This is a genomic window from Shewanella cyperi (assembly GCF_017354985.1).
In the GTDB taxonomy this organism is placed as follows: Bacteria; Pseudomonadota; Gammaproteobacteria; order Enterobacterales; family Shewanellaceae; genus Shewanella; species Shewanella cyperi.
On the sequence record NZ_CP071501.1, the window covers coordinates 2,857,912 to 2,915,582 of the forward strand.

Annotated in this window: 45 protein-coding genes and 8 tRNA genes (1 of these 53 running past the window's edge); 13 read left to right on the forward strand and 40 right to left on the reverse strand. The window is 56.7% G+C overall.

The genetic code is table 11. From position 1 onward, the window contains the following. The first annotated feature begins 129 nt into the window (after nt 1-129). The 4 genes from dauA (at nt 130) to JYB84_RS12490 (ending at nt 5,026) form a co-directional block, all read left to right on the forward strand. Nucleotides 130-1,878 carry a C4-dicarboxylic acid transporter DauA gene (gene dauA, locus JYB84_RS12475; protein ID WP_207320390.1) on the forward strand — a complete coding sequence of 583 codons (1,749 nt, stop codon included), beginning with the start codon at nt 130-132 and terminating at the stop codon, nt 1,876-1,878. A gap of 213 nt (nt 1,879-2,091) precedes the next feature. Then, entirely contained in the window at nt 2,092-2,583 is a 492-nt protein-coding gene (gene purE, locus JYB84_RS12480) for a 5-(carboxyamino)imidazole ribonucleotide mutase (protein ID WP_207320391.1), read from the forward strand. Nucleotides 2,584-2,585: 2 nt separating this feature from the next. Then, nucleotides 2,586-3,671, forward strand: coding sequence for a 5-(carboxyamino)imidazole ribonucleotide synthase (gene purK, locus JYB84_RS12485; RefSeq protein ID WP_207320392.1), 1,086 nt, complete (start codon nt 2,586-2,588; stop codon nt 3,669-3,671). Nucleotides 3,672-3,802: 131 nt separating this feature from the next. Further along, nucleotides 3,803-5,026 (forward strand): sensor domain-containing diguanylate cyclase, encoded by a 1,224-nt coding sequence (locus tag JYB84_RS12490; protein ID WP_207320393.1) that lies wholly within the window; start codon nt 3,803-3,805, stop codon nt 5,024-5,026. Nucleotides 5,027-5,051: 25 nt separating this feature from the next. Here JYB84_RS12490 and JYB84_RS12495 read toward each other — a convergent pair whose 3' ends face one another. From JYB84_RS12495 to JYB84_RS12510, 4 genes are all read right to left on the reverse strand, one after another. Next, nucleotides 5,052-5,669 (reverse strand): transglycosylase SLT domain-containing protein, encoded by a 618-nt coding sequence (locus JYB84_RS12495; protein ID WP_207320394.1) that lies wholly within the window; start codon nt 5,667-5,669, stop codon nt 5,052-5,054. A gap of 69 nt (nt 5,670-5,738) precedes the next feature. Beyond that, the gene (locus JYB84_RS12500) at nt 5,739-6,155 is read right to left on the reverse strand and encodes a hypothetical protein (protein WP_228290769.1); all 417 of its coding nucleotides are present in this window, start codon (nt 6,153-6,155) and stop codon (nt 5,739-5,741) included. After that, nucleotides 6,152-7,726 carry a glutamate--cysteine ligase gene (gene gshA, locus JYB84_RS12505; RefSeq protein WP_207320395.1) on the reverse strand — a complete coding sequence of 525 codons (1,575 nt, stop codon included), beginning with the start codon at nt 7,724-7,726 and terminating at the stop codon, nt 6,152-6,154. Before gshA ends, JYB84_RS12500 begins: the two co-directional genes overlap by 4 nt. 173 nt (nt 7,727-7,899) lie before the next feature. Beyond that, nucleotides 7,900-10,731 carry a M16 family metallopeptidase gene (locus JYB84_RS12510; RefSeq protein ID WP_207320396.1) on the reverse strand — a complete coding sequence of 944 codons (2,832 nt, stop codon included), beginning with the start codon at nt 10,729-10,731 and terminating at the stop codon, nt 7,900-7,902. A gap of 310 nt (nt 10,732-11,041) precedes the next feature. On the opposite strand from JYB84_RS12510, the gene JYB84_RS12515 reads away from it, so the two are divergent. Together JYB84_RS12515 and JYB84_RS12520 are read left to right on the forward strand one after the other, a co-directional pair. Further along, a complete protein-coding gene (locus JYB84_RS12515; RefSeq protein WP_207320397.1) occupies nt 11,042-12,316 on the forward strand; it encodes a dicarboxylate/amino acid:cation symporter in 1,275 nt (424 codons plus the stop codon). Between the two features lie 110 nt (nt 12,317-12,426). Beyond that, the gene (locus JYB84_RS12520) at nt 12,427-12,594 is read left to right on the forward strand and encodes a hypothetical protein (RefSeq protein WP_207320398.1); all 168 of its coding nucleotides are present in this window, start codon (nt 12,427-12,429) and stop codon (nt 12,592-12,594) included. A gap of 1 nt (nt 12,595) precedes the next feature. Here the strand turns inward: JYB84_RS12520 and JYB84_RS12525 are convergent, their stop codons facing one another. The 16 genes from JYB84_RS12525 to recA all read right to left on the reverse strand — a co-directional run bounded on the left by JYB84_RS12525 (nt 12,596) and on the right by recA (nt 23,326). Next, nucleotides 12,596-13,726, reverse strand: a complete 1,131-nt coding sequence (locus tag JYB84_RS12525; protein ID WP_207320399.1) for a sodium ion-translocating decarboxylase subunit beta — start codon at nt 13,724-13,726, stop codon at nt 12,596-12,598. A gap of 27 nt (nt 13,727-13,753) precedes the next feature. Beyond that, nucleotides 13,754-15,517 carry a sodium-extruding oxaloacetate decarboxylase subunit alpha gene (oadA, locus tag JYB84_RS12530; RefSeq protein ID WP_207320400.1) on the reverse strand — a complete coding sequence of 588 codons (1,764 nt, stop codon included), beginning with the start codon at nt 15,515-15,517 and terminating at the stop codon, nt 13,754-13,756. Further along, on the reverse strand, nt 15,514-15,768 hold the full coding sequence (locus JYB84_RS12535) for an OadG family transporter subunit (RefSeq protein ID WP_207320401.1): 255 nt from the start codon (nt 15,766-15,768) through the stop codon (nt 15,514-15,516). The genes oadA and JYB84_RS12535 overlap by 4 nt, the downstream gene beginning before the upstream one ends. 340 nt (nt 15,769-16,108) lie before the next feature. After that, nucleotides 16,109-16,185: transfer RNA gene (locus tag JYB84_RS12540), tRNA-Arg, on the reverse strand. Nucleotides 16,186-16,228: 43 nt separating this feature from the next. Then, nucleotides 16,229-16,320 (reverse strand) — tRNA-Ser (locus JYB84_RS12545). Between the two features lie 7 nt (nt 16,321-16,327). Continuing rightward, nucleotides 16,328-16,404: transfer RNA gene (locus JYB84_RS12550), tRNA-Arg, on the reverse strand. A gap of 30 nt (nt 16,405-16,434) precedes the next feature. Continuing rightward, nucleotides 16,435-16,511 (reverse strand) — tRNA-Arg (locus JYB84_RS12555). A 37-nt stretch (nt 16,512-16,548) separates the two neighbouring features. Then, a tRNA-Arg gene (locus JYB84_RS12560) sits at nt 16,549-16,625 on the reverse strand. 29 nt (nt 16,626-16,654) lie between these two features. Continuing rightward, nucleotides 16,655-16,731, reverse strand: a tRNA-Arg gene (locus tag JYB84_RS12565). A 35-nt stretch (nt 16,732-16,766) separates the two neighbouring features. Next, nucleotides 16,767-16,843: transfer RNA gene (locus JYB84_RS12570), tRNA-Arg, on the reverse strand. 23 nt (nt 16,844-16,866) lie between these two features. Beyond that, nucleotides 16,867-16,958: transfer RNA gene (locus tag JYB84_RS12575), tRNA-Ser, on the reverse strand. A gap of 251 nt (nt 16,959-17,209) precedes the next feature. Next, nucleotides 17,210-17,404, reverse strand: coding sequence for a carbon storage regulator CsrA (gene csrA / locus JYB84_RS12580; RefSeq protein WP_207320402.1), 195 nt, complete (start codon nt 17,402-17,404; stop codon nt 17,210-17,212). A gap of 114 nt (nt 17,405-17,518) precedes the next feature. After that, nucleotides 17,519-18,730: an aspartate kinase gene (locus JYB84_RS12585; protein ID WP_207320403.1), complete on the reverse strand. Its 1,212-nt coding sequence runs from the start codon at nt 18,728-18,730 to the stop codon at nt 17,519-17,521. Between the two features lie 48 nt (nt 18,731-18,778). Beyond that, nucleotides 18,779-21,400 (reverse strand): alanine--tRNA ligase, encoded by a 2,622-nt coding sequence (gene alaS / locus JYB84_RS12590; RefSeq protein WP_207320404.1) that lies wholly within the window; start codon nt 21,398-21,400, stop codon nt 18,779-18,781. Between the two features lie 394 nt (nt 21,401-21,794). Beyond that, entirely contained in the window at nt 21,795-22,226 is a 432-nt protein-coding gene (locus JYB84_RS12595) for a regulatory protein RecX (protein WP_407696000.1), read from the reverse strand. 11 nt (nt 22,227-22,237) lie between these two features. Further along, nucleotides 22,238-23,326, reverse strand: a complete 1,089-nt coding sequence (recA, locus tag JYB84_RS12600; RefSeq protein WP_207320405.1) for a recombinase RecA — start codon at nt 23,324-23,326, stop codon at nt 22,238-22,240. Nucleotides 23,327-23,616: 290 nt separating this feature from the next. Here recA and mutS point away from each other — a divergent pair, with 290 nt between their 5' ends. Continuing rightward, nucleotides 23,617-26,199: a DNA mismatch repair protein MutS gene (mutS, locus tag JYB84_RS12605; protein WP_207320406.1), complete on the forward strand. Its 2,583-nt coding sequence runs from the start codon at nt 23,617-23,619 to the stop codon at nt 26,197-26,199. 115 nt (nt 26,200-26,314) lie between these two features. Here mutS and rpoS read toward each other — a convergent pair whose 3' ends face one another. From rpoS to rlmD, 13 genes are all read right to left on the reverse strand, one after another. After that, nucleotides 26,315-27,298, reverse strand: a complete 984-nt coding sequence (rpoS, locus tag JYB84_RS12610) for an RNA polymerase sigma factor RpoS (protein WP_228289612.1) — start codon at nt 27,296-27,298, stop codon at nt 26,315-26,317. Nucleotides 27,299-27,380: 82 nt separating this feature from the next. Further along, nucleotides 27,381-28,265 (reverse strand): peptidoglycan DD-metalloendopeptidase family protein, encoded by an 885-nt coding sequence (locus JYB84_RS12615; RefSeq protein WP_207320407.1) that lies wholly within the window; start codon nt 28,263-28,265, stop codon nt 27,381-27,383. 4 nt (nt 28,266-28,269) lie between these two features. Then, complete coding sequence (locus JYB84_RS12620) at nt 28,270-28,905, reverse strand: protein-L-isoaspartate(D-aspartate) O-methyltransferase (RefSeq protein ID WP_207320408.1); 636 nt, start codon at nt 28,903-28,905, stop codon at nt 28,270-28,272. Continuing rightward, a complete protein-coding gene (gene surE, locus JYB84_RS12625; protein ID WP_207320409.1) occupies nt 28,902-29,648 on the reverse strand; it encodes a 5'/3'-nucleotidase SurE in 747 nt (248 codons plus the stop codon). The genes JYB84_RS12620 and surE overlap by 4 nt, the downstream gene beginning before the upstream one ends. Continuing rightward, nucleotides 29,629-30,705, reverse strand: a complete 1,077-nt coding sequence (gene truD / locus JYB84_RS12630) for a tRNA pseudouridine(13) synthase TruD (protein WP_207320410.1) — start codon at nt 30,703-30,705, stop codon at nt 29,629-29,631. The genes surE and truD overlap by 20 nt, the downstream gene beginning before the upstream one ends. A 10-nt stretch (nt 30,706-30,715) precedes the next feature. Next, entirely contained in the window at nt 30,716-31,201 is a 486-nt protein-coding gene (ispF, locus tag JYB84_RS12635; RefSeq protein ID WP_207320411.1) for a 2-C-methyl-D-erythritol 2,4-cyclodiphosphate synthase, read from the reverse strand. Next, a complete protein-coding gene (ispD, locus tag JYB84_RS12640; protein ID WP_228290770.1) occupies nt 31,198-31,935 on the reverse strand; it encodes a 2-C-methyl-D-erythritol 4-phosphate cytidylyltransferase in 738 nt (245 codons plus the stop codon). The genes ispF and ispD overlap by 4 nt, the downstream gene beginning before the upstream one ends. 7 nt (nt 31,936-31,942) lie before the next feature. Continuing rightward, nucleotides 31,943-32,236: a cell division protein FtsB gene (ftsB, locus tag JYB84_RS12645; protein ID WP_207320413.1), complete on the reverse strand. Its 294-nt coding sequence runs from the start codon at nt 32,234-32,236 to the stop codon at nt 31,943-31,945. Between the two features lie 108 nt (nt 32,237-32,344). Then, on the reverse strand, nt 32,345-33,640 hold the full coding sequence (gene eno / locus JYB84_RS12650) for a phosphopyruvate hydratase (RefSeq protein WP_207320414.1): 1,296 nt from the start codon (nt 33,638-33,640) through the stop codon (nt 32,345-32,347). Between the two features lie 154 nt (nt 33,641-33,794). Further along, nucleotides 33,795-35,432: a CTP synthase gene (locus tag JYB84_RS12655; protein ID WP_207320415.1), complete on the reverse strand. Its 1,638-nt coding sequence runs from the start codon at nt 35,430-35,432 to the stop codon at nt 33,795-33,797. Between the two features lie 96 nt (nt 35,433-35,528). After that, nucleotides 35,529-36,338, reverse strand: a complete 810-nt coding sequence (gene mazG, locus JYB84_RS12660; protein WP_207320416.1) for a nucleoside triphosphate pyrophosphohydrolase — start codon at nt 36,336-36,338, stop codon at nt 35,529-35,531. A gap of 101 nt (nt 36,339-36,439) precedes the next feature. Next, nucleotides 36,440-38,644, reverse strand: coding sequence for a GTP diphosphokinase (gene relA / locus JYB84_RS12665; RefSeq protein WP_207320417.1), 2,205 nt, complete (start codon nt 38,642-38,644; stop codon nt 36,440-36,442). A 110-nt stretch (nt 38,645-38,754) separates the two neighbouring features. After that, entirely contained in the window at nt 38,755-40,092 is a 1,338-nt protein-coding gene (gene rlmD, locus JYB84_RS12670; protein ID WP_207320418.1) for a 23S rRNA (uracil(1939)-C(5))-methyltransferase RlmD, read from the reverse strand. A gap of 99 nt (nt 40,093-40,191) precedes the next feature. Here rlmD and barA point away from each other — a divergent pair, with 99 nt between their 5' ends. The 5 genes from barA to JYB84_RS12695 all read left to right on the forward strand — a co-directional run bounded on the left by barA (nt 40,192) and on the right by JYB84_RS12695 (nt 48,536). After that, nucleotides 40,192-43,017 (forward strand): two-component sensor histidine kinase BarA, encoded by a 2,826-nt coding sequence (barA, locus tag JYB84_RS12675; RefSeq protein ID WP_207320419.1) that lies wholly within the window; start codon nt 40,192-40,194, stop codon nt 43,015-43,017. After that, the gene (locus JYB84_RS12680) at nt 43,010-43,609 is read left to right on the forward strand and encodes a YjaG family protein (RefSeq protein WP_207320420.1); all 600 of its coding nucleotides are present in this window, start codon (nt 43,010-43,012) and stop codon (nt 43,607-43,609) included. Before barA ends, JYB84_RS12680 begins: the two co-directional genes overlap by 8 nt. A gap of 94 nt (nt 43,610-43,703) precedes the next feature. Continuing rightward, entirely contained in the window at nt 43,704-44,660 is a 957-nt protein-coding gene (locus JYB84_RS12685; protein WP_207323220.1) for an AEC family transporter, read from the forward strand. Nucleotides 44,661-44,771: 111 nt separating this feature from the next. Further along, nucleotides 44,772-46,433: a DNA repair protein RecN gene (gene recN, locus JYB84_RS12690; protein WP_207320421.1), complete on the forward strand. Its 1,662-nt coding sequence runs from the start codon at nt 44,772-44,774 to the stop codon at nt 46,431-46,433. A 279-nt stretch (nt 46,434-46,712) separates the two neighbouring features. Next, nucleotides 46,713-48,536, forward strand: coding sequence for a thiamine pyrophosphate-binding protein (locus JYB84_RS12695; RefSeq protein WP_207320422.1), 1,824 nt, complete (start codon nt 46,713-46,715; stop codon nt 48,534-48,536). A gap of 6 nt (nt 48,537-48,542) precedes the next feature. Here JYB84_RS12695 and JYB84_RS12700 read toward each other — a convergent pair whose 3' ends face one another. Further along, nucleotides 48,543-48,758, reverse strand: a complete 216-nt coding sequence (locus JYB84_RS12700; RefSeq protein WP_207320423.1) for a hypothetical protein — start codon at nt 48,756-48,758, stop codon at nt 48,543-48,545. Nucleotides 48,759-48,960: 202 nt separating this feature from the next. On the opposite strand from JYB84_RS12700, the gene JYB84_RS12705 reads away from it, so the two are divergent. Next, nucleotides 48,961-49,557 carry an SOS response-associated peptidase gene (locus JYB84_RS12705; protein ID WP_228290771.1) on the forward strand — a complete coding sequence of 199 codons (597 nt, stop codon included), beginning with the start codon at nt 48,961-48,963 and terminating at the stop codon, nt 49,555-49,557. A 75-nt stretch (nt 49,558-49,632) separates the two neighbouring features. Here JYB84_RS12705 and carB read toward each other — a convergent pair whose 3' ends face one another. The 6 genes from carB to JYB84_RS12735 form a co-directional block, all read right to left on the reverse strand. Continuing rightward, on the reverse strand, nt 49,633-52,863 hold the full coding sequence (gene carB, locus JYB84_RS12710) for a carbamoyl-phosphate synthase large subunit (RefSeq protein WP_207320425.1): 3,231 nt from the start codon (nt 52,861-52,863) through the stop codon (nt 49,633-49,635). Nucleotides 52,864-52,887: 24 nt separating this feature from the next. Continuing rightward, nucleotides 52,888-54,033 carry a glutamine-hydrolyzing carbamoyl-phosphate synthase small subunit gene (gene carA, locus JYB84_RS12715; RefSeq protein ID WP_207320426.1) on the reverse strand — a complete coding sequence of 382 codons (1,146 nt, stop codon included), beginning with the start codon at nt 54,031-54,033 and terminating at the stop codon, nt 52,888-52,890. 182 nt (nt 54,034-54,215) lie between these two features. Continuing rightward, nucleotides 54,216-55,028 carry a 4-hydroxy-tetrahydrodipicolinate reductase gene (dapB, locus tag JYB84_RS12720; protein ID WP_207320427.1) on the reverse strand — a complete coding sequence of 271 codons (813 nt, stop codon included), beginning with the start codon at nt 55,026-55,028 and terminating at the stop codon, nt 54,216-54,218. A 59-nt stretch (nt 55,029-55,087) separates the two neighbouring features. After that, the gene (locus JYB84_RS12725; protein WP_207320428.1) at nt 55,088-55,705 is read right to left on the reverse strand and encodes an FKBP-type peptidyl-prolyl cis-trans isomerase; all 618 of its coding nucleotides are present in this window, start codon (nt 55,703-55,705) and stop codon (nt 55,088-55,090) included. 84 nt (nt 55,706-55,789) lie between these two features. Then, nucleotides 55,790-56,590, reverse strand: a complete 801-nt coding sequence (locus tag JYB84_RS12730) for a M48 family metallopeptidase (RefSeq protein ID WP_207320429.1) — start codon at nt 56,588-56,590, stop codon at nt 55,790-55,792. A gap of 103 nt (nt 56,591-56,693) precedes the next feature. Further along, a protein-coding gene (locus JYB84_RS12735) for a GlxA family transcriptional regulator (RefSeq protein WP_207320430.1) crosses the window boundary here: on the reverse strand, nt 56,694-57,671 show its 3' portion. Its footprint extends 27 nt past the window's final position; 978 of the gene's 1,005 nt are visible here — the last part of the coding sequence; its start codon lies beyond the right edge, outside the window — the gene reads right to left on this strand; its stop codon occupies nt 56,694-56,696.

Sequence of the window (57,671 nt, forward strand, 5' to 3'; positions counted from 1 at the left end):
GCCACAACACGACAAAGGGGTTATTTTCTTCCTGCACCCCAACTCCGGTAAAAAATGCCAACTTGATCACAAAATGCGTTCCAGACGAACCTCTACAATAATGGCTCTCCTTCCCTGCTCCGACCTGTCATGCACCGTACCCATCTGACGTCCCTTAAACCCGGCCACGCGCTGCAGGATAGCCTGCGTAATAATTACAACCGCAAGGCACTTATTCATGATCTGCTTGCCGGCACCACGGTCGGCATAATCGCCATCCCCCTGGCCATGGCGCTGGCTATCGCCAGCGGCGTAGCGCCACAATACGGCCTCTATACCGCCATTGTCAGCGGCATGATCATCGCCCTGTGCGGCGGTTCACGCTTCAGCGTCTCCGGCCCCACCGCCGCCTTCGTGGTATTGCTCTTTCCTGTGGCCAGCGAATTCGGTCTGGGCGGCTTGCTGCTGGCAACCCTGATGTCGGGGCTCATACTCATAGCCATGGCAGTATTGCGCCTGGGACGCTTTATTCAGTACATACCCGAGCCCGTCACCCTTGGCTTTACTGCAGGGATTGCTGTGGTCATTGCCACCTTGCAGCTTAAAGATGTGCTCGGACTGCCTATCGAGACCATGCCCGCCGAGTATCTGGGCAAGCTGGCGGCTCTGGGAACGGCACTGCCGAATTGGCACCTGGCCGAACTCTTGGTGGCAAGCATCACTTTGCTGACTCTGTTGCTGTGGCCCAGGCTCAAGACGCCTCTGCCGCCCCATCTGCCGGCGATCCTCATCGGTGCCCTGCTGGCCTGGTATCTGGGGCAAAATGGCATGGCGGTCGAGACCATAGGCAGCCGCTTTCACTACCTGCTTACCGATGGCAGCCGCGGTGACGGTATACCGCCACTGCTGCCGCAATTTGCCTGGCCCTGGGATCAGGTAGATGCCAAGGGCCAGCCGCTGCAACTGTCCTTGTCCCTTATCCAGGCCTTGCTGCCTTCGGCCTTTGCCATTGCCATGCTGGGCGCCATAGAGTCGCTGCTGTGTGCCGTGGTGCTCGATGGCATGACAGGTACCCGCCACAGTGCCAACAGCGAACTGCTGGGCCAGGGACTGGGTAATCTGATCGGACCCTTTTTCGGCGCCATTCCCGCCACCGCTGCCATCGCCCGCAGCGCCGCCAACGTCCGCGCCGGAGCCCGCAGCCCGCTGGCCTCCATCTTCCACGCTCTGGTGGTTCTGCTGGCCTTGCTGGCGTTAACCCGGATACTGGCTTACATCCCCATGGCCACCATGGCAGCCCTGCTGATGCTGGTGGCCTGGAACATGAGCGAAGCCCCCAAAGCCCTGAAGCTGCTGCGCCAGGCTCCGGGCAGCGACATCCTGGTGTTCCTGTGCTGCTTTGGCCTGACCGTGGTGTTTGACATGGTCATAGCCATCACGGTCGGCATAGTGCTGGCCTCATTGCTGTTTATGAAAGAAATTGCCGCCATGACCCGCTTAACCGACATCAGTGATAATCCCAGGCATGTGCCCCAACCGCTACCGGCAGACTGGCAGGTGTATCGCATTGATGGGCCGCTGTTTTTTGCCGCCGCCGACAATCTGTTTTCGGAACTCATGTTACGGGGCAAGGACAGCCGTTATCTGGTGCTGGACTGGCAAAACGTGTCCCTGCTGGATGCTGGGGGGCTGGCTGCCCTGGAGCGCTGCATCAAGTGGGTGATTCAGGAGCAGAAAGAGCTGCTGATTGCGGCCGTGCCTTTCCAGGGCCTGCGGGTGCTGGCCAAGGCCGGCATCAGGGGGATCCCGGGGCACCTGAGTTTTTACCATGAACTGCAGGCGGCCCTGCCGCAGCACAGTGATCAGCATCCAGCGCCCGCCACCCCCTCCCAGACATAGGTTCCGACATAAGCAGACCTCAGCTCGATAGGCGCTGGCCGGCAGGCCTGCGCCTTCCTGCCGGGGGCGATCGAAAAGGCAGCCAAAACCACGCCGCCATGCTATCATTTCGCCCCATTCAAGCTCCCGCTGGCGCCAAGCCTGCGCGAAAGCCCAAGTACCCTAGCCTGCTCACAGGCAAATATAAATAAAATCAGTTGTTAAGGAGTTATCATGCAAGCCCTCGTTGCTGTCGTAATGGGATCCAAGAGTGATTGGCCCACCATGGAAGCTGCCGCAGAGATCATGGATAAACTGCAGGTGCCTTATCATGTTGAGGTGGTTTCCGCCCACAGGACCCCGGACAAGTTGATGGATTTTGCCGCCACCGCAGCAGACAAGGGCTTTCAGGTGATCATCGGCGGCGCCGGTGGTGCGGCCCACCTGCCGGGCATGCTGGCCTCCAAGACCCGTTTGCCTGTACTGGGCGTACCGGTACAGAGCAAGGCACTCAATGGCATGGACTCCCTGCTGTCGATAGTGCAGATGCCCAAGGGCATTGCCGTCGGCACCCTGGCCATAGGCACAGCCGGTGCCTTCAATGCCGGGCTGCTGGCCTGCCAGATCCTGGCCAACAATGATGCCGCCCTGGCCGAGCGCCTGGAAGCCTTCCGCGCCGAGCAGACCCAAAGCGTACTGGACAATCCGGATCCGAGGGACGAGTAATCATGGCGAGCAAGCAAAAAGTCTGGGTACTGGGCAATGGTCAGCTCGGTGCCATGTTGAGCCATGCGGGTCAGCCACTGGCAATTGAAGTGCTGCCGGTGGACATCATGACCCCGACAGATGTCAAACTGCTGCTGGCCGACGATGACATTATCACCGCCGAGCGCGAGCAGTGGCCGGAATCGGCCCTGAGCCTGCAACTGTCCAGCCACAGAAATTTCATCAATGGCCCGGTATTTGGTCGCCTTGCGGACCGCTACAGCCAAAAATCCCTGCTCGACGAGCTCAAGGTCGCCACCGCCCCCTGGGAACTGGTGGATGACAACACAGACGTCAACGCCCTGTATGCCAAATACGGCGAGCGGGTACTGATGAAGCGCCGCACCGGCGGCTACGATGGCAAGGGCCAGCACTGGCTCAAGCAGGCCGAAAACGGTCAAATTCCCGCTGACTGGCGCAACCTGGCCATCGCCGAGCAGGCCATCGACTTCGATGAAGAAGTGTCCGTGGTGGGCGTGCGTACCCACAGTGGCGAATGTTTCTTCTACCCCCTGACCTTGAACCTGCACCAGGATGGCATTTTGATGGCCTCCATCTCGCCGCTGCCAAGATTGGCGCCGTTGCAGGACGAAGCAAATGCCATGCTCGGCACCATAATGCACGGGCTTAACTATGTGGGCGTGATGGCCATGGAATGCTTCCGGGTCGGTGAACACCTGCTGGTGAATGAATTGGCGCCACGGGTACACAACTCGGGTCACTGGACCCAGGCCGGTACCCATATGGATCAGTTCCAGCTGCATCTGCGGGCCCTGTGCAACTTGCCCATCCAGCAACCCCAGGTGAATTTCCCCTGTGTCATGGTCAACCTTATCGGTATAGACAAGGACGACCGTTGGCTGAGCCTGCCCAACGCCGAGCTGTTCTGGTACGACAAGGAAGTGCGCCCCGGCCGCAAGGTGGGCCACCTGAACCTGTCGGTACATAACACTGCCATGTTGGAAGACAGCGTAGCCAAACTCAAGTCCTGGATGCCGCTCCAATACCAGGCGCCGCTGGAGTGGATCCTGCGCAGCAGTGAGTTTTAAGCAGCATTAAATCCCGTAATGCGGCCCGGATCACAGCCCCGTCTCTACGGGGCTGTTTGCTATCTGTGGTACTTTGGCAGGCAACCTGGCTATAATGGCTCAGCTGATTTTGGCAAAATGGACTGCATAAAGTGAAGCAACGGGATAGCCTCAAACGTAAACGCATAGATACCCTCGACTACCGCTTTCATATTCTGCTGCTGGCACTGCCACTGGCCCTGTTTATGGGCTTGTTTATGCTGTTTGCCCCCGAAAGCGGGGTGAACTGGATGGCCCTGTTGCTGGTATGCCTGGTCTATCTGCTGGGATACAGCCTCAGCTACTATTTGCATCAGGGCAGGATCAGCCGCCTTTGGCACCATCTGGAACAGGTGGTCGGGATCAACGACGCCACCTATGAGCTGGTGCTTCTCTCCAGCCATTATCAGGACGAACACGCCTTTCTCGACGCCCTGCTCAACAAGGCGGTCAGTGTGATCAATGGCGCCGAAATGGGCAGTATTATCCGGGTCGACCCCGACACCCATCAGCTGGAATTTGAGTCCTGTGTTGGCATAGATATCAGCCGCCTGAAGACGATTCACTTCACCCTGGAGCAATCCTTTGAGTACCGACTCACCAAGGGCAAATGCGACCGGGTGGTGGTCATAGACGATATGCGCAATATCAATGCCGGCAGCACACTGTCAGAGGAAGAGCAGGAAATACTGCTGACCGCAGCCAAGGACCCCATACGCTCCACCCTCTCCAGCCCAATCCACATCGACGGCAAGCTGTACGCCATGCTGAATCTCGACAGCAGCCAAATGGGCGCCTTCAGCGACTATGACCGCAACCTGGTGTCGATACTCACCCACGAGGCCGCCAACGCCATTTCCCTGTACCAGAAATCCCGGCGCATTACCCAGCTGGCCCAATTCGACACCCTGACCGGACTGCACAACAGGCGTCATTTCGAAGAGCAGGTGCCCAACTGGCAGCACAATGACAGTCTGGGCAGCTTCCTGGTGCTGATTGATATGGATAACTTAAAGAAAATCAATGATCAGCTCGGGCATACCCGGGGCGATCAGGCACTGAAGCTATTGAGCCAGGTGATGCAGAAATATTGGGGCAAGAAGCAACTGCTGGCCCGTTTCGGTGGCGATGAATTCGTTGCCCTGTGCCAGGGGCCGGAATACCGCCTGCAGGAACAACTGCAATGTATGTTGGAAGAGTTGGCCGACGGCCCCATCAAGGTAGGATTCAGTTATGGCATAGTGCCCTATGCCGGTCATTGGGAACAGGCCTTTACCCTGGCCGATGCCGCCATGTACCGCCACAAGGGCAACCGCAAAAGGGTCGCCAACCTCTAGCAGGCCGTAAGACTAACGAGCCTGGTTAGCCGAAAAATACCCGCCACAACCAGGATGAGTCCAGATCCTCCTTGCAGCCCTTATATTGGGCAGCATAGCGTTTGGATCTGGCATCCACCTTGGCGGCCACCTTCAGCAGCCAGGGTTTGCCCTTATGCGTCCCCTTGCGATATCCGCCCCAGCCTTCGTGATAATTGAGGTATTGGGCCCTGGCGTCCCATTTGGACACGCCATTCAACTTATGGGTCTTGGTGATAAACCAGCCCATAAAATCCATGGCATCATCAAAATCACTGCGGCTGGCCCAGCCATTGTCCGTCTCCCTGACATAGTCGTCCCAGGTGAGGGTTTTGGCCTGGGCATAGCCATAGGCATCACTGGCGCGGCCAATGGGGATAAAGCCCAGCACATACTCCATGGGCGGTGCGGCGTCGTGTTTGAAAGAACTTTCCTGATACATCATCGCCAGCGGCACGTGCACGGGAACGCCCCATTTGTCACGGGTCGCCACCGCAGCGTCGTACCAGCCCCTGTGCTCCTTGAAGATGGCACAGAGGTTATCGGGATCCTTTGGCGGGGATGTGGCGCAGCCTCCCAGGCTCAGCAGCAACAGCGGGAGGACAGCCTTGGCCTTGGGGGTCATAGGGCATCCATTCTGAGAGTGAGGAAAAAAGTGTCCCATTAACTTCAATGGGATGCAATGCACTGTGGCTCAGTTTTGCACATCCGGCTCACACTCCACAGCCTCTTCCTGCCACACCTTGGGCTGCCAGTAATCCGGGTTATTGCCCACGTAGGGCTTGTCGGTATACAGCTGCGCCGCCAGGTGATAACGCTTACCGGCCTCAACCTTAAGATCCAAATACTTGGTGCCACGGGCGGCCAGAGCCACCTTCAGGCGTGGATCGTCAATCAGCTCGGCCAGGGTAAAACGATACACCCCGGGGCTCAGACGAAAATTGGGCCGGGACAATACCGCCTTGTCATTGAGGTGGGTCACCACCACCCGGTACAGATGTTCCGCAGCCGGGGGCTCCAGATAGCCCGAGACAATGCCGCAGCTGAGCTGCACATCGGGGGCCGAAGAGCAGCCCCCCAGCAGCAACAGCAAGGGCAAAAGCTTTCTCACGATGGTACCTTGAAATAATCGGCCAGGAAGCTGTCGAAATCCTGGGTGTCAGCCGCTTCCAGCGCTTGCTGCTTGTCGAGCGAGGCCTTGGCTTCGTCTTTGTACCCCTGCTCCACCTCGGCACTGAGTGGATAGGCTTTGAAATATTCCTGGTACTGATTGGCCAGGGTCATTACCCAATCACTGTGGTCCTTTCCCTCAACCACTATGGCCTGATGAATGCGTCCGGACAGGGTATAGGCGGGATTCTCAACCGCGGCGCGCCAGACGGATAAGGCCTCGTGGTAAGCCTGGGTGTCATCATCGAGAAAATCCGCCAGCGCCGTCATGCGATCAAAAATTTCCAGCAACCAATCCTTGAGGCCCAGAGTTTCACCGCGGCGGCTGAGCATAAGTCCCGGGCGTCGCCCTTCGAGAATGACCTTGCGCAGGTTGGCGGCGATTTCCGCTTCCTCTGTGGCATCGGAGGCCGGTGACTCCTCAAGCAAGCAGTACAGCAGGAACAGATCCAGCAGCCTGAGTTGACTGGCCTCCACACCCACGGGGCTGAAGGGGTTCACATCCAGGGCGCGCACTTCAATGTACTCCACACCAGCTCGGGCCAGGGCCTCGGAGGGTTTCTCGCCCGTCCGGGTCACCCGCTTGGCGCGGATAGGGGCATAAAATTCGTTTTCTATCTGCAATATATTGCTGTTGAGCTGGCGATATTCGCCGTCCACCTTGACGCCAATCTCGGCAAACTTGGCCGACGGCATATGAATGGCGGCCTGGATCCCCGCCAGATAGTCCGGCAGTGAGTTGTAACTCAGATTCAGTGATCCCTGTTCGCGGTTGGTATAGCCCAAATCGCTCATCCGCAGCGAGGTGGCATAGGGTAGATACAGGGTGCCCTTGCCGGTGCGCTCAAAGGCCAGGTCAGTTTTTTGCCCCTTGATAAAGGAGGAACAGAGCGCCGGCGACGCCCCAAACAGGTAGGGCAGCACCCACACCAGGCGGCGGTAGTTGCGGATAAGGCCAAAGTAAGACTCGGACACAAAGTCCCCCACCGGCTCCCTGCCCTGCTTGCGGCTATAGGCTTGCAACAGGGGCCAGAGTTCGTCGGCAACCGAGAAATTGAAATGCACCCCGGAGATAATCTGCATCAGGGCGCCATATCTGTAGGTCAGTCCCTTGCGGTACAAAGTCTTGAGCCTGCCATTATTGGAGCTGCCGTATCGGGCGATGGGAATGTCTTCCAGCTTACCCACATAACAGGGCATGCTCACGGGCCAGAGTTTCTGACCATTGAGATTGCGGACACTGAAGGCATGGGTCTCGGTCAGGCCGGTCAGCAGGCTGTCAATATCGTGGGCCACGGGAGTAATAAACTCCAGCAAGGCTTCGCTGTAATCCGTGGTAATGCGCGAATGGGTCAGGGCTGAACCCAGCGCCCTGGGATGATCGTCCATGGCAAGCTGGCAGCAGGCATTGATCCTCAGGGCCTCACGTTCTATACCCCGGCGCATCCCCAGCAGCGCATTGCGCCCTGCTTCATCGGAGAGAAATTCCAGCTTCTCATTGAATTGTGTCAATTGATTTTCTCTACATTCTGTCGCGCCCTAGGGCACAGAGTACAGCCAGACCGCGTAGCCGACCGCCTGCTTTCAGACTGATTTCAAAATAATGCCAAACCCGGTTGCCAGGCAAGCAAATCAGCGCAGCCGGTTATCCCGGCTGCTGCTTATATGGGGATGGTCGCCCCCTTTTACAATACCAGCGGCTCAACAGTATATCCCAGGGCCTTGAGCGAGGCTTCAATCCGCGCTTTATCGCCCACCACCAGGATCACCATCTGTCCCAGATCCAGCTGCTTGGCCGCCAGTTGATTCAACTCGGCGGCACTGATGCTGTCGGTAATTTCCCCCTGGCGCACGGTGAAATCATCCTTTAGGCCATAACGCTGGATCATCCGCATAAAGCCCGCCTTCTGGAAAGGCGTTTCATAATCCAGTGCCTGTCCCTGGGATACCGAGTTACGCATAAAGGCCAGCTCATCGCCGCGGATCCCCTGCTCCCGATATTGGCCTATTTCTTTGACAAATTCTTTAATGGCCTCGGCGGTCACATCGGTACGCACGCTGGCGGTAGCCATGAACTTGCCGGTCTCCACACCGCCACTGAAGAAACTTCTGGCGCCGTAGGTGTAGCCCTTGTCTTCCCGGAGATTGAGATTGATGCGACTGTTGAACGCGCCACCAAGGGGATAGTTCATCAGGAAAGACTTGAAGTATTCACCTTCGGCATCATAGGGCATGGCCACCTTGCCAATGGAAATGACCGATTGGGCCGCCCCCGGCTTGTCGAGCAGGTACAGGGTGCCACCGGCAAGCGTTGGCAGTGGCGGCAAGGGCGGCACGGGCACGGCTTCCCCCTGCCACTGGCCGAGCACAGCCAATGATTTGAGTAACTGGTCCTTTGGCGCACTGGACACAGCCACTATCTGGGCGTTGCCGGCCTGGTATTGCAAGGCGTAAAAGTCTTTCACGTCTTTTAGCGTCAGCGAGGCCACGCTGGCCGCGGAGCCCTGGTCATTGACCCCCAATGGGCTGTCACCATATAGGAGTTTGGCAAAGGCACTGGATGCCAGGAAGTTGGGATCCGAGGCCAGATGCTGCAGAGTTTGCAGTGTCTGCTGTTTGGCACGCTCAAAGTCACCCGGCAACAAACCCGGTTGCAGCAGTTTTTCCTGCACTATGGCCAGCACGGCGTCCAGCTTACTGGTGAGCGTAGATATCTTGATGTGACTCTGGTAATCGGCAGCGGCGAATTCAACGCTTGCCCCCAACAACTCCAGGGCCTGGGTCAGCTCTTCGGTGGAGCGATTGGCACTGGATTCATTGAGCACAGAGGCAGTGAGGCTGGCCAAGCCGGCCTTGGCCACGGGTTCCAATCTGTGGCCGCCATTGAGATAAATGACAATTTCCGTGGTCGGGGTTTCGCGGCTTTCGGTGCCAAGTACCGCAATACCATTGGCCAGGGTGCTGCGCCACAGGGTCGGCACTTTGAGCACAGGCGCCTTGGCTGAGGCCGGCATGACGCTGCGATCAAAACTGGATATGGGCTTGGCGTCGTTTAACTTGCCTTCCACCGCCGATGCCGCCACCAAGGGGGCCGGCGCGCTGAAGTTATCCTCGGCGGCCGCGAGCGCCATGGCACCTTCAGGCACCACGCTCATCACCATCATAGGCTTGTCTTTGACATACTTGGCAAATACCCGCATCACGTCGGCCCTGGTCACGCTGGCATAACGCTCAAGATCGTGGGCCACCATGTTGGGGTTATCGAAAAAGGTCTGGTTGTAGGCCAGGGTCGACACCTTACCGCGCACGCTCTGGAGGTTGAATATGGTGTCGGACTCAAATTGCACCTTAACCTTCTCAAGGTCTTCATCGGTCACACCGCGGCTCTCGAACTCCTTGATGGACTCCAGCAACCTGGCTTCGAGCTCCTTGAGGCTGCCTCCGCGGGCCGGGTTGGCGAGCGCATAAAACGCCAGCTGACAGGCCAATTCCTGACAGGGATGGCTGGCACCGGCCTGCACCGCATAGCCGTCTTTCACCAGATTTTTGTATACCAGGGAAGTTTTGCCACCACCGAGAATATTGGCCAGCAGATCCAGGGCGGCCTCGTCTTCATGCTGGGCGTAAACAGTGGGAAACGCCAGACGCAGCAGCGGCAGGTGCACCTTGTCTTCCATGGAGATGTAGCGGGTCTTGTCCAGAGTCACCAGGGTCTTGGGCAGGGGCTGCACCTGGGGACCGGCCGGGATTTCACCAAAATACTTGTTCACCCAGGCCAGGGTTTGGGTTTCGTCAAAATCGCCGCCTATGGTCAGGGTCGCATTATTGGGACCGTACCAGCGCTGGAAAAAGTGTTTCACATCCTCGACACTGGCGCGCTCCAGATCTTCTGGCCAACCGATGACGGGCCAGGAATAGGGATGTCCGGCGGGATACAGGGCCTGATTAAATTTCTCTGACATGCGGCCATAGGGCTGGTTGTCGATGCGCTGGGCACGCTCGTTCTTCACCGTTTCCCGCTGGACCTCGAATTTTTCCTTGGTCAGAGCCGGTAGCAGGAAACCCATGCGATCAGATTCCAGCCACAGCATTTTTTCCAGCTGATTGCTCGGCACTGTCTCGAAATAATTGGTACGGTCTGTGTTGGTGGTGCCATTGAGTTCACCACCGGCCTCGGTCACCACCTTGAAATGCTGCTCATCGGCTACGTGCTCCGAGCCTTGAAACATCATGTGTTCAAACAGATGGGCGAAACCGCTGCGACCGGCGCGCTCCCTGTCTGACCCCACATGGTAGGTCACGTCCACATGCACCAGGGGATCCGAGTTGTCCTGATGCAGTATAACGGTCAGGCCATTGGCCAGCCGGTATTTCTTGTAAGGAATGCCAACCTGCTGCGAAGAGGGCGATACGGTTTCCAGCAAACTAATGCCCTGGGGCAATTCCGGAGCGGGACTTTGGTGGGCACAGCCGCTCAAAGCTGCCGATATCGCGGCGGCGAGGATCCATTTTTTCATGGCAAGTTCCTTATATACAAAGCAAATGATTCAGCCAAGGGCTGACTATAACAGACAATGACGCCGGCTCAAGCCGGGCCTGTTGCCGAGCTGTAAGCAGATTTTTCCACAAAGCGCTCCGGTTACCGGACTTGTGCATGTTGCAAAAGGGTGTCATGTTAACGACAGCAAAACAAACGCTTGCCGCACAATAAGTTATAAGAAAAACGTTTTGGTCGCACTCGCCCCCTGCCGTTACAATGACCTATGGTGGTTCTCGGCGGGCATCGACGGACAATGAGTGCCACACCAGCTAATTTCGGGGATCTGCATGTTGCTTCAAACACTTAATCGAATTCCATTCTGGCAGAAAGTGCTGCTGGGTTTTGCTCTGGGTACTGTCACCGGGGTCATTTTCGGCGAGGGTGCGACCCTGCTCAAGCCCCTGGGCGAACTGTTTATCAGCGCCATCAAGATGCTGGTTGCGCCCCTGGTGCTCTGTGCCATAGTGGTCAGCATCACCTCCCTTGGCAACGCCGCCAACCTCAAGCGCCTGAGCATAAAGACCCTCGGTATGTTCATGCTGACCGGCACCATAGCCTCACTGATAGGTCTGGCCGTTGGCAGCGCCATTGATATGGGTGGCTCAATGGCACTGGCCACCACAGAGGTGCGCGAGCGTAATATCCCCGGCTTTGCCCAGGTGTTGCTGGACATGATCCCGGTCAACCCCTTTGCGTCCCTCGCCGATGGGAAGGTGCTGCAGATCATCGTTTTTGCCGCCCTTATCGGTATCGCCATCAACGGCGTGGGTGAAAAAGCCGAGCCACTCAAACGCACCTTTGAGGCCGGCGCCGAGGTCATGTTCCAGCTGACCCGCATGGTACTGAAGCTGACCCCCATTGGGGTATTTGGTCTGATGGCCTGGGTGGTGGGTGAATACGGTCTCTCAACCCTGCTGCCCCTGGGCAAGTTCATCCTGGCGATTTATATTGCCGCCCTTATTCACATCATCTTTGTCTATGGCGGCCTGGTGAAATTCGGCGCGGGTTTGAGTCCGTTGCAGTTTTTCCGCAAGGCCATGCCGGCACAGCTGGTGGCCTTCAGCACCGCGTCAAGCTTTGGCACCCTGCCGGTAACGACCCGCTGTACCGAGGCAATGGGCGTGACCAAGAATTACAGCGCCTTTGTGCTGCCCATGGGCGCCACCATGAACATGGACGGCTGTGGCGGTATTTATCCGGCCATCGCCGCCATCTTCATCGCCCAGATTTACGGCATCCCGCTGGATATGACCGACTATATGTTGATTGCTGTGACCGCAACAGTGGCCTCGGTGGGCACAGCCGGGGTTCCCGGCAGCGCCATGGTGATGCTGACCGTCACCCTGGGTGTTATCGGCCTGCCTCTGGAGGGTATAGCCTTTATCGCCGCCATCGACAGGGTAATAGACATGATACGCACCTGTACCAATGTCACCGGCGACATGATGACCGCTGTGGTGGTAGGTAAATCGGAAGGACAATTGGATCTGGCCAAGTTTGAGCAGCAAGAATCCTCTGTCGAAGAAGTCGTGGAAGAAGAACAGGAAGAAGTCCGCGCCTAAAATGCAGCCAAACAAAAGGCCGCCTTGGGGCGGCCTTTTGTTTTACAAGCACTTGGTGATTCCGGTTATGGCGCCTAAACTGGATTCATCAACAATCACCAGTAAGTGCAATGACCAGACTCTTTCTTTTACCCCTGCTTCTTTGCCTGCTGTGGAGCGTGTTCCTGTACTTCAGGCGCATCCCCCTTGCCGAGGGTAAGCAAGGCTATGTTTATATTCTCAGTGGCAGTGGCATTCTGATTGCCCTGCTCAGCCTGCTGCTGTGGCTGACACACTGAGTCAGCCCAGTACCGCAAGCAAGATACCCGCTGCCACCGCACTGCCCAGCACACCGGCCACGTTGGGGCCCATGGCGTGCATCAACAGATAATTGTGGGGATTGGCTTCCAGTCCCACTTTATTGGCCACCCTCGCCGCCATGGGCACAGCCGACACCCCTGCAGCACCTATGAGCGGATTGACCTTGCCACCACTGAGTTTGCACATCAGCTTGGCCATCAATACCCCGGCCGCGGTGCCAATGGCAAAGGCTATGGCTCCAAGCACCAGGATCCCCAGGGTTTCCATGCGCAAAAACTGCGCCGCCGACAGTTTGGAGCCCACCGCCAAGCCGAGAAATATGGTCACTATGTTGATAAGCTCGTTTTGGGCGGTGTTGGACAGCCTGTCCACTACCCCGGACTCGCGCATCAGGTTCCCCAGGCAAAACATGCCCACCAGAGGCGTGGCCGCCGGCAGAAACAGAATTGTCAGGCCCAATACCATCAGCGGAAAAATAATTTTCTCCTGCTTGCTGACTTCCCGCAGCTGCTCCATCTTGATGGCCCGTTCCTGAGGTGTGGTCAGGGCGCGCATAATCGGCGGTTGTATGATGGGCACCAGTGCCATATAGGAATAGGCCGCCACGGCAATGGCCCCCAATAGCTCAGGTGCCAATTTGGAAGCCAGGAAAATAGCCGTCGGACCATCGGCGCCGCCTATGATGGCGATGGCCGCCGCATCCTTAAGGCTGAATTCAAACCCAGGCACCAGGTTCAGGGCAATGGCACCGATGAGGGTCGCAAAAATGCCGAATTGGGCGGCGGCCCCCAGTAACAAGGTTTTGGGGTTGGCGATAAGCGCCCCAAAGTCCGTCAGGGCACCCACCCCCATAAAGATCAGCAAGGGAAACACCCCGGTTTCTATGCCCACATGGTAGGCGTAGTACAAGAGGCCCCCCTCTTCGGTAAAGCCGGCATTGGGGATGTTGGCCAGCACGGCACCAAAGCCTATGGGCAACAACAGCAGCGGCTCAAATCCCCGCACTATGGCCAGGTAAAGTAACAGGCCACCCACTGCCATCATAAGCGCCTGACCGGCGCTGAAGTGGGCCAGGCCCGTCTCGGCCCAGAAGGCCAGCAATCCATCCATAACGTCTCCTAAAGCAAGGACATGGCTTTAAACCAATGACAAGAGCTGGGCACCGACCGTCACCGAGTCCCCTTCCTTGACCCACAGCTTGGCGATAACACCATCGGCCTGGGCGCGGATCTCGGTTTCCATCTTCATGGCTTCCAAGATGATCACCACGTCTCCGGCGCAAACCCTGTCTCCCGGCGATACGTGAACCTTGAAGATATTGCCGGACAGGGGAGCACTCATCTCCAGCCTGCATTCGCCTGTCTCAGGCACCACAGGGCTCGGCTTTGAGGCACCGCCAAGGGGTTGGATTTGGCTTATCTCACCGCCGGCGGACACCTCAACCACAAAACGCTGGCCTTCGACCGTCACAGTGTAGGTTTCAGGCCCGGTGCTGACGGATGGCGGAGGCTCAGTCCCCGGTGCAGGCTCAAAGGCATCGGTATTGCCGCGGTTGCGCAAAAATTGCAGCCCGATTTGCGGAAACAGAGCGTAGGTAAGTACATCGTCATCGAGGCCGTCACAAAGGAGAAACTGCTCACTGGCGGCGCGGGCACTGAGCTCACTGCGCAACCTGTCCAATTCGGGCTGCAGCAGATCTGCCGGACGGCAGTTGATGGGCTCATTACCCGCCAGCACCCGCGCCTGCAACTCGGGATTCACCGGCGCAGGGGTGGCACCGTATTCCCCTTTAAGCACGCCCTCGGTTTCCCGGGTCAGGGACTTGTATCTTTCTCCCATAAGCACGTTGATAACTGCCTGGGTGCCCACTATCTGAGAGGTGGGCGTCACCAACGGCAGGAAACCCAAATCTTCCCGGACTTTTGGGATTTCATCCAGCACCAGATCCAGCTTGTCCAGCGCCCCCTGCTCACGGAGCTGGCTCTCCATATTGGTGAGCATGCCGCCGGGCACCTGGGCCCGAAGAATACGGGAATCAATGCCCTGCAATGCCCCCTCGAAACGGGCATACTTCCTGCGGACCTTGCGGAAATAGGCCGCTATGTCTTCCAGCAGCGCCAGATCCAGACCGGTACTGCGCTCGGTATCCTCCACCATGGCCACCAGGGTTTCGGTAGCGCTGTGACCATAGGTCTGGCTCATGGAGGAAATGGCGGTATCCAGCACGTCTATGCCGGCCTCAATAGCTTTCTGATAGGTGGCGGTGGACAGTCCCGTGGTGGCATGGCAATGCATGGCAATCACCAGGCCGGTCTGACTCTTGAGTCGGCTGACCAGTTCAAAGGCCTCCATGGGCCTGAGCAATCCCGCCATATCCTTGATGCACAGGGAATCACAGCCCATGTCTTCCAGGCGTTTGGCCATGTCCACCCAGGTATCGAGATTGTGTACCGGACTGGTGGTGTAGGAGATGGTACCTTGAGCGTGTGCACCGACCTGTTTGACGGCCCGCACCGCTTCCTGCAGGTTACGCACATCATTCATGGCATCAAAAATACGGAATACGTCCATACCATTTTCGTGGGCGCGCTCGACAAACCTGTGCACCAGATCATCAGCGTAGTGGCGATAGCCCAACAGATTTTGTCCCCGCAGCAACATCTGTTGCGGCGTATTGGGCATGGCTTGCTTCAGCAGCCGCAATCTTTCCCAGGGATCTTCCCCCAGATAACGAATGCAGGCATCGAAAGTGGCGCCGCCCCAGGTTTCCAGCGACCAGTAACCCACCTGATCAAGTTTGGCCGCAATGGGCAACATATCGTCGATGCGCAACCGGGTCGCCAGCAAGGATTGGTGGGCGTCCCTCAGCACCACATCGGTCAGGGCCAGTGGCTTACTCATTGATTCTGTCCCTCCCGGGTTCTGTGTTGAAAAATGGCAATGCGTATGGCTTCAAGTACCTTTGGGTCCAGCCCCTGTGGAATGGCAGGCCGGGCAGCCGGAGGAACCGGCTGCGGCTTTGCCTCGGGGCCATAGAAACGCGCTACCCAATGAATACCGAGGATCAGCAGCCCAAGAAAGAGGTAAACCAGGCCCATACCCAATACAAGGAGCCAAAGGGCTTCTCCCAGTTGTGAAATGATCGATGTCATAGCAATACCTTTGTCTGTTCTTAACGCCGGAGAGCAGCGTGCCAAGTCCGATAGGGTGTCGAATCGAACGCAATAGCGCTGACAATAAGATAACCAATATACAACAATTCAGCCACAAGCTTTGTAAAATGGTATGACCAATGTCTAATGAGCTAAGACGGGGAATTCAGGAAAGTATCGTTTATATGCTGATTAAATGAGAAATCCATAACAAAATGCTCAATAAGCACACAATCATTATCGCTTTGTGGCTACAGAGCATGAGAGATAATCAGCTTGGATAGGTTGGACAGTTGGAAGAAATAAAAAAGCCCCTGAGTCAAACTCAGGGGCTTTTATTTGGTGCGCATGGAAGGAGTCGAACCTCCGACCGCCTGGTTCGTAGCCAGGTACTCTATCCAGCTGAGCTACATGCGCATAAATCGGTACTCGGGCGATTGCCTGTGAGTATAGTAAAGAATGGCGGAGAAGGAGGGATTCGAACCCTCGATGGGAGATAAAGCCCATACTCCCTTAGCAGGGGAGCGCCTTCGGCCACTCGGCCACCTCTCCGCGAATTTGGCGCGCATGGAAGGAGTCGAACCTCCGACCGCCTGGTTCGTAGCCAGGTACTCTATCCAGCTGAGCTACATGCGCATTGAATTCGGGTCAATCTTTAGGGACTCTTGGCGCGCATGGAAGGAGTCGAACCTCCGACCGCCTGGTTCGTAGCCAGGTACTCTATCCAGCTGAGCTACATGCGCGTTTCAAAGAGTCTGTGCAGTATTCTGAAGTCTGAAATGGCGCGCATGGAAGGAGTCGAACCTCCGACCGCCTGGTTCGTAGCCAGGTACTCTATCCAGCTGAGCTACATGCGCGTGATAAATCAGAAATACAGAAGCAGAAGTGGCGCGCATGGAAGGAGTCGAACCTCCGACCGCCTGGTTCGTAGCCAGGTACTCTATCCAGCTGAGCTACATGCGCGAATTGTTTTCTTTACTGCTAAAAACGAAAAAAGCTGGCGCGCATGGAAGGAGTCGAACCTCCGACCGCCTGGTTCGTAGCCAGGTACTCTATCCAGCTGAGCTACATGCGCACACTTTTAACGCTTTAAGAAAATGGCGGAGAAGGAGGGATTCGAACCCTCGATGGGAGATAAAGCCCATACTCCCTTAGCAGGGGAGCGCCTTCGGCCACTCGGCCACCTCTCCGGTTTTCTTGGCGCACATATTACTGTTTGACGGAAATAAGTCAAACCCTTTTTGGGAAAGGAATTCCGTTTGCCCTGTTTTTAATCAGCTGCTTTGGCAACGGGCTGAAATCCGCATTCATTCTGGAGCAACACTGCGAGTTTATTGAGCAAAAAATGATAAAAATCAAGCAGCTTCATCTAAAATTTGGACAATAAAAAAGCCAGTATAATACTGACTCTTCTATTGCCCTTTACAAGCAGTTGCGGGTCTCAGTAGTTACCGCCTTCTGAGGTACCGGTTTTCTCTGACTGAATACGCTGGTAGATCTCTTCACGGTGAACAGATACTTCTTTAGGCGCATTCACACCGATACGGACCTGATTGCCCTTTACACCCAGCACTGTCACTGTGACTTCATCACCAATCATCAGTGTTTCACCAACACGACGAGTCAAAATCAGCATTCGTTTGCTCCTTAAGTTCCCATATCATACACACGGCACTGCCCCGCATACGTCCTTATTATAAGGTCAGCTTAGTACAAATTAATAGTATTCAATACTAAAACCGTCATTTACTTACACCTTATTTAAGGCGAAAGCGTGATGCAGTGCGCGAACGGCGTGTTGTAGTTTCTCTTCAGCTATCACTACTGACAGCTTGATTTCAGACGTCGACAGTAGCTTAACCTGTATACCGACGCCAGCCAAAATTTCAAATACCCTGGATGCCACATCCGTCAGCGCCAGCTCGCCGTTACTGACAAGGGACACCTTGGCCAAACCGGTCTCGTAACTAACAGTGCCCAGCGAATGCTGGCTGCCAAGCTCGTCCAGCAATCTCAGGCACTGCTCCATGGCATTCACCGGCAAGGTGAGACCAAGGCCATCGGCCGCGTCGAGCTTGACCACCAGGTCGGTCTCCACGCCGCCATTGAGCAGGCACTGAAACAAGGCCTTCTCAATCTCGGTGTTTTTTGCCACCTCACTCAATGACACCAAGCCCAGGCCCTTGCTGACGGCTATCCCCACTATGCCGGCCTCGGCCATGTCGGTGCCGTCAAAGCGGATCAGGGTGCCGCTGCCATGCTCAAAGCTCGACAGCACCCTAAGAGGCACCCGGTAGCGCTCGGCACAGGCGACACTGTCGGGATGCAACACCTTGGCTCCCAGCTTGGCCATTTCATACATGGCCTCAAAGCTGATTTCATCCAGCTTCTGGGCACTGGGTTCCAGATTCGGATCCGTGGTGTACACACCGCAGACGTCGGTGAAAATCTGGCATTCATCGGCCTTCAGCGCTGCGGCTATTGCCACCGCCGTGGTGTCCGAGCCCCCGCGCCCCAGGGTAGTGATATCCCCCTGGGGGTCGACCCCCTGAAATCCCGCGACCACGGGGAGCACCCCGGAATCGAGCAGGGCCTTCAGGTACTCGGTTTCCACCTTGTCTATGGCCGCCCGGCCAAATTGGCTATTGGTCAGTATCTTCACCTGGCCACCGCACAGAGAGCGGGCCTTGACCCCACGCTTGCTCAGCGCCATGGTCATCAGGGCGATACTCACCTGCTCTCCGGTGGACACCAGCATATCCAGTTCCCTGGGGTGAGCCTTGGGATCCACCTCGGCCGCCAGGGCAAACAGACGGTTGGTTTCACCGGCCATGGCCGACAGCACCAACACCTGTTGCTCACCGTTAAAGTGAGCCTTGGCGATGGCATCGGCCACCGCCTCAATACGTTCGAGGGACCCAACCGAGGTGCCACCGAACTTCTTCACATAAAGTTTATTCACAAAAAGCCTGCTACTGCCCAGCGTGATACATGCCCAACAGACTTAAAATTACAGACGCTCGGTCAACCATGGCAACACGGAAGCCAGGGCCGCACTCAGCTTGGCCGGCTCGGTACCTCCGGCCTGGGCCATGTCGGGACGACCACCGCCCTTGCCGCCCACCTGGGCCGCCACCATGGCTACCAGTTCACCGGCCTTGACCTTGGCGGTCAAATCCTGGGTAACACCGGCAATCAGGTTAACCTTGTCGCCGGCACCAATACCCAGCACCACAACACCGGACTTGAGCTTCTGCTTCAGCTCATCCTGCAAACCGCGCAGGGCACCGGCTTCGACACCTTCCAGTTGCTTCACCAGCACCTTGATGCCATTGATTTCAACCGCATCGCCAGCCAAATCTGCGCTGGCCGCAGCGGCCAGCTTGTCTTTCAGCTGGGCATTTTCTTTTTCCAGTTGGCGGGCCTTATCGAGCTGCGCCTTCAACTTGGCCACGACAGAGGACGCATCGGCCTTGAGCAGGGCCGCGGCTTCTTCCAATTCGGCTTGCTGCTGGGCCACGTAGGCCATGGCAGCGGCGCCGGTCACGGCTTCAATACGGCGAATACCGGCGGCAATACCGCCTTCTGAGGTGATCTTGAACAGACCTATGTCACCGGTGCGGCCCACATGGGTACCACCACAGAGCTCGATGGAGAAATCACCCATGGTCACCACGCGCACCTTGGCATCGTATTTCTCACCGAACAACGCCATGGCGCCCTTGGCCTTGGCGGCGTCTATGTCCATTTCCTCAACACCCAGTTCATGGTTGCGACGAATCTGGGCGTTCACCAGTTCTTCCACCTGCTTGAGTTCATCGGCCTTGACCGCTTCAAAGTGGGAGAAGTCGAAACGCAGACGCTCAGGGTCAACCAAAGAACCCTTCTGGGTCACGTGACTACCCAGCACCTGGCGCAGCGCGGCATGCAGCAGATGGGTCACAGAGTGGTTCAACTGGGTGCGATGGCGCAGTTTCTTGTCCACCAGCGCCTTGACCGTGTCACCCACCTTGAGGTTACCGGACACCAGGGCGCCCTTATGGCCTGTGGCCTGACCAAACTTTTGGGTATCCTTGACGGCGAACTCCACACCATCGGCCAGCAACTGGCCCTTGTCACCCACCTGACCGCCGGACTCGGCGTAGAAAGGCGTGTTATCCAGCACCACCACCAACTCATCGCCGGCATTGGCCTGGGTTACGGCCTCACCATTGAGGTACAGAGCCAACACCTTGGCATCACCTGTGAGTTCGCTGTAACCACAGAATTGGGTGTCGGTATCTATCTTGAGGGCGGCATTGTAGTCGGCGCTGAATTGGCCGGCAGCCTGGGCGCGGCTGCGCTGTTCGGCCATGGCGGCATTGAAGCCAGCCTCATCGACCTTGAGGTTGCGCTCTCGGCAGACGTCTGCGGTCAGATCCACAGGGAAGCCGTAGGTATCGTACAGTTTGAAGACGGTTTCACCATCAAGGGTATCGCCCTTGAGCTCGGCCAGGGCCGAATCCAGGATCCCCAAACCACGCTCCAGGGTACGGGCAAACTGCTCTTCCTCGGCCTTGAGCGCCTTTTCCACTATGGCCTGTGTGGCCTTGAGTTCCTTGGCGGCATCGCCCATGGCCTCAATCAGGGTTGGCACCAACTTGTAGAAGAAGGTATCGATGGCGCCCAGCTTATTGCCGTGGCGCACGGCGCGGCGAATGATACGGCGCAGCACATAGCCGCGGCCTTCATTGGAGGGCATCACACCATCGGCCACCAGGAAAGCGCAGGAGCGAATATGGTCGGCAATTACGCGCAGTGATTTGTTTTCCAGATCGGTAACGCCAATGATCTCGGCGGCCTTGGCAATCAGCTTCTGGAAAATATCGATTTCGTAGTTGGAGTGTACGCCCTGCATGATGGCGGAAATACGCTCGATACCCATGCCGGTATCCACGGCAGGCTTGGGCAGCGGCTCCATGGTGCCGTCGGCATGACGGTTGTACTGCATGAACACTATGTTCCAGATCTCGATAAAGCGATCGCCATCTTCTTCCGGGCTGCCGGGACGGCCACCCCAGATGTGCGCGCCGTGATCGTAGAAAATCTCGGTACAGGGTCCGCAGGGACCCGTATCACCCATCTGCCAGAAGTTGTCCGAGGCATAGGGGGCGCCCTTGTTGTCGCCGATGCGGATAATGCTCTCGGCGGGTACGCCAATTTGCTTGTTCCAGATCTCGAAGGCTTCATCGTCTGTTTCATAGACGGTCACACACAGACGCTCTTTTGGCAATTTCAGGGTAACGGTCAGGAATTCCCAGGCGAAGCGGATGGCGTCTTCCTTGAAATAGTCACCGAAGCTGAAGTTACCCAGCATTTCGAAGAAGGTGTGGTGACGGGCAGTGTAACCTACGTTGTCCAGATCGTTGTGCTTGCCACCGGCACGCACGCAGCGCTGGGCTGTGGTGGCGCGCACATAGCTGCGCTTCTCCATTCCCAGGAAACAGTCCTTGAATTGGTTCATACCCGCGTTGGTGAACAACAGGGTGGGATCATTGCCTGGCACCAGTGAACTGCTGTCCACGACCTGGTGACCTTGTTGTCTGAAATATTCCAGGAAAGCACTGCGGAGCGCTGCTGTGGTTTGATACATGAAAACGTCCTGAATTATGAATTAGCCTGAATCACAAGCCGCAGCCAGGTTCCCGGGCTGCCGACGAAAATTTGGGGGCCATTATAACCATAAGCAAAGCCAAGATGATAGCGCCCTACCGAGAAATCCAGCACCGGTGCAGGCCTTGAACTGCCTTGGATTTTTGACTTTACGTTGGGGATCAAGTGACGGCAAACAGGCATTTTCCCGTTCCGCTTTTGGGGGCCTGTATAGATCCCCTTAATCAGGTGTCCAATGGTATTAAACGGGAACAGGAAAAAGCATGGAATATGACTCGCCAACCTCATACTTAAATGAACAGTAATTATTGAAAGTACTGAAAAACAAAAAAGCCCCGACGCAGTCGGGGCTTTTGATTGTGTGGTCATAGCCATCATTCATAGGGGTCGAATTCCAGACCTTGGGCAACCTGATCGAAACCAAAGCCCTGTCCCAGCAGATAACGTACCCGTTTGGCCTTGTCCTTGGCGTCCGCTATGGGGGTAAGCCCAAACTTCTTGCGCGCCTTGGTGCGCGCCAGGGCAAACCAGTCCTGATCGCAACCATTCAGCGCGGTTTCCACGGACTCCCGCGACAGACCTTTTTGCAACAGGGCCTGGCGGATACGAGTCGGACCATGGCCCTTGGCAATGTGACTGCGGATAAGCTGCCCTGCATAGCGGCCATCATCCAGGTAACCGCGCAGCTCACATTCGGCGAGCACGGTTTCCACTTCCTGGAGCTCATGGCCCTTGGCCAGCAGCTTGGTTTTAAGCTCTTCCCGACCATGATCCCGCCGCGCCAGCAAGGTCAGCGCGGCTTGCATCAGTTCTGGGTTCAGAACACTTCCCCGGTTTCAAAGTCGACGTTTTCGCCACTGCTGTCACTGCTGCCTGAGCCAACACTGCTGCTGGCTGCACTGCTGCCATCGGCACGATGCAGCAACATCTCGCGCAGTGCCTTGTCGATTTCGGCGGCTATTTGTGGATTGTCAATCAGGAACTTACCGGCATTGGCGCGGCCCTGGCCAATCTTGTCGCCCTTGTAGCTGTACCAGGCACCGGACTTTTCAATCAGCTTGTGCAGCACGCCCAAATCCACCAATTCACCGGTGCGGTTGATACCCTGACCGTAAAGGATTTGGAAGTCGGCTTGCTTGAACGGTGCAGCAATCTTGTTCTTAACCACCTTAACGCGGGTTTCGTTACCCACCACCTCGTCGCCTTCCTTGATGGCGCCGGTGCGGCGGATATCCAGACGCACTGAGGCGTAGAACTTGAGCGCGTTACCACCTGTGGTGGTTTCAGGGTTGCCGAACATCACGCCAATCTTCATACGAATTTGGTTGATGAAGATAAGCAAGGTGTTGGATTGCTTGAGGTTACCCGCCAGCTTACGCATGGCTTGGCTCATCATACGCGCTGCCAGACCCATGTGGGAATCACCGATTTCGCCTTCGATTTCGGCCTTGGGAGTCAGGGCCGCAACCGAGTCAACGATGATCACATCCACGGCGCCACTGCGGGTCAGGGCATCACAGATTTCCAGCGCCTGTTCACCCGTATCCGGCTGAGAGCAGAGCAGATTGTCGATATCCACGCCCAGCTTCTTGGCATAGATGGGGTCCAATGCGTGTTCGGCGTCGATAAAGGCGCACACCTTGCCTTCACGCTGGGCAGCAGCAATCACTTCCAGTGTCAGAGTTGTTTTACCTGAAGATTCAGGACCATAGATCTCAACGATACGGCCCATTGGCAGACCACCGGCCCCCAGAGCCACGTCCAGAGACAGCGAACCTGTGGAGATGGTTTCCACATCCATGGAGCGGTCTTCACCCAGCTTCATGATGGAGCCCTTGCCAAACTGCTTCTCAATTTGGCCCAGAACTGCGGCTAACGCTTTCTCTTTGTTTGGATCTATCTTCATTCCTGTTCCCTCTTAAAGCAGCCCTGTGGCTGTCAATAAAGTCGCGATTATTCTGTTGGCGCAACCCCGAACGGCGTCGGCATGTTTGTACTTAACTGAGGCTAGTATACTGTACAATCATACAGTATCAAGCCCAGGTAAAATATTTTTTCCCTGTGCCCGCAGCCCCGGCCCTGGTGGCAATTTGCACCGACGCGGGGGCTTTTAGCGCTATGGGGCTCAATTTCAACGAAAACCTTGTTAGTATTGGCGCCACAGTTTTCAGCGCCACCCAGCAGATACGGCCGTCCATGAACAGCACAGATTTCGACGATTTGGAAAAACACACTCCCATGATGCGTCAGTACCTGACGATGAAGGCAGCCCATCCGGATATGCTGCTGTTTTACCGCATGGGTGATTTTTATGAACTCTTCTATGAGGATGCCAAACGCGCCTCGCAAATGCTGGGCATATCCCTCACAGCACGCGGCAAGAGCGGCGGCGATCCCATCCCCATGGCCGGTATCCCCTATCATGCGGTGGAAGGTTATCTGGCAAAGCTGGTGCAAATTGGCCAGTCGGTGGCCATCTGCGAACAGATAGGTGACCCTGCCACCAGCAAGGGGCCGGTGGAGCGCAAGGTGGTGCGGGTGGTCACGCCCGGCACCCTGACCGATGAAGCTCTGCTACAGGAGCGCCAGGACAACCTGCTGGCCGCCGTCTATCAGGGCAAGGTAGGTTTCGGCTATGCCACCCTGGATGTGGCCTCGGGCCGCTTTGTGGTGGCCGAACTCGACAGCCGTGAGGCCCTGGAGGCCGAGCTGCAACGCACCAGTCCCGCCGAACTCCTGTACAGCGAAGACTTCGGCGAGCTGGCACTGATTAACCATTTCAAGGGCAAACGGCGCCGTCCCGAATGGGAATTTGACTATGACACCTGCGTCAAATTGCTGCTGGAACAGTTTGGAACCCGTGACTTGCGCGGCTTTGGTATTACAGATGCACGCCTGTCGCTGCAGGCGGCCGGCTGCCTGATGCAATATGTACGCGATACTCAGCGCACCGCCCTGCCCCACATCAATTCCATAGTGCGCTTCAACCAGAGCGACGCCATAGTGCTGGACGCGGCGACCCGCCGCAATCTGGAACTGACGCAGAACCTCTCCGGTGGTCGCGACAGCACCCTGGCGAGCGTGCTCGACAATACCGCCACCGCCATGGGCAGTCGCATGTTGCAGCGCTGGATCCATCAGCCACTGCGCAACAGAAAGCAAATTGAATCCCGTCAGGGCGCCGTGAGCGAACTCTTGGACACTCAAGGCTTTGAAGCACTCAGCCACACGCTGCGGAACTTAGGGGATATTGAGCGGATCCTCGCCCGTCTGGCGCTTAGAAGCGCCAGACCCAGGGACTTTGCCCGGTTGCGGGATGCCCTGGGATTATTGCCAGAACTCAAACAACATCTCGAAGCAAGCCAAAGTCAGCACCTGCAACAACTGGCACTGCTGCTGGGGGAGTTCCCGGCGGAGCAGGATTTGCTGGAGCGTGCCATAGTTGACAACCCGCCCATGCTTATCCGCGATGGCGGCGTGATCCGCCCTGGCTACAACGCCGAACTCGACGAGTGGCGCGGTCTCAGCGAAGGGGCAACCGACTATTTGCAGCAACTGGAGATCCGCGAGAAGGAACGCTCCGGCATAGCCACCCTCAAGGTGGGCTACAACCGGGTCCATGGTTATTACATCGAAGTCAGCCGCGCCCAATCGGCGCTGGTGCCCTTGTCATACCAAAGACGCCAAACCCTGAAGAACACAGAGCGCTATATCACCCCCGAGCTCAAGGAATACGAGGAAAAGGTTTTGTCCAGCCAGGGCAAGGCGCTGGCGCTGGAAAAACAGCTGTGGGATGAACTGTTCGATCTGGTGCTGCCAAGGCTGCACGATCTGCAGGCTTTCGCCCGCGCCGCAGCGGAACTGGACGTGCTGGCCAACTTCGCCGAGCGTGCCGAAACCCTTGGCTATCAATGCCCGGAACTGAGCGACAGAATCGGGATTTTGATCGAGGCCGGCCGCCATCCCGTAGTGGAGCGGGTCAACCAGACGCCCTTTATTCCCAACCCGGTGGAGCTCTCGAGCGAGCGGCGCATGTTGGTGGTGACCGGCCCCAACATGGGCGGTAAGTCCACCTACATGCGTCAGGTGGCACTGATCACCCTGATGGCCCACATAGGCTGCTTTGTGCCGGCACAGCGAGCCGTTATTGGCCCGGTGGACAGGATCTTCACCCGCATCGGCGCCAGCGATGATCTGGCCTCGGGCCGCTCCACCTTTATGGTGGAAATGACCGAGACCGCCAACATATTGCACAACGCCAGTGCCAACAGCCTGGTGCTGATGGACGAGATTGGTCGCGGCACCTCCACCTATGATGGCCTGTCACTGGCCTGGGCGGCGGCCGAGTACCTGGCCCAACGCCTGGGCGCCATGACCCTGTTTGCCACCCACTATTTTGAACTGACCCAGTTGCCTGAGCTGATTGCCGGAGTCCACAACGTACATCTGGATGCGGTGGAGCACGACGACACCATTGCCTTTATGCACGCGGTGCAGGAGGGTGCTGCCAGCAAGAGCTATGGTTTGCAGGTGGCGGCGCTGGCGGGAGTGCCGAGTCAGGTGATAGCCTTGGCCAAGCACAAGTTGCATCAGTTGGAGAACCGGGATCACCAGGTACCGACCACGGGTAAGAAAAACCTGGCTCAACAGAGCCTGGCCTTGAGTCTGCCGGCCGAGCCCTCGGCGGCCGAGACCAGGCTCAAGCAGCTGAAGCCGGACGAACTCAGCCCACGTCAGGCGCTGGATTTGCTCTATGAACTCAAGGCCTTGGTAAAGTAGCTGGCATTGGAGCCATAAAAAAACGCCTCATTTGAGGCGTTTCTGTTAACAGGCTTAGGCGCCAGCTAATAGGCTTTTGCGCTAGCTAATAGGTTTATGCGCCAGCCGTTATTTGTCAGCTCTGGAACAGGGCTTCCACCGACAGGCCTTGGGCACTCAGGAGATCCCGCAACCGCTTCAAGGCTTCCACCTGAATTTGTCTTACCCGCTCCCGGGTCAGGCCTATTTCGGCACCCACGTCTTCCAGGGTAGAAGGCTCGTAACCCAGCAGACCGAAACGGCGCGCCAGCACTTCCCGTTGCTTGGTGTTCAGTTCGTTGAGCCACTTGACCACAGAGTTGGAGATGTCCTCGTCCTGCACCTTGAAGTCCGGGCCGACGGAATCGTCATCTGCCAGTACATCCAGCAGCGCCTTGTCGTTGTCGCCCCCCAGAGGAATATCCACCGAGGTAATCTTTTCATTGAGTTTGAGCATGCGACTGACATCACCGCTGGGCAAATCCAGTTTGGCGGCAATCTCTTCGGCAGTAGGCTCATGGTCGAGTTTGTGTGCCAGTTCCCTGGCGGTACGCAGATAAACGTTGAGTTCTTTCACCACATGAATTGGCAGCCTGATGGTACGGGTCTGATTCATGATGGCACGTTCAATGGTTTGACGGATCCACCAGGTGGCATAGGTGGAGAAACGGAAGCCGCGCTCCGGGTCGAACTTTTCCACGGCGCGGATAAGTCCCAGATTGCCTTCTTCGATAAGGTCCAACAGGGCCAGGCCCCGGTTGTTGTAACGGCGGGCGATCTTTACAACCAAACGCAGGTTGCTTTCGATCATACGGTTGCGTGACTTTTCACAACCTTTCAACGCTTTTCGCGAAAAATAAACTTCTTCTTCTGCACTCAGCAGCGGGGAAAAACCAATTTCACTTAAATAGAGTTGTGTGGCATCCAAATTCCGCTGTAAATCGTCCTGTACTTGTTGTTCAAGTTCCAGGTCATGCACCAGATTGACGTCTTCAGCGTCCATACTTTTTTCAATTACTGGTTCCTTTCCGGAAAAATCTACAAGCTCTCTAGCAACAAGGGTATTGTTTTTAAGGCTCATAATTTGCTCTCCCAAACCATTGATTCGTTGAGTTATTTACTGCACTTTCTTATCCTCCGTTGCCAATATGGCAGCCAAAAAATTATTGTTTTGGCAAATAGTTAAGTGGGTTGACGGATTGTCCGTGGTAACGGATCTCAAAATGGAGCATTACCTGATTTGTGCCCGTACTTCCCATCTTCGCAACCGTCTGACCTGCTCTGACCTGTTGCTTTTCTTTAACCAGGATCTTGTCTGCATGGGCATAGGCACTGAGGTAGTCATCATTGTGTTTGATGATGACCAAGTTGCCGTATCCCCTGAGGGCACTGCCGGCATATACCACCTTGCCATCTGCCGCGGCACTGATGAGTTCTCCTCGGCGCCCCGCGATCTTGATCCCTTTATTCCCCTGCTCTGTGGCAGAGAAGGTCCCAATCATGTTGCCCTTTACAGGCCACACCCAGCGGCTTACCTCTTCGGGTAGCCCGTCGTGGCTGTGGATAACAGGGTTAACTTTTTGTTGGGAACTTGTTACAGAGTACGCAGACTCGTTAGCCGGATCAAGTGTTTTTTTTGTACTATTCCGTTTGTCGTTCTGTAGCGCCTGCTTTTGCTTATCAGTTTGTTTTTTATATGTTTTATCATTAGGCTTTTGCGCCGCGGCCTGGCGCTGCGCCGCTTCGGCTTCAGCCTGACTTTTTGTAAGTTTCCGTGTCGTTCTGAGGACCAAAACCTGGCCAGGATAGATGGTGTAAGGCTTTTTCAGGCGGTTGAGCCAGGCGATTTCGGTATAGTCGCGGCCAGCAGCCCAGGCGATGGAGTAAAGGGTATCCCCGGGTTTAACCTTATAGCTGTTGCTTTGCAATGTGCCGCGATCCCGGCCACTGGAGTTCCCCTGGCCGAGACTTTCCACCGGCGCAGGACGATGGGCTTGAAAACTGCAGCCTGCCATGAGCAGGCAGAGGATCAGGCTCAGGGATCTCATGGGATCAGGCCAGCTCACCACTTATCAGCGGCACGAAGCGCACCGGCTCAACAACCTCGGAAATAAATTGCTCACCGCTGCGGCTGATGCGCATCAGTTGCTGCAATTCGTCTCCGACAGGAATAATCAGCAGACCACCGTCTGCGAGTTGGTCGAGCAATGCCTGGGGCACAGTACTGGCCGCGGCCGTCACCATGATGGCGTCAAAGGGTGCCTTGCTGGGCCACCCCTGCCAACCGTCACCGTATTTAAATGAAACGTTGTGCAAATCCAGTCGTTTAAGGCGCTGCCGCGCCTGGATCTGCAGTCCCTTAATTCGCTCAATGGTACAAAGCTCATCCACCAGCTGGGCCAGAATTGCCGCCTGGTAGCCCGAGCCCGTCCCTATCTCCAGTACCCGCTTGGGATTGCGGGCCAGCAGCATTTCCGTCATGCGTGCCACTATGTAGGGTTGGGATATGGTTTGCCCCTGACCTATGGGCAGCGCGGTATTCTCATAGGCCTTGTGGGCCAGGGCCGCATCCAGAAACAGCTCTCTTGGCGTGTTGGCAATGGCTTCCAAAACCCGTGGCGAGCTTATCCCCGCCTCTTGCAGGCGTTTTGCCAGGTTGATTGCCACTGCACGGGAAAGCCGGGTCATATTTTCTCTATCCAATCTGTAAGTGCATTGAGTTGTCCGTAGGCGGTCAGATCCACGGTTAAGGGGGTGATGGACACGTATCCATCCGCCACGGCACCAAAATCCGTGCCCTCTCCGGCGTCCTGCTCCGCACCCGGAGGGCCCAGCCAGAAGATTTCACGCCCGGCCGGATCCCGGGTTCTGACCACGCCCTCGGCGCGGTGCCTGGCCCCCAGGCGAGTTACCTTTATCCCCTTGATGTCCTCCAGGGGCAGATCCGGCACATTGACGTTTAAGATCTGATCTGCAGGCAGCGGGTGGCTCATCAGGCCGCGTACTATGCGCACCGCCACTTCGGCGGCAGTGGCGTAATGTTTAAGCTCGCGACCCACCAGGGAGACGGCTATGGCCGGGAGCCCCTGAAAACGCCCTTCCATGGCCGCAGCAACTGTACCCGAGTACAAGGTATCATCCCCCATATTGGCACCGGCATTAATGCCAGACACCACCATGTCCGGCTCCACATCACACAATTCGCGGATGGCAATATGGACGCAATCGGAAGGCGTACCGTTCACCGCCAGATAACCGTTATCTAAGCTATTAATTCTCAATGGATTCGTCAAGGTTAACGAATTGCTGGCGGCGGAGCAGTTGCGATCCGGTGCTACCACCTGCACTTTGGCTATGGCTGACAGCGCCTCGGCCAGGGCCCTGAGCCCCGGCGCCTGCACCCCATCGTCATTACTGACCAGCAGGAACATCGGCTTCCTCCGCCTTATTCGCTACGGCCTCGCGCCAGGCCTGCTCCTGCACGTCCGTGTATTGACACAGCTCCCGCAATACACTGGTGGCGAAGCTGCCGGCGGGCAGGATGAAATCCAGTACCAGGGTATCGCCATCAACCTTGTGGGACAGGGCCTCGGGCTTGAGCAACAGGGGGCGACGCTCCTGCTCCAGTCCGGCCTGCTCCAAGCCATCACGCTCCAGCGTAAAAGCCTCGAGCAGCTCGGTTTCCAGCGCCGCTGCCGCACCTTGGCTCAGCTGTTGCCCTCTGCCCCACTGGGGCGCCGACAACTGAATATCGCCTTCGGCGAGACGGCCCTTGAGGGTCTCATCCCACTGCTCGGCAACAAAGAAACTGCGGCTGCCGGCGAGCATCACACAGTCGCCGTCGAGCAGTTCCAGACCAATGCGCGCCAAACGCCCTGACACCACCTCGTTAAACAGCATGGATCGCGCCGCCGACAGGTAGATACTGCGCTTGTTCCTGTCCTTAACCTTGCGGCCCTGGAACATCTGTCTGGCCTGCACCAGGTTGCGACCGTCGTGGCCGAAGCGCTGCTCACCGTAATAATTTGGCACGCCACTTTGGGCTATCAAAGACAGCCGCGCTTCCAGGGCCCCCATGTCCGAAACATTGCGCAATGTCAGGGTAAAGCGGTTGCCGCTGAGGGCGCCGGTACGCAGCTTTTTGTTGTGACGGGCTGAACTCAAAATGGTCAGCTGCTCGCTGTTGAGTTCTGTCCATGCCGGCGTGTCCTTGCCGGGAATACGCACACCAAACCATTGCTCGGTCACGGCGTTCTTGTCCTTCTGACCGGCGAAGGTCACTTCCTTGGGATGCACCTTGGCAAACCTGGCCAACATTTCGGCGACCTGCACTGTGTTGAGGCCATCCTTGCGCACGTGCAGCAAATGATGCTCACCATCGCCGCTGGGCAAGAATGGCAGGATCTCCTGCACGACAAAGTCGCTGTTGCGGCTGCGAATATCGGCGCTGACAGAGGGTGCGCCATGGAGGAAGGTCAATTCGTTCATATGTTCTCTTTTAGCAGGAGGCAGGCAGCATCAGCACCACGGCTTCAACAGCAATGCCTTCCTTGCGGCCGGTAAAACCCAGCTTCTCGGTGGTGGTCGCCTTGACATTGATATCATCAAGTTCGGCCTGTAAATCCGCGGCCAGTACGGCACGCATCGCATTTATATGGGACGCCATTTTTGGGGCCTGGGCGATAATGGTCACATCCAGATTTCCCAAACAGTAACCCTTGTCCCTCGCCAATCCCATGCAGTGGCGCAGCAGTTTGCGGCTGTCGGCGCCCTTCCAGGCCTCATCGGTATCGGGAAAGTGCCTGCCTATGTCGCCAAGGGCCATGGCCCCCAGCAGGGCATCACAAATGGCGTGCAGCACCACATCGCCATCCGAGTGAGCTATCAGGCCACATTCATAGGGCACCTGCACGCCTCCCAGCATCAGCGGCTTATTGCCACCAAATTTGTGCACATCAAAGCCGTGGCCAATTCTGAATTTCATCTTGAGTCCTCACATGCTGCCGTGCGGGCGGCGAGAAACAGCGCCGCCAGGCGTAAATCATCCGGATGGGTGACCTTGATATTGTCGGCACTGCCGGGCACCAGCCCCGGGGCAACACCGGCCCACTCCATGGCCGAGGCTTCATCGGTCACGGCCACGCCGGCCGCCAGGGCCGATGTTAAATATTGCTGCAATTGACTTGCGGGAAACAGCTGCGGTGTCAGCGCATGCCACAGGGCCTCACGACAGACGGTATTGGCTATGGTGCCATCGGCACCGGCCCGTTTCATGGTGTCACGCACCGGGGATGCCAGAATTGCCCCCTGGGGAAATTGGCCGCGGGATGCCAGCAGCGCATCTATATCCTCGGCCCTCAGACATGGCCTGGCGGCATCATGCACCAGGGCCCAGGCGTTTGTTTCCTTTATCGCAGACAGTGCCGCCAGCACAGAGTCCGCCCGCTCTTTGCCGCCAAGTACTGTGGCAAGCTTGGGGTGACGGGCCTGAGGCAAATCGGCAAACCAAGTGTCATCGGCGCTGATGGCCACGATCACACTGTCTAAGGCCGGATGGCTCAGCAGACAATCCAGGGTATGGCCGAGGATGCATTGTTCGCCCAAAGGCAGGTATTGCTTGGGCAGGGCGGCCCCCATGCGGCTGCCGATGCCGGCCGCGGGCACTATTGCGATAACAGGGGCGCTGTCTGCATTGGAAAGGGAATTATTTGAATTCATCTGAGCATTACTGCTTGAAACTTTTGACATCATTGCCGACCACACGGAAGAAGGTTTCCCCCTCCTTGACCATGCCCAGCTCGTTGCGGGCCCTCTCTTCCAGGGCCTCGGTGCCACTGCGAAGATCGATGATCTCCTCCTTGAGCACCTGATTGCGCTCCAGCAGTTTGGCATTGCTGGTCTGCTGGCTGTGGATCTGCTCCTGCAAACTGAAATATTCGGGCAGGCTGTTTTCGCCCCACCAAAGGCGATACTGCAACATACCCAAGAGCAGGGTTAACACCAGAATAAATCGCTTCATGAACCAATAAACACTTAGTGAGCGGAACTGTGCAAGATATTACAACAAAAAAGGTCGCCCGGGGGGCGACCTTTTAGCGATCAGACACTTTTTATCTTGCGAACAAGATTATGCCTGACTTTTGATTTCCTTCAGACCACGGTAAGGCGCCTTTTCACCCAGTTGCTCTTCGATACGCAGCAGCTGGTTGTACTTGGCAACCCGGTCGGAACGGCACAGAGAACCTGTCTTGATTTGACCTGCAGCGGTACCCACGGCCAGATCGGCGATGGTGGCATCTTCGGTTTCGCCTGAGCGGTGAGAAATCACTGCTGTGTAACCGGCTTCCTTGGCCATACGGATGGCGGCCAGGGTTTCGGTCAGCGAACCAATCTGGTTGAACTTGATCAGGATTGAGTTGGCTACGCCCTGCTCGATACCGCGGCTCAGGATCTTGGTGTTGGTTACGAACAGATCGTCACCCACCAGCTGCACCTTGTCGCCGAGGATTTGAGTCTGGTACGCCCAACCGTCCCAATCGGATTCATCCAAACCGTCTTCGATTGAAACAATGGGGTATTGCTCGGTCAGCGACTTGAGGAAGTCAGAGAAACCGTTGGAGCTGAATACCTTGCCTTCACCGGCCAGATCGTATTGACCGTTCTTGTAGAACTCGGAAGCGGCGCAGTCCAGGGCCAGGGTCACGTCAGTGCCCAGCTTGTAACCGGCAGCCTCAACGGCTTCCTTGATCACGGCCAGAGCATCGGCGTTGGAGGCCAGGTTGGGGGCAAAACCACCTTCGTCACCCACAGCTGTGTTCAGTCCCTTGGACTGCAGCACTTTCTTCAGGTTGTGGAAGATTTCGGCACCCATACGCAGGGCTTCACGGAAGTTCTTGGCACCCACGGGTTGCACCATGAATTCCTGAATATCGACGTTGTTGTCGGCGTGCTCACCACCGTTGAGTATGTTCATCATGGGTACTGGCATGCTGTACTGGCCGGGAGTGCCGTTCAGTTCAGCGATGTGAGCGTACAGAGGCATACCCTTGAAGGCAGCGGCGGCCTTGGCGGCGGCCAGAGACACGGCCAGGATGGCGTTGGCACCCAGCTTGTCTTTGTTCTCGGTACCGTCCAGAGCGATCATGATGCCGTCCAGCTCGGCTTGAGCGGTGGCATCTTTGCCCAGCAGGGCTTCACGGATAGGGCCGTTAACGTTGGCAACGGCAGTCAGCACGCCCTTGCCCAGATAGCGGCTCTTGTCGCCATCACGTAGTTCCAGCGCTTCACGGCTGCCGGTAGATGCGCCCGATGGAGCTGCTGCCATGCCGATGAAACCGCCTTCCAGATGCACTTCGGCTTCCACAGTGGGGTTACCGCGTGAATCCATGATTTCACGACCAATCACGTTGATAATCTTAGCCATAATGTCCTCGACTTAAGGTTAAAGTGAAAAGAAAAAACCAATACCTATAACAGCGCCTGGAACCCCTTAAGAAACTGGCATGGGTATTTGATTTTAGTTGTCCCCCTGGGGGACAAAAAGGCCGGAGCTGCAAGTGCAGCGCCGGCCCATGGGATTAGCTCAGGTTGCGTTTCTGATACGCACTGGCTGCCGCCACAAAGCCTTCGAACAGCGGATGGCCGTCACGGGGCGTGGAGGTAAACTCCGGATGGAACTGACCGGCCACAAACCAAGGATGATCGGCAAGTTCGATCATCTCCACCAGCTTGCGGTCAGATGACAGGCCACTGAATACCAGACCAGCCTGTTCCAGTCGTTCCACGTAATTGTTGTTTACTTCATAGCGGTGACGATGACGCTCGATACAGCTGCTGCCCTTATAAGCCAGTGCTGCCTTGGTGCCTTCCTTGAGATGGCACAGCTGCGCACCCAGACGCATGGTACCGCCCAGATCCGAGGCTTCATCACGCTGCTCAATATTACCTTCTTTATCGATCCATTCTGTGATGAGACCCACAACCGGATAAGGCGTTTGCTTGTTGAACTCGGTAGAGTGCGCATCTGTGAGGCCGGCCACGTTACGGGCGAACTCAATCAGTGCCACCTGCATACCAAGGCAGATACCGAAGTAAGGCAGCTTGTGCTCACGGGCATACTTGGCGGCCAGGATCTTGCCTTCCACGCCGCGCTCACCGAAACCACCGGGAACCAGGATGCCGTCCAGACCTTCGAGCACTTCATCGCCCTTGGCCTCAACGGTTTGTGAATCGATGTACTTGATGTTTACCGTCAGGCGGTTCTTCAGACCCGCGTGTTTCAGCGCTTCGTTCACCGACTTGTAGGCATCAGGCAGCTCAATGTACTTGCCGACCATACCTATGGTGACATCGCCATTGGGATTGGCTTCCTGATAAATCACGTTTTCCCACTCGGACAGATCGGCCTCGGGGCATTCCAGGTGAAAACGCTTGCAAACCAGTTCATCCAGACCCTGTGAACGCAGCAGCGCCGGGATCTTGTAGATTGAGTCCACGTCCTTCAGGGAGATAACCGCACGCTCTTCCACGTTACAGAACAGGGAAATCTTGGCCTTTTCATTGGCTGGGATGGCGCGGTCGCCACGGCAAATCAGCACGTCAGGCGCTATACCAATGGAGCGCAGCTCCTTCACCGAGTGTTGGGTCGGCTTGGTTTTCACTTCGCCGGCAGCGCCGAGGAAAGGCACCAGGGTCAGGTGCATGAACAGGCTGCGGTCACGGCCCAGTTCCACCGCCAACTGACGGATGGACTCGAGGAACGGCAGGGATTCGATATCACCCACTGTGCCACCGATTTCGACTATGGCCACATCGTGACCTTCGCCGCCGGCCAGCACTTTTTCCTTGATGGCGTTGGTAATGTGCGGGATCACCTGAATGGTGGCACCCAAATAATCACCGCGACGCTCTTTACGCAATACTTCTTCGTAAATACGTCCGGTGGTGAAGTTGTTGCGGCGATTCATCTTGGTACGGATGAAACGCTCGTAGTGGCCCAGGTCCAGATCGGTTTCTGCGCCGTCCTCGGTCACAAAGACCTCACCATGCTGAGTTGGGCTCATGGTACCCGGATCGACGTTAATGTAAGGATCCAGCTTCATGATGGTCACGTTGAGGCCCCGTGCCTCGAGGATAGCTGCCAGTGATGCTGCTGCAATGCCTTTACCCAGCGACGAAACCACGCCGCCAGTCACGAAGATATACCTTGTCGTCATGCTGAACCTGAGAAAAATGAGTGTGAATATATGTGCTTGTAAGAAAGCACCAGGACGGGGCGACAGTATATCAAAGCCGCCCGCTTTCGACAAACCTCAATCGGCAGATTTTTCAGCCAACTTGACCTGATCCCAGAAAGCATCAAGGCTGGCGAGGTCGTGATCGGTCAATGATTTGCCATCGGCACAGGCCAGTTCTTCCACCGCCCGGAAGCGGGTTTCAAACTTGCGATTGGCCTGGCGCAGCGCCAGCTCGGGGTCGATTCCCAGGTGTCGGGACAGGTTGGCCACCGCAAATAACAGATCGCCCACTTCAGCCGTCAGGGCCTCACGATCGACGGTCGCGGCGCGGGTTTCCGCCAGCACTTCCTCGATTTCCTCGTGCACCTTGGCCACCACGGGATCAAGATCAGGCCAATCAAAGCCCACCCTGGCGACCCGCTTCTGGATTTTCAACGCCCGGCTCAGGGACGGCAGGCTCAGGGGCACATCATCGAGCACCGAATGCTTGTCCTTGGCCCTGCGCTCTGTGGCCTTGATGGCTTCCCAGTTGTCCTTGACCTGCTCACTGCTGCTTACGGCCAGCTCGCCAAACACATGCGGGTGGCGCGAGGTGAGCTTGGCGCAAATGCGCTTCACCACTTCGCCAAAATCAAACAGCCCCTGCTCCTTGCCAAGCTGGCAGTAAAACACCACCTGGAACAGCAGATCCCCCAGCTCATCGGGCAGTTCCTGCAAATCCATGCGCTCTATGGTGTCCGCCACCTCATAGGCTTCCTCCAGGGTAAAGGGCACTATGGTGGCAAAACTCTGGGCCTTGTCCCAGGGGCAGCCGGTGTCTGGGTCCCGCAGTTTCTGCATGATATCCAGCAGGGGTTGGATATCGCTATGGATGGATTGGGTCATTGATTACATTCCTTAACGCGGCGCTGACGTCATAAAGGGTGACATCTTAAAGTCGCGCCATAAAAAAAGAGGCTGCCGGGCAGCCTCTTGACGCTATCGAGCTACAGTCTTCTGGCTTCTATCACGCCATCCACCTGGCCGAGCTTGGACAACACCCTTGAGAGGCCATCGACGTTATACAGCTCCAGCTCCAGCTCTATGGCGGCGGTCTGGGTCTTGATATCGGACGAGGAACTCATGGCAAGCACGTTGGACTTTTCCGCCGCCAGCACGGAGGTGAGATCCCTCAGCAACCCGGTTCTGTCATTGGCCAGCACCCGCAAACGGATCTTGTAACCACCGGAGTAGTTCTCGCCCCAAACCACATCCACGCTGCGCTCCGGATGGGCGCGCATCAGTTCCTTGACCTGCTCACAGTCGGCCCTGTGCACAGAAATACCGCGACCCTTGGTGATAAAGCCAAAGATCTCATCGCCGGGCACAGGACGGCAACATTGGGCTATATGGCTCAGCAGGTTGCCAACGCCGTTAACCTCAATCTGATCCCGGCTCTTGGTGATGGGTTTCAGCTGGCCCTTCTTGACCAGATCTTCCACCGCCTCTTCATCGGAGATCTCGTGTACCCGCATCCGGCTCTGGACGTGGTTAACCACCTGATTAAGGCGCACATCGCCGCCACCTATGGCCGCCAGCAGGTCGTCCATATTGGTCATGTTGAAGCGCTCGATGGCACTGCCGACATCTTTCAGGGTCAGGCCAACGCGGCCCAGCTCGCTCTCCAGCATTTCGCGGCCGGCGGCCAGGTTCTTATCCCTGTCCTGTTGCTTGAACCAGTGCTGAATTTTGCTCCTGGCACGGGAGGTCTTGATGTAGCCCAGGTTGGGATTGAGCCAATCGCGCTTGGGATTGGGGTGCTTGGAGGTGATGATTTCAATCCGCTCCCCCGTCTCCACCTGATAGGTAAAGGGCACAATGCGGCCATCCACCTTGGCGCCAATGCACTTGTGGCCCACCTGGGAGTGAATGTAATAGGCGAAATCGAGCACGGTTGACCCTGCGGGCAAGTCCACCACTTCGCCGGACGGGGTAAAGACATAGACCCTGTCCTCGAACACCTGACTGCGGATTTCCTCCACCAGGTTGCCGCTCTCGACCACGTCTTCCTGCCATTGCAGAATTTTGCGCAGCCAGTTGATTTTCTCTTCGTAGCCGCTTTGCTTGCCGGCGTGGCCTTCCTTGTATTTCCAGTGGGCGGCGACCCCGAGTTCGGCATCCTGATGCATGGCCTCGGTGCGAATTTGAATTTCCACCGTTTTGCCTTCGGGCCCCACCACCACAGTGTGGATGGACTGGTAACCGTTGGGCTTGGGGTTGGCGACATAGTCGTCAAATTCCCGCGGAATATGATGATACAGGGTGTGCACCACACCGAGGGCGCCATAGCAGTCCTGCAAACGATCTGTGACTATGCGCACCGCGCGCACGTCAAACAGCTCATCGAATTTGAGGTGCTTGCCCTTCATCTTGCGCCAGATGGAATAGATGTGTTTGGGCCGGCCATAGACCTTGGCGCGAATATGCTCCTCGTCCAGCTTGGCCTGCAAATCGCTGACAAAGCGATCGATAAAGGTTTCCCGATCAATGCGCTTGCCATCGAGCTGCTTGGCAATCTCCATGTAGGTCTCGGGATGCAAATAGCGGAACGAAATATCTTCCAGCTCCCACTTGAGCTGACCTATGCCTAGGCGGTTGGCCAGCGGGGCGTAAATGTCGGCGATTTCCCGCGCCAGCAGCACCCGGGTTTCCTCGTCGGCATTTTTCACCGCCCGCAGCAAACATACCCGCTCGGCCAGTTTAATCACCACGGCGCGCACATCTTCCACCATGGCCAGCAACATCTTGCGGATATTGTCTATCTGGGATTCGTTGTCGCGCCCCAGATTATTGAGTTTCAGGGTACTGATGGCGTTCATGGTGACCACACTGGCCACCAGCTTGCCCAAACGTTCACCGAATTGCTCACACAGCTTGTCGTGTTTGAGCAGCCCCGCCTCCTGCACGGTAAAGAGCACAGCTGCCTGCAGCGTCTCTATATCCATATTCAGTGGCGCCAATATCTCTATCATTTCGCGGGCACGGGCCAGCAGCGCCTGGTGGGCAACCTTGTCCTTGACCGGCAGGGCTTCCACTGTGCGCAGCAGCTCCAGCAGCATGGCCGCTTCAGCCGGTTCTTCGACGTAGCGGGCTACCCACTGGTCGAGGTGAAAATCGGGATCGTTGAAGTGCGCTTCGCGAACTGACACCATCTGTTGCGGATTCCTTATCCCTTGCTGAGGTTAAACACCCTATCTTCAGGATTGCCACGCGCTTGTCAAACGCTGGCGTCCCGTTTGCACATTAAATTTGCTTTATGGCGCTATTTAGCCAATTCAAACAAGGCCATGGCCTCGCTGTGATGGGTCTGGGGGAACATGTCCACCAGACCCAGGCGAGTGAGTTTGTAACCCGCATCCAGCAACAACACAGCATCACGGGCCAGGCTCGCCGGATTACAGGACACATAGAGCACCCGAGTTGGTTTCATCTTCTTCAGCCACTTGAGACTCTCATAGGCACCGGCGCGGGCCGGGTCCAGCAGCAGCTTGTCAATCTTGCCGAGCCAGGGCTCGGTGCTGAGATCGGCACTGAGATCGGCGCCGAAAAAGCGCAGCGTCTCAAAGCCATTGTCGGCGGCATTGCTCCTGGCCTGCAGCACCATCTCGGTCACCCCTTCCACGCCCACCACCTCGGCGCCGCGGCTGGCCAGCGGCAGACTGAAATTGCCCACACCACAGAAGAGATCCAGCACCCGCTCGCCGGGCTGTATGTCGAGCCAGTCCATGGCCTGCTGCACCATAGCCTGGTTGATGACGCCATTGACCTGGATAAAGTTGCCCGGGGCAAAGGCCAGTGACAGCTTGCCCTGTTCCAGTTGGTATCTGGGCAGCCGGGCCTCACCATGGAGATATTCCAGCTCACCCTCGTTGTCGACAAACAGCAGGCTTATCTTGTGCTCCTCGGCGAAGGCTTGCAGTTGCTTTCTGTCCGCAGCCACCAGGGGCGCGGTAATCCGCAGCACCAGGAAACGGCCATTGTCGGCCTCAATCAGCTCCACATGCCCCAGGCGCTGTTTGCCCTTAAGGCGATTGAGCACAATTGCCAAAGGCGCAATCAGATCCGACAGGGCTTTGGCCAGTACCGGGCACTGAGAGATGGGCACTACGGCCTTGCTGGCCTCGGCACGGAATCCCAGCTGCAACTGTTGTGTATCCTTGTCGAGCAAGGTGGCCAAACGGGCCCGGCGACGATAGTGCCAACCATCGGCAATCAGAGGATTTTCCAGCGCATCGCTTCCGACACCCGTGCTGCGGGCGAGGATGTTTTCCAGGGCCTGGCTCTTGAATTCACGCTGACTTTCGAGCGACAGGTGCTGCATGTCGCAACCACCACATTCGGCATAATGGGGGCAAGGCGGGGTAATGCGGGCGGCAGATGCGCTTTCAATCTGCAATAATTTGGCCCGGGCATAGTTTTTTTTCTGCTCAATGAGCTGCACCTGCACCCGTTCGCCGGGCAGGGCCCCGGGAATGAACACCCACTTGCCCTCGTGTTCGGCCATACCGGCGCCCAGGTGATCCAACTGGGTCACCTCCAGGCTCAGTTTGGAGGACAGTTTTTTCGATCTGTTTGGTTTTGCTTTAAAAAATTGTGCCATTAAGGTCTCACAATCAATAAATATCTGGTCAAGACAGGTGCCTTTCTGGCAGTCTAATAACCCAATAAGGATATTCTTATCACGGACATACGCAGCCCCATGAACAGCGCCAACAACATGACCAAATACAGTCTGCGTTCCTGGGTTTTGGTGCTCGCGCTGGCCCCCACCATACTGGTGGGTATTCTGCTGGGCAGTTACTTTACCATAAATCGCTTCTATGAGCTCGAAGCAACCCTGATAGAACAGGGCAGTAACATCATAGAGCCCCTGGCCATTGCCAGCGAAGTGGGCCTGGCCGCCAACAACCGGGAAGCAAGCAAACGGCTGCTGGCCGCGGCACAGCTGAACAAGTCCACCCTGGTCAAATCCATCGCCATTTTCGATATCAACAACCAGCTGTTTGTGACCTCCCATTACCACAAGGACTTTGAGGTAATGCGTTACAAGGAGGCCATTACCCAGCTGGCCGGCACCGAACACGAGCAGGTGGGCGATACCCTGATCCTGCGTGCCCCCATCTACAGCTCCATCAAGCCAGGCGCCCTGGACGAGGCTGCTCCTCCCATGGGGGAGACCGAGGTCGAGGGAGATACTGTGCTGATGCCGGACCAGTCCAATGCCAAGCTGCTGGGCTATGTCTCGCTGTTGCTCAACAAGGAAAAGGCGCTGCTGGAACAGCACAGGGCGGCGGTGGCTGCCTTTATCATAGTGCTCATCGGCGTGCAGCTGAACCTGCTGTTTACCTTCCGTCTTGTGAAAAACGTCACCCAGCCCATTACCGAGATGGTGCGGGTGGTGGCCAAGATCCGCGAGGGTAAGCTGGATACCCGCCTTGAGGGCAACCTGATAGGTGAGCTCGACCTGCTCAAACGCGGTATTAACGCCATGGCGGGCTCTTTGTCGGAATACCACGACGAGATGCAACAGAACATTGACCAGGCCACCTCGGATCTGCGGGAAACCCTGGAGCAGATTGAGATCCAGAACGTGGAGCTGGATCTGGCCAAAAAGCGGGCCCTGGAGGCCAGCCGCATCAAATCGGAATTTTTGGCCAACATGTCCCACGAGCTGCGCACCCCGCTGAACGGTGTCATAGGCTTTGCCCGGCAACTGCTGAAAACACCGCTGCATACGAGCCAACTGGAATACATCAAGACCATTGAGCGCAGCGCCACCAACCTGCTCGGCATCATCAACGATATTCTCGACTTCTCCAAGCTGGAAGCCGGCAAAATGGTGCTGGAAAATATGCCCTTTGCCCTGCGCAGCAGCCTGGAAGACACCCTGCGCCTGGTGGCCGGTGCCGCCCGGGAAAAATCGCTGGAGCTGGTGGTCGATATCGACCCCGCCATTCCAGAGAACCTGACCGGTGACGGCATGCGTGTCAGCCAGATAGTCACCAACCTGGTGGGCAATGCCATCAAGTTTACCGACAAGGGCAGCGTGCGCCTGCGGCTCCTGCTGGCGGCCCAGGATGAGGACTCTGTCACCCTGAGGGGTGAAGTCATAGACACGGGCATAGGCATAGAAGAAGGCCAGCAGGAATTGCTGTTCCAGGCCTTTGGCCAGGCCGACTCCTCCATTTCCCGCCGCTTTGGCGGCACCGGCTTAGGATTGGTGATCACCAAGCGCCTGGTGAATCAGATGGGCGGTCAGATTGGTTTCAGCTCAACGCCCGGACGGGGCTCCAGCTTCTGGTTTGTGATCCCGCTGCAATTGAGCCAGTTCCCGATAGCCGACACCCTGCCGCTGAGTAAACTAACCGGCCAGACAGTGTTGCTGTTTGAACCGCGCAAACTCACCCGCAGTGCCATCGCCAACATGCTCAGCCATTGGCAAATGGATCTGGCCACTGCCCAGGATCTGAACTCGCTGCACCATGCTCTCAATGGCAGGCGCTTCCAACATATACTCATGAGCTGCCATGGTTTTGCCGATCTCAAGGCACTCAAACAGCAGATACATGAAGCCAGACAACAAACCGACAACCTGTTGCTACTCAACGACTGCCTGGAACCCGAGGTCTATACCCGTGAGCTCCAGGCTGGGGTTGATCAGCTGGTGGAGTTGCCGCTGATAGAAACCACCCTGGCGCAATTACTGCTGTATCCGGCCGTAGATAGCGGCTATGTACCGCCGCCATTGCCCGAGCCGGTACCCGAGCGGCGTCACGCCCTCAATGTGCTGGCGGTGGATGACAACCTGGCCAACCTGAAATTGATTGATACCCTGCTCAAAGAACTGGTGACCCACGTGGTGGCCGTCGGCAGCGGCGATGAGGCGGTTGCCCTGGCCAAGAGCCGCAGTTTTGATTTGATATTCATGGACATACAAATGCCCGGCACGGATGGGATTACCGCCACCCGCCTTATCCGTCAGGACTCACTCAACCGCAATACCCCCATCATTGCGGTCACGGCCCACGCCATCAACGAGGAACGGGAGCGGATCCTCGGCAGCGGCATGGATGGTTACCTGCCCAAGCCCATAGATGAGGCCGCCCTTAAAGGGGTCATCAGCCGTTGGCTCACCCGCCCCAAGTTTACCCATTTCGACAGCCGCACCCTCAATTGGGAGCTGTGCCTGACCCAGGCCAACCACAAACAGGATCTGGCGCTGGACATGCTGCAGATGCTGGTGGAATCCCTGCCCGATACCGTGGCAAAAATTGAACTGGCGCTCGACCGGCACGACAATGAGCAGATGGTCACTGTGGTGCACAAATTACACGGTGCCAGTTGTTACTGCGGTGTACCCACCACCCAAAAGCTGTGCCAGGACATAGAGTCCAGTCTCAAACGCGGTGGTGACATTAGCGATGTGGAACCGGAAATCCTTGAGTTACTTGATGAACTAACTAAGGTAGAATCGGCGGCAACCCAAGTGATTTCCCAGATGTCAGCGGACCTTCTTCATGAGTGAAAAACCCGGATTCTTCAAACGCCTCAAGGCCTTATCTCTGCCACAGAAGCAGTTGTTTGCCACCGCCCTGTGCCAGCGTATGTATCCCAATTACCAACTGTTCGCCGAGGTGTGTGAGTTCGGCGATGCCAAGCTGCTCGATACGGTGCTGAACCTGTTATGGCAATCCCTGTATGACCGCAAGCTCAAGTTGAATCTGGAAATGTATCTGGAGAAGCTCGACGAAATCACTCCGGACCCGGAAAACTTTGATGTCTATGGAGCCTATCCGGCCATGGATGCAATAGTGGCAGTCAGCGCCCTGCTCGGTGCGCTGCAGAGCAAGATTGAAGAAGACATCACCAATATCAGCAAACTGTCCTCCAGTACGGTCGCCAACTATATTGAAGCCATCAGCGATACCGACCTGGAAGATGATGCGCTGGATGACTTTATCTACGGCCACGAAGCCATGGTGGAAGAGCGGGAACTGCAGGCCTGGTTGCTGGATCTGGTGGAAGACAATCCGGAAATGGATGCCGATTTCATCAAGGCATTGCGCAAGGAGCTGGTGAGTCAAGGGGTGTCCAACATAGGCATCAGCGCCCAATAACCCTTCGACCATAGACGGATGGCGACCCCAGTCGCCATCATGCTAATCTGCCCCCAGTGCATCCAACAGGCCTGTCGAGGAATCCTTAGCCATGTTGATGATTTTACTGCCACTGCTGGCAGTGCTGGCCATAATGCTGCTGGGCGCCCTGGCCCAGCGTTTCAGATGGCTGCCATCCAAAACCGACATTTGGCTCAACGAATACGTCTACTATCTCGCCTTTCCGGCCATCCTCTTTATCAGCCTGGCCAAAACCCCCATAGCCACCATACTTAACGGCCCTTTTATCGCCGCCTACCTGTTGGCCATGGTGCTGACCTATGGCCTATGCCAAAAGCTGTCGCTCCGCTATGGCAGTCACAGTGAGGCCAACATCCGCGCCCTCGCCGTCACCTTTGGCAACACAGCCTTTATCGGCATCCCGGTGCTGATGATGCTGTACCCCGAGGATCCCCTGGCCCTGATGGCCACCGCCATGACCAGCCTGTTATCTGTGGGCATGTTCGCTTTCGCCCTGGTCAGACTGGATCTGGCCCGCAACAACAGCCCCCGCCATCCCCTGCTCACCATGGCGCGCACCCTGGTCACCAATCCCATAGTGCTCGGGTGTCTGGCAGGCATAATGGTTTCGGCATTGACGGTTAAGATCCCATCGTCCCTGGATACAGCACTGCAACTGATAGGCAAAAGCTCAAGTCCCTGTGCCCTGTTTGCCATCGGCATAGTGCTGGCCAAGGCCATGCGGCGCCAAACGGGAGATGGCAGCCGGTTCAGCAGTGCTACTGAGCAGACCCTGATCAATTTTGCCAAGTTGCTGCTGCAACCCCTATTGGCCCTGGTACTGTTTTCCCTTTTCGGGGTAACCGGTGAGCTCAGGGTCATGGGCACCTTGCTGGCCGCCATGCCCACGGCCGCCAGTGTGTATCTGCTGGCCCAGCGCTATCAAACCCTTGATGAACAGTCGGCCCAGTGGATAATGTTGGGGACAGTACTGACGCTGTTGGCGTTGCCGCTTTGGCTGGAAGTACTAAATACATTTTTTATTCAATAAGATAAGTAAATACCTTCGCAAGATCCTCACCCGCATATTTACTGTATATAAAATCAGTATATACTGTTCATCAATACAGTGCTTTGGTGAGTTATTCGACAGGAATTCATTATGCTTTGCCAACTCAGCATCAACAATTTTGCCATTGTCCGCTTTCTTGAACTGGATTTTCGCCCCGGCATGACCAGCATCACAGGCGAAACGGGGGCGGGTAAATCCATTGCCATCGACGCCCTCGGCCTGTGCCTTGGCAACCGTGCCGACGCTGCAGCGGTACGCCCCGGCGCCAGCAAGACCGAAGTCAGCGCCCGCTTCACCCTGGAAGATGTGCCCCTGGCAAAGCGTTGGTTGGAAGACAATGATCTTGAGTTGGATGATGAATGCATCCTGAGGCGCACCATCACCAGCGATGGCCGCTCCCGGGCGTATATTAACGGCAATCCTGTGCCTCTGAGTCAGCTCAAGGCCGTGGGGCAATTCCTTATCGGCATCCACGGTCAGCACGCCCACCACGCTTTGCTGAAGAGCGAGCATCAGCTCAACCTGCTCGACAGCTACGCCAATCACAAACTGCTGAGTGACGCCGTGCTGGCCGCCTACCAACGCTGCCGCCAGGTGGAAGCCGAGCTTGAGTCACTGCAACAATCGCAGCAGGAACGTATTGCCCGCAAACAGCTGTTGCAATATCAGGTGGAAGAACTGGATGAGTTCAACCTGCAGGCCGGCGAGTTTGAAGAAATTGAAGTCGAGCATAAACGTCTGGCCAACGGCACGGCGCTGATTGAAGACTGCCAGCATACCCTGGCGCTGTTGTCTGAGTCCGATGAGGGCAATATCGAATCCCTGCTCAACAAGGCAGTTTCCCTGGCCGCCACCCTGGAAGGCCTGGATCCCACCCTGGCCCCCATTGGCAATATGCTCAATGAGGCCCTGATCCAGGTGCAGGAAAGCAGCAGCGAACTTGGGCGTTACCTGTCAAATCTGGAATTGGATCCCGAGCACTTCGCTTTTCTGGAAGAACGCCTGTCCAAGGCCATGACGCTGGCCCGTAAACACCATGTCGGCGCCGACAAGCTCCATGAGCATCACAGGGCGTTGGCGGACGAACTGCGAACCCTGGACTCGGATGAAGAGCAGCTTGAAGAGCTGGCGGCCCAGGTTGTGGCCAGCCGCGAGGCCTACCTGCAGCAGGCCCAGAAACTGAGCCAAAGCCGCAGCCGCTATGCCAAGGAACTGGATAAACTGGTGACCCAGTCCATCCACGAACTGAATATGCCCAAGGGCAAGTTCAGCATTGAGGTCAACTTCAATCCCGAACTCATGGGCCCCAATGGCAGCGACATTGTGGAGTTTCTGGTGACCACCAACCCGGGCCAGCCCCTGGCGGGACTGGCCAAGGTCGCCTCCGGCGGCGAGCTCAGCCGCATAGGTCTCGGGATCCAGGTGATTACCGCCCGCAAGGTGGCAACCCCCACCTTGATATTTGACGAGGTGGACGTCGGGATCTCCGGTCCCACCGCCGCCGTCGTGGGCCGCATGCTGCGCACCCTGGGTGAATCAACCCAGGTGCTGTGCGTCACCCACCTGCCCCAGGTAGCGGGCAATGGCCATCAGCACATGTTGGTCAACAAGCACAGCAAGGCCGGCCAAACGGAAACGACGATGCAAGCGCTTGATAAGGAACAACGGGTTCAAGAGCTGGCCCGCTTGCTTGGCGGTGACACCATCACCAGCAACACCCTGGCCAACGCCCGCGAACTGTTGGCGGGTTAAAAACCCTTGCAGTCCCCGGGTTCAAGGACCCGGGGGCAAATGCCGGATCCGCGAACCAGAAACATCAGAATTCCCTCCTGTGCTGTCAAGCCAGCGATACAGCAATAAGCCATTCAATATCATTAGCTTACACAAATAGCACCCGCAACTGTCAGGCTGGAGTGCCAATTTAACTTTAAGCTCCATGGCGTCCGCGCCGGCGATACTGATCCAGGTCAAATTTTACCGACCAAATATTACTTAAGCTGCGGCCAATATTTTCCATTGGAGCCACGGCATATGTTGCCCACCATAGAACAGAATTTCGGTCACGCCTACAGCAGTCAACTTCCCGAACTCGGCCACAGCATAGCCAGGTTATTGCGTTTTTTTGGTGTTGAACGCCTGTACGGCGTTGGCGGTGACTTCGTTGCCAACCTGATCAACAGCCTGGCCACAGAGCTGGAGGTACTGCCTTCAAGCAACGAAATGCACGCCGGCTTCAGCGCCTGCGCCCAGGCGGAATTGGCCGGCATGGGGGTTTGCCTGACCACTTATACAGTTGGCAGCCTGCCCTGCGTCAGTGCCGCCGCCCTCGCCCGTACCGAAGGATTACCGGTGATATTCCTCTCCGGGGCACCGGGTGAAAATGAAAACAGCGGTTTGGCACTGCACCACACTGTGCATCCCGGCAGTGGCTGGCACAGGGATCTCGACGCGGCCCTCAATGCCTTTCGGGCACTGGGGATCCGCGCTGAACGTCTTCAGGGCCAGCGTCACAGTGGTCAGCCCAATATTGCTGCCGAGCAATGCCTGGAGCTGCTTAGCTGGGCACTGCTCAATCGCCAGCCCGTGTATATCGAGGTTCCCAGGGATCTGGTATATCAGCCCACCCAGGCGCTGTCGCTGCCAGACTCTCTGGCCACATTGAAAGAAAGTCAGAATCTCAATCTGATGGGGGCCGAGCTCATCGCCGCTGAAATCGCTGCCAAACTGACGGCCGCCAGTCACCCCATGGTATTTCTCGGGGAAAAACTGCGCCTGAATCAGCCACTGCTGGACAGATTGGTGCGTATGTGTGAGCGCCTGCAACTGCCCTACGCCGTCAGCTGGTTTGCCAAAGGTATGGTGGATGAATCAGCCCCCCTGTGCCTTGGCAGTTATAACGGCGTATTCAGCGGCTGCGCCGGCCAGGAGTACATAGATAAAGTAGCCGATTATGTGCTGGAGATAGGCACGGCCATCCTGGCATCGGACACCAACAACGCCTTTGCCAGCGGCACCCACAGAATAGATACCCATAACAACAAAACCATGCTCAAGGGTACGGCCCGTTGGGAAAGGGATATAGTGGCCGTGCTCGATGCACTGGAACAACGCGCCGATCTGCGTCCCTGCGCTAGCGTCTGGTGCAATCAGCAGCAGAAATTGCCTCAGGGTGAACTCGCATCAACCCTGGGCTACGCCAACCTGGCCAGCGCCATTAACCAGGCCCAAAAGGAACTCGACCAGGGCTTTATCTTTATTCCCGAAGTGGGTAATGCCCTGTTCGCCAGCTTTGAACTGCTGGCCCTTGGCAGTCCACTTGGACGCAGTTTCATGGCCAACCCCTGGTATGCGGCCATGGGCACCAGCCTGCCCTACGCCAGGGCTGTGGCTGATGAACTGAGAGCCCGCGGCAAGCAACAACCCTTGCTGCTGCTCACAGGTGACGGTGGTTTCAACTTCCAGGCCAATGAGCTGATTAACCTGCAAAAACAGAATGCCAACCTCATCATCCTTTATATGCGCAACAACATTTTCCATCTGGGAAAGGCCGGTGATGCCCCTATCTATGCCTGTAATGACGAGAGATTCAGCCCTGAGTTGTTGATCCGCGCCTATGGTGGCCAACACCAAAGCTGCGACAGCCAAGCCTCATTGATCTCGGCGCTCAAGGCTGCGGCGAAGAATGGTGGTTTGCACTTGCTGGAGATCCCCACCAGCGTGGACAGGGATAGCCAAAGCGAAACCTGCCACAAACTCAATACCTACATCGGCTTTAAAAATGGTCAGCCGGAGGCAACAGCCGCCTGGCATGCCCTGTGCGGTGAAGGAGATGACTGGGAAGAAGCGGCCCACTGAGGGCCGTCAGAGCAGGCCCTGCTCCAGGGCCATAAAAAACAGTTCTTCATCGCCGGAGACGGCATCACGAAAGGCCTGATTGAGTGAGGCAATGGCAGCTGCTTCCGGGTGCTGCCTGTCGGCCGCCAACTCGCGGTAACGGCGCAGACTGCCGATATTCATTGGCTCGTTGAGCAGTTGCCTGGCTTCCTGATATTTGCTGGCGGGACGGACAAGTGTCATACAGTTTCCTTGTAAACTTGGCCATTGCCGCTGGTAACCTAACTGATCACCCCTGTCAGCAGCAAACTGTCTGGCGAATTAGTGTCCAGTGATACCACACGCAGATCCTTATACAGGCCCGACCAGCTGATTCACTATCCAAAGGCAGGGTTTGCTATTATCCCGAAAGCAACCAGTTTCGGAGCAGCAAATGTGCGGCAGATTGAATGTAATAGCCGATCCCCTCTGCCATTGGGTCAGCGAGCAGTTGGGGCTGGACTTTATCACCGAAGATAAAAAAGATCTCAGACCCACGGATCCCGTTACTGCCATAGGCCTGGAGCAGGGAAAGCTGCGCAGCTGGCACTGTCGCTGGGGCATTCAGCCCCAATGGTCAAAACGGCCGCTGATCAACGCCAGGATTGAAACAGTTAATCACAAGAGTACCTTCGCCGAAGCTTTCAGTAACAGGCGCATGTTGGTGCCAGTCAGCGGGTGGTTTGAATGGCAACAGCGCCCCGGCGGCAAGCAGAAGTGGTTGCTGTGTGGGGCCGAGGGGCAGCCACTCTACATGGCGGCCATAGGATTTGAGCACGAACAGGAGCGGCGTCTGGTGACCCTGACCACAAGGCCCAACCACCAATGCCAACATATTCACTCCCGCATGCCACTGCTGATAGCGCCCGGGGAGGTAGATTTCTTCCTCCGCAGCCATCCCGATGCCCTGCAGCCGCTGTTGCAGGCTGAGGTAAGGGTCGCTTTGGCACTGGAACCCGTGAACGACAGCGCTGTGGACTCCCCCAACCTGTCGCTGTTCTGAACTGCACATTAGCCCCGTTCAGCGACAGCCAATAAAAAAGGCCACCCCAAGGTGGCCTTTTTTGCTCAGGACCTATCAGGCCTTGGCATTTTTCACGCGCTCGTGCAGCTCCTGCACCGAAGACACGTTGTTACGGTCATCGGCATTGTGAGCCATACAGTTGGCGAAGGCAGCGTTCAATGTGGTGGTGTAGTTCACCTTGTAACGCAGCGCGGCGCGGCGCAATTGGCGTGAATCCTCGATGGCCTGACGACCTTCGGTGGTATTCACTATGTAGGCATATTCACCGTTCTTGATGCGGTCAAGAATGTGTGGACGACCTTCGTGCACCTTGTTCACCAGGCGTGGGTTGATCCCGGCTTCACCGAGGATAACCGCGGTGCCGTGGGTGGCATCCAGCTCGTAGCCCAGTTCAATCAGACGGGCAGCCAGGTCGGCAACACGCTTCTTGTCGCTGTTACGTACAGACAGCAGGGCACGGCCTGAACGCGGCACATCCTTAATGGAGGCCAGTTCAGACTTGGCATAGGCTTCGGCGAAGGTATCGCCCACACCCATTACCTCACCGGTAGAGCGCATTTCAGGACCGAGCAGCGGGTCAACACCTGGGAACTTGTTAAACGGCAGCACCACTTCTTTCACAGAATAGAAAGGTGGGATCACTTCCTTGGTAAAGTTCTGCTGTTTCAGGCTCTGACCTGCCATCACACGGGCAGCAATTTTGGCCAAAGGCACACCGGTGGCCTTGGACACGAAGGGTACGGTACGGGCAGCACGTGGGTTAACTTCAATCATGTAGATCTCGTTATCCTTCACGGCGAACTGCACGTTCATCAGACCCACTACACCAAGTTCGAACGCCAGCTTGCTGACCTGCTCGCGCATTTCATCCTGAATCGCCTTGGACAGTGTGTAAGGAGGCAAGGAGCAAGCAGAGTCACCTGAGTGAACACCGGCCTGTTCAATGTGCTCCATGATGGCACCGATAACCACGGTTTCGCCATCACAGACTGCGTCGATATCCACCTCGATGGCATCGTCGAGGAAGCGGTCCAGCAGTACCGGAGAGGCGTTGGATACGCTTACCGCTTCGTTGAAGTAACGGCGCAAATCCTGTTCGTCATAGACGATTTCCATGGCACGGCCACCCAATACGTAGGAGGGACGTACCACCAGCGGATAACCAATGCGCTCGGCGGCAACCACTGCACCTTCCACCGTGGTGACTGTATCGTTCTCGGGTTGCTTCATTCCCAGACGCTTGATGGCCTGCTGGAAACGCTCACGGTCTTCGGCGCGGTCGATGGCATCCGGGCTGGTGCCTATGATGGGCACACCGGCCGCTTCCAGGGCACGGGCCAGTTTCAACGGTGTCTGACCACCGTATTGCACGATAACGCCCTTGGGCTTCTCGATGCGGACGATTTCCAGCACGTCTTCCAGGGTCACAGGCTCAAAGTACAGACGGTCTGAAGTGTCGTAGTCGGTAGACACTGTCTCTGGGTTACAGTTGACCATAATGGTCTCGTAACCGTCGTCACGCAGCGCCAGTGCGGCGTGTACGCAGCAGTAATCGAACTCGATGCCCTGACCGATACGGTTTGGACCACCGCCCAATACCATGATCTTGTCCTTGTCGGACGGATTGGCTTCGCACTCTTCCTCATAGGTGGAGTACATGTAGGCGGTGTCGGTGGCGAACTCGGCGGCGCAGGTGTCTACGCGCTTGTACACAGGGTAAATATCAAAACGCTCGCGCAACTTGCGGATTTCGCCCTCGCTGGTGCCCAGCAGAGTGCTCAGGCGCGCATCGGCAAAGCCCTTGCGCTTGAGTTTGCGCAGGAAATCGGCGTCCAGACCGGCAAAGCCCAATTCCTTGACCTTGGCTTCCAGCTGGATGATTTCTTCAATCTGCACCAGGAACCAGCGGTCGATATTGGTCAGGCTGAATACTTCATCCAGGCTCAAGCCGGCACGGAAGGCATCACCTATGTACCAGATACGATCTGCGCCAGGCTCTTTGAGTTCATGGCGAACTTTTTGCAGCGCTTCGGCATCATTCAGGTCAACCATGGGATCGAAACCGTTGCGGCTCACTTCCAGACCACGCAGGGCCTTCTGCACCGATTCCTGGAAGGTGCGGCCGATGGCCATCACTTCACCCACGGATTTCATCTGAGTGGTCAGACGGTCGTTGGCACCGGCAAACTTTTCAAAGTTGAAGCGCGGTACCTTGGTAACCACGTAATCGATGGACGGCTCGAACGAGGCCGGAGTGCGACCACCGGTGATATCGTTCATCAGCTCGTCGAGGGTAAAGCCCACGGCCAGCTTGGCGGCAATCTTGGCGATGGGGAAACCTGTCGCCTTGGAGGCCAGTGCCGAGGAACGGGATACACGGGGGTTCATTTCAATCACCACCATGCGACCGGTTGTCGGGCTGACACCGAACTGCACGTTGGAACCGCCTGTTTCCACACCGATTTCACGCAGTACCGCCATGGAGGCGTTACGCATGATTTGGTATTCCTTGTCGGTCAGGGTCTGTGCCGGGGCAACCGTAATGGAGTCACCTGTGTGCACGCCCATGGCATCGAAGTTCTCGATGGAACAGACTATGATGCAGTTGTCGTTACGGTCACGAACCACTTCCATCTCGTACTCTTTCCAACCGATCAGCGACTCATCAATCAGCAGCTCATTGGTGGGAGACAGTTCGAGACCCTGAGAACAGATTTCTTCGAATTCTTCCTTGTTGTAGGCGATACCGCCGCCCGAGCCCCCCATGGTGAAGGAGGGACGGATAATACAAGGGAAACCAACCTGGTCGAGAACCCCATAGGCTTCTTCCATGCTGTGGGCGATACCGGCGCGGGGGCACTCAAGACCAATCTTCTTCATGGCCTTGTCGAAACGGGCACGGTCTTCGGCCTTGTCGATGGCATCGGCGGTGGCACCGATCATCTCAACGTTGAATTCTTTGAGTACGCCCTTGGCTTCCAGCTCCAAGGCGCAGTTCAGTGCGGTCTGGCCACCCATTGTGGGCAGAATAGCGTCGGGGCGCTCTTTCTTGATGATGTTGCGCACCACTTCCCAGTGGATGGGTTCGATGTAAGTGGCATCGGCCATCTCCGGGTCGGTCATGATGGTGGCGGGGTTGGAGTTCACCAGGATGACACGGTAACCTTCTTCGCGCAGGGCCTTACAGGCCTGGGCGCCGGAGTAATCGAATTCACAGGCCTGGCCGATAACAATGGGGCCAGCACCCAGGATCAGAATACTTTTTATGTCGGTACGTTTTGGCATTGCTTCTATCTTCTCCGGCTCGGCTTACTTGGCGTTCTTGCGAAACTCTTCAATCAGTTCGATGAAATGGTCGAACAGCGGGGCACAGTCATGTGGACCTGGGCTGGCTTCGGGGTGACCCTGGAAGCTGAACGCAGGTTTATCGGTGCGGTGAATACCCTGCAGTGAACCATCGAACAGTGACTTGTGGGTCACCTTGAGGTTGGCCGGCAAGCTGGCCTCATCCACGGCGAAACCGTGGTTCTGGCTGGTGATCATCACAGTGCCCTTGTCCACATCACCCACAGGGTGGTTGGCACCATGGTGGCCAAACTTCATCTTCAGTGTTTTGGCACCGCTGGCCAGACCCAGTAACTGGTGGCCCAAACAGATACCGAATACCGGAATGTCGGTAGTGAGGATTTCCTGGATGGCGGCAATGGCGTAATCGCAGGGCTCTGGATCGCCTGGGCCATTTGACAGGAACACACCGTCCGGATTCATGGCCAGCACTTCACTGGCAGGAGTTTTGGCAGGCACCACTGTTACATCACAGCCACGGTCCACCAGCATGCGCAGTATGTTGGTCTTGACGCCGTAGTCATAGGCCACCACCTTGTACTTGAGTTCGGACTCTGGGGTGTCGGATGGCAGGCCGCCTTCGAGGCGCCAACTGCCCTTGCGCCACTGATAACCTTCAGCCGTGGTCACTTCCTTGGCCAGATCCATACCCTTGAGACCGGGGAAAGCCTTGGCAGCCGCCAACGCCTTATCGGCATCCAGCTCACCCACCAGGATACAACCGGCCTGGGAGCCTTTTTCACGCAGGATACGGGTCAGTTTACGGGTGTCGATATCGGCAATCCCAACCACATTGTTGGCTTTGAGATAATCACTTAAGGATTGCTGACTGCGGAAATTGCTGGCGATAAGGGGAAGATCGCGAATGATGAGGCCACAGGCATGAACTGCGCTGGATTCCGTGTCTTCATCATTGGTACCGGTGTTACCGATATGGGGGTAGGTTAAGGTTACAATCTGTCGTGAATAAGAGGGATCTGTTAATATCTCTTGATAGCCCGTCATGGAAGTGTTAAAAACGACTTCTCCAACGGCAATTCCATCTGCACCGATTGCTGTGCCTGAGAACAGGGTTCCATCTTCGAGTACGAGTAAGGCAGACTTTGTCAACGCGACCTCCGAAAAAGAGCCAAGCCATTAGAATTTAATGATTTTTTTGATTTTTAAGATACCAATTTCCGCTAAAACACGAAATTTTGACAAATTCCAATGATTTTACCCGGAAAATCGCATTTCGTCCACACTTAAGCGGACGGAACGCGTAAAAAAACCGCCAAATGGCGGTTTTTCTGTTAATTGAGCCCCAACACCTGCTGCATGTCATACAGACCCGGTTTTTGCTCCGCCAACCAAACGGCGGCACGCATGGCACCATTGGCGAAGGTCATGCGGCTCGAGGCCTTGTGGGTGATTTCCAGTCTCTCACCTATATCGGCAAACATGGCTGTGTGTTCGCCCACCAGATCGCCGGCACGCACAGTGGCAAAACCTATGGTCTGGCGATCGCGCTCACCGGTAATGCCCTCGCGGCCATAAACCGCCACCTTCTCCAGGTCCCGTCCCAACGTTTGAGCAATCACCTCGCCCATCTTGAGTGCGGTACCGGACGGTGCATCTTTCTTGTGCCTGTGATGGCCTTCGATAATTTCGATATCGGTATAGTCGCCCATTACCTTGGCCGCCAATTCCAGCAGTTTCCACATCAGGTTGACGCCCACAGACATATTGGGCGCCATGACCACGGGGATCTCTTCTGCCAGGGCCATAATCTGCTCTTTCTGAGCATGGTTGAAGCCGGTAGTGCCTATGACCAGGGCCTTGCCATTGCGGACACACCAGTCGAGGTTCTGCAGGCTGACTTCCGGAGAGGTGAAATCGATGAGCACGTCAAAGGCATTGACCACCAGATCCAGGTTATCCACCAGGCGTACATCCAGGTGGCCTACGCCCGCCATCTCGCCGGCATCCACTCCCACCAGGCTGGAGCCCGGTTTTTCTATGGCGGCGCCAAGACGGATTTTTTCCTGGTTGCTGGCGGCCTCGATCAGGGTGCGTCCCATGCGGCCGCTGGCGCCTATGACTGCTACTCTCACGTGTCCACTCATGCCACTTCTCCATTTACAGCTAAAAAAACGCCCAAGCAAAGCTTAGGCGATTTGGGGAATTACACTATGTCCAATAACTCGACTTCAAAGATCAGGGTCGAGAACGGCGGGATGGAAGCGCCGGCACCACGCTCACCGTAGGCCAGATGGTATGGCACGTACAGTTTGAACTTGGAGCCTACGTTCATCAGTTGCAGGGCCTCGGTCCAACCGGCGATAACGCCCGATACCGGGAACTCGGCAGGTTGACCGCGAACCACTGAGCTGTCGAACACGTCACCGCTGATGAAAGAACCATGATAATGAGTACGTACGGTAGACTCATAGGTAGGCTTCTCGCCGTTGCCCTGGGTCAGCACTTCATATTGCAGGCCGGATTCGGTTACGAACACACCGTCACGCTTGGCATTGTCTTCGAGGAAGCTATTGCCTTCGGCGATGGTGGCTTCGGCAGCTTCTTCCTGGGCTTGTTGCAGACGGCGGCTGATCTCGGTGAAGGCCAGTTGCAGATTTTGCATGGACACAGCGCTGTCCTTGCCATCGAAAGCATCGGCCAGACCGGCCTGAACTGCTGGAATGTCCAGACCTTCAAAAGAGTTGGCAGCCAGTTGCTCGCCCAGTTGACGGCCGACGCCGTAGCTGGCCTGTTGTTCTACAGTGCTGAATTTCTCAGACATCTTGGGATTCTCTCAGTAATCTAGGATAAAAATGCGGGCGTCATTCTATCACGAAATGACGCCCTGTGCTGATAAACCAGGGGCTTATTTAGCAATTTGACACTTGGGCAGTCCCTTGGCCTTGGCGGCGTCGTACAGGGGCTGCATCTTGGGCGCCAATGATTGCAGTCCCGAGATGCGGGTATCGTGTGATGGATGGGTGGACAGCAGCTCGGGCCCCTGTGCTCCTCCAGCCTTGGCCATGTTTTGCCACAAGATGGCACCGGCACGGGGATCAAAGCCGGCGCGGGCCATCAGCTCCAGTCCGACTATATCCGCTTCGGACTCCTGGGCACGGCCATAGGGCAAGATGTAGCCCACCTGAGCACCCAAGCCCAGAGCCGCCATGTAAAGGTCCTTGTTCGCCACACCGCCGGCCCCCAGGGCCATGTCGGCGAGCTTAAGCCCGGTACCCGTCATCTGGGCCCGGGATACCTGCTCGTTACTGTGGTTGGCCAATACGTGGGCCACTTCGTGTCCCAATACCACCGCCAGTTGATCCTGGTTATTGGCCACCTTGAGCAAACCTGTGTAAACCCCAATATGCCCCCCCGGCAGGGCAAAAGCGTTGACCTGGGGTGAGTCAAATACCACCACCTCCCAGCGCTGGGCCGGCCCCTCCAAAGCACCGGTCACACGCTGTGCCACGCAATCCACATAGGCATTGAGCTTGGCATCCTTGCTGATCTTCTGCTGTTTTTTCATTTCGTCGAAGGAGGCGTCGCCCATTTGGTTCATTTCCGCGGCGGAAAACAGCAGGGTCTGGCTGCGACCAGTGGGAGATTGGGTGGTGACACAACCACCGAGCAGTGACAGAGTCAGGAGCGAAATTGCGAGACGTTTCATTGGCTTCATCCTTATATGGCCATTGGGCATCGAGGCCCGGTTTGGCAGGGATTTTACCCAGAAGCGGGACTGATGCCAAACCAAGGCCAATATTAATTGCTCCTCAGGCGGGTAAACCAAAGCGTTTGCGGTACTGCTCCATGGTAATCCCGGTGAGCTTTTTAAACAGGCGCCGAAAGGAGCTGATGTCCTCATAGCCCACGGCCCAGATCACTTCGTTGCTGCTGCGAGCAGTCATTTCCAACTGCTGTTTGGCGGCTTCGACCCGCAGCTGTTGCAAATACTCCAGCGGAGTCTCACCCGTGGCGGCCTTGAAGCGGCGTTTGAAATTGCGTGAGCCCATGGCCACGGCCTCGGCCAGCTGTTCCATGGTAATGCGCTCGGCATAATGGGCGGCGAGCCACTCCTGGGCGGCCTTGATTTCCGCGTCACCGTGATTCCGCCCGGGCAGCAAACGATGAAACGGCTGCTGCAATTCACGACTCGGATCCAGCAACAATAATCGGGCACAGAGCAGCGCCACCTCACGCCCGGCGAAGCGCGCCACCAGCCGCAGCAGCAGATCGTTGAAGGCGGTGTAGGCGCCGCCGCAGATCAGGTCCTCATACTCCAGCAACAGCTTTTGGTTGTTGTAAATCACCTTGGGATAGCGCTCGCGAAAGATACGCTCCAAAAACCAGTGGGTGGTGGCTTCGCGGCCATCAAGCAAGCCTGCTTCGGCGAGCAGAAAACTGCCGCTGCAGGCACTGACCATCAGGGTGCCGCTTTGGGCCTGGGCCCTGATCCAGGCCACGGTATCCTGCTGCCGGGCCAGATATTCGGCCACCTCGGCGCGTCCGGATTCGGCTGCCAGTATGCTGGAAATCAATACCACATCGGCCTTGGCTATCTGGATCAGGCTGATGTCGGGGACCAGGGTTTGGCCGCTGCGGGTCTGCACCGGCGTATCCCCGGCGGTTGTCAGCTGCACCTCAAAGCGGGCCCCGGGCGCCAGAGCGGCGCCATGCAGTCGTTGCAGACAGGCATTGGCCACATAAAAGATGTCCAGAGCGGCATGTACTGTGCCCCCCATGCAGCCCGG

Excerpts from the sequence above, each read along its gene's own strand:
- alaS (WP_207320404.1), bottom strand. The coding sequence starts at position 21,400 with ATGTATCAAACCACAGCAGCGCTCCGCAGTGCTTTCCTGGAATATTTC.
- JYB84_RS12495 (WP_207320394.1), bottom strand. The coding sequence starts at position 5,669 with ATGACCCCCAAGGCCAAGGCTGTCCTCCCGCTGTTGCTGCTGAGCCTG.
- dauA (WP_207320390.1), top strand. The coding sequence starts at position 130 with ATGCACCGTACCCATCTGACGTCCCTTAAACCCGGCCACGCGCTGCAG.
- JYB84_RS12620 (WP_207320408.1), bottom strand. The coding sequence starts at position 28,905 with ATGACCCGGCTTTCCCGTGCAGTGGCAATCAACCTGGCAAAACGCCTG.
- JYB84_RS12680 (WP_207320420.1), top strand. The coding sequence starts at position 43,010 with ATGAGTGAAAAACCCGGATTCTTCAAACGCCTCAAGGCCTTATCTCTG.
- JYB84_RS12595 (WP_407696000.1), bottom strand. The coding sequence starts at position 22,226 with ATGCAAGCCGCGCTGACCTTGCTGGCGCGGCGGGATCATGGTCGGGAA.
- JYB84_RS12700 (WP_207320423.1), bottom strand. The coding sequence starts at position 48,758 with ATGACACTTGTCCGTCCCGCCAGCAAATATCAGGAAGCCAGGCAACTG.
- surE (WP_207320409.1), bottom strand. The coding sequence starts at position 29,648 with ATGTTCCTGCTGGTCAGTAATGACGATGGGGTGCAGGCGCCGGGGCTC.
- ispD (WP_228290770.1), bottom strand. The coding sequence starts at position 31,935 with ATGAATTCAAATAATTCCCTTTCCAATGCAGACAGCGCCCCTGTTATC.
- eno (WP_207320414.1), bottom strand. The coding sequence starts at position 33,640 with ATGGCTAAGATTATCAACGTGATTGGTCGTGAAATCATGGATTCACGC.
- recN (WP_207320421.1), top strand. The coding sequence starts at position 44,772 with ATGCTTTGCCAACTCAGCATCAACAATTTTGCCATTGTCCGCTTTCTT.
- mazG (WP_207320416.1), bottom strand. The coding sequence starts at position 36,338 with ATGACCCAATCCATCCATAGCGATATCCAACCCCTGCTGGATATCATG.
- JYB84_RS12615 (WP_207320407.1), bottom strand. The coding sequence starts at position 28,265 with ATGAGATCCCTGAGCCTGATCCTCTGCCTGCTCATGGCAGGCTGCAGT.
- dapB (WP_207320427.1), bottom strand. The coding sequence starts at position 55,028 with ATGAGTGGACACGTGAGAGTAGCAGTCATAGGCGCCAGCGGCCGCATG.
- JYB84_RS12525 (WP_207320399.1), bottom strand. The coding sequence starts at position 13,726 with ATGGATGGATTGCTGGCCTTCTGGGCCGAGACGGGCCTGGCCCACTTC.
- purK (WP_207320392.1), top strand. The coding sequence starts at position 2,586 with ATGGCGAGCAAGCAAAAAGTCTGGGTACTGGGCAATGGTCAGCTCGGT.
- rlmD (WP_207320418.1), bottom strand. The coding sequence starts at position 40,092 with ATGGCACAATTTTTTAAAGCAAAACCAAACAGATCGAAAAAACTGTCC.
- carB (WP_207320425.1), bottom strand. The coding sequence starts at position 52,863 with ATGCCAAAACGTACCGACATAAAAAGTATTCTGATCCTGGGTGCTGGC.
- JYB84_RS12730 (WP_207320429.1), bottom strand. The coding sequence starts at position 56,590 with ATGAAACGTCTCGCAATTTCGCTCCTGACTCTGTCACTGCTCGGTGGT.
- JYB84_RS12510 (WP_207320396.1), bottom strand. The coding sequence starts at position 10,731 with ATGAAAAAATGGATCCTCGCCGCCGCGATATCGGCAGCTTTGAGCGGC.
- ftsB (WP_207320413.1), bottom strand. The coding sequence starts at position 32,236 with ATGAAGCGATTTATTCTGGTGTTAACCCTGCTCTTGGGTATGTTGCAG.
- JYB84_RS12515 (WP_207320397.1), top strand. The coding sequence starts at position 11,042 with ATGTTGCTTCAAACACTTAATCGAATTCCATTCTGGCAGAAAGTGCTG.
- barA (WP_207320419.1), top strand. The coding sequence starts at position 40,192 with ATGAACAGCGCCAACAACATGACCAAATACAGTCTGCGTTCCTGGGTT.
- JYB84_RS12535 (WP_207320401.1), bottom strand. The coding sequence starts at position 15,768 with ATGACATCGATCATTTCACAACTGGGAGAAGCCCTTTGGCTCCTTGTA.
- recA (WP_207320405.1), bottom strand. The coding sequence starts at position 23,326 with ATGAAGATAGATCCAAACAAAGAGAAAGCGTTAGCCGCAGTTCTGGGC.
- truD (WP_207320410.1), bottom strand. The coding sequence starts at position 30,705 with ATGAACGAATTGACCTTCCTCCATGGCGCACCCTCTGTCAGCGCCGAT.
- JYB84_RS12655 (WP_207320415.1), bottom strand. The coding sequence starts at position 35,432 with ATGACGACAAGGTATATCTTCGTGACTGGCGGCGTGGTTTCGTCGCTG.
- rpoS (WP_228289612.1), bottom strand. The coding sequence starts at position 27,298 with ATGAGCCTTAAAAACAATACCCTTGTTGCTAGAGAGCTTGTAGATTTT.
- relA (WP_207320417.1), bottom strand. The coding sequence starts at position 38,644 with ATGGTGTCAGTTCGCGAAGCGCACTTCAACGATCCCGATTTTCACCTC.
- JYB84_RS12520 (WP_207320398.1), top strand. The coding sequence starts at position 12,427 with ATGACCAGACTCTTTCTTTTACCCCTGCTTCTTTGCCTGCTGTGGAGC.
- JYB84_RS12695 (WP_207320422.1), top strand. The coding sequence starts at position 46,713 with ATGTTGCCCACCATAGAACAGAATTTCGGTCACGCCTACAGCAGTCAA.
- oadA (WP_207320400.1), bottom strand. The coding sequence starts at position 15,517 with ATGAGTAAGCCACTGGCCCTGACCGATGTGGTGCTGAGGGACGCCCAC.
- purE (WP_207320391.1), top strand. The coding sequence starts at position 2,092 with ATGCAAGCCCTCGTTGCTGTCGTAATGGGATCCAAGAGTGATTGGCCC.
- csrA (WP_207320402.1), bottom strand. The coding sequence starts at position 17,404 with ATGCTGATTTTGACTCGTCGTGTTGGTGAAACACTGATGATTGGTGAT.
- ispF (WP_207320411.1), bottom strand. The coding sequence starts at position 31,201 with ATGAAATTCAGAATTGGCCACGGCTTTGATGTGCACAAATTTGGTGGC.
- JYB84_RS12725 (WP_207320428.1), bottom strand. The coding sequence starts at position 55,705 with ATGTCTGAGAAATTCAGCACTGTAGAACAACAGGCCAGCTACGGCGTC.
- mutS (WP_207320406.1), top strand. The coding sequence starts at position 23,617 with ATGAACAGCACAGATTTCGACGATTTGGAAAAACACACTCCCATGATG.